At 65.2% G+C, this 55,523-nt stretch carries 54 protein-coding genes, 1 tRNA gene and 1 pseudogene (1 of these 56 running past the window's edge); 33 read left to right on the forward strand and 23 right to left on the reverse strand.

What is annotated here, in order from left to right; genetic code table 11:
* Positions 1-244 precede the first annotated feature (244 nt).
* From sufC to AX729_RS24095, 6 genes are all read left to right on the forward strand, one after another.
* Positions 245-997: a Fe-S cluster assembly ATPase SufC gene (sufC, locus tag AX729_RS24070; RefSeq protein ID WP_061026825.1), complete on the forward strand. Its 753-nt coding sequence runs from the start codon at positions 245-247 to the stop codon at positions 995-997.
* Positions 998-1,009: 12 nt separating this feature from the next.
* The gene (gene sufD, locus AX729_RS24075; RefSeq protein WP_061026771.1) at positions 1,010-2,332 is read left to right on the forward strand and encodes a Fe-S cluster assembly protein SufD; all 1,323 of its coding nucleotides are present in this window, start codon (positions 1,010-1,012) and stop codon (positions 2,330-2,332) included.
* Complete coding sequence (locus AX729_RS24080) at positions 2,329-3,576, forward strand: cysteine desulfurase (protein ID WP_061026772.1); 1,248 nt, start codon at positions 2,329-2,331, stop codon at positions 3,574-3,576. Before sufD ends, AX729_RS24080 begins: the two co-directional genes overlap by 4 nt.
* Positions 3,573-3,944 (forward strand): SUF system Fe-S cluster assembly protein, encoded by a 372-nt coding sequence (locus tag AX729_RS24085; protein WP_061026773.1) that lies wholly within the window; start codon positions 3,573-3,575, stop codon positions 3,942-3,944. Before AX729_RS24080 ends, AX729_RS24085 begins: the two co-directional genes overlap by 4 nt.
* A 118-nt stretch (positions 3,945-4,062) precedes the next feature.
* A complete protein-coding gene (locus tag AX729_RS24090; protein WP_061026774.1) occupies positions 4,063-4,404 on the forward strand; it encodes a HesB/IscA family protein in 342 nt (113 codons plus the stop codon).
* A gap of 167 nt (positions 4,405-4,571) precedes the next feature.
* A complete protein-coding gene (locus AX729_RS24095) occupies positions 4,572-5,021 on the forward strand; it encodes a TfoX/Sxy family protein (protein ID WP_061026775.1) in 450 nt (149 codons plus the stop codon).
* Positions 5,022-5,090: 69 nt separating this feature from the next.
* Here the strand turns inward: AX729_RS24095 and AX729_RS24100 are convergent, their stop codons facing one another.
* The 3 genes from AX729_RS24100 to AX729_RS24110 all read right to left on the reverse strand — a co-directional run bounded on the left by AX729_RS24100 (position 5,091) and on the right by AX729_RS24110 (position 9,095).
* A complete protein-coding gene (locus AX729_RS24100) occupies positions 5,091-6,158 on the reverse strand; it encodes a GGDEF domain-containing protein (protein WP_061026776.1) in 1,068 nt (355 codons plus the stop codon).
* 155 nt (positions 6,159-6,313) lie between these two features.
* A complete protein-coding gene (locus AX729_RS24105; protein ID WP_061026777.1) occupies positions 6,314-7,837 on the reverse strand; it encodes a DEAD/DEAH box helicase in 1,524 nt (507 codons plus the stop codon).
* A 298-nt stretch (positions 7,838-8,135) separates the two neighbouring features.
* The gene (locus AX729_RS24110) at positions 8,136-9,095 is read right to left on the reverse strand and encodes a helix-turn-helix domain-containing protein (protein WP_061026826.1); all 960 of its coding nucleotides are present in this window, start codon (positions 9,093-9,095) and stop codon (positions 8,136-8,138) included.
* Positions 9,096-9,292: 197 nt separating this feature from the next.
* Here AX729_RS24110 and AX729_RS24115 point away from each other — a divergent pair, with 197 nt between their 5' ends.
* The 4 genes from AX729_RS24115 to AX729_RS24135 all read left to right on the forward strand — a co-directional run bounded on the left by AX729_RS24115 (position 9,293) and on the right by AX729_RS24135 (position 13,945).
* On the forward strand, positions 9,293-10,804 hold the full coding sequence (locus AX729_RS24115) for a caspase family protein (protein ID WP_061026778.1): 1,512 nt from the start codon (positions 9,293-9,295) through the stop codon (positions 10,802-10,804).
* 384 nt (positions 10,805-11,188) lie between these two features.
* Positions 11,189-11,584: a hypothetical protein gene (locus tag AX729_RS38285; RefSeq protein WP_063817286.1), complete on the forward strand. Its 396-nt coding sequence runs from the start codon at positions 11,189-11,191 to the stop codon at positions 11,582-11,584.
* A 166-nt stretch (positions 11,585-11,750) separates the two neighbouring features.
* A complete protein-coding gene (locus AX729_RS24130) occupies positions 11,751-12,998 on the forward strand; it encodes an FAD-dependent oxidoreductase (protein ID WP_197433656.1) in 1,248 nt (415 codons plus the stop codon).
* 179 nt (positions 12,999-13,177) lie between these two features.
* Positions 13,178-13,945: an outer membrane protein gene (locus tag AX729_RS24135; protein WP_061026781.1), complete on the forward strand. Its 768-nt coding sequence runs from the start codon at positions 13,178-13,180 to the stop codon at positions 13,943-13,945.
* A gap of 111 nt (positions 13,946-14,056) precedes the next feature.
* On the opposite strand, the gene AX729_RS24140 is transcribed toward AX729_RS24135, so the two are convergent.
* The 4 genes from AX729_RS24140 to parE form a co-directional block, all read right to left on the reverse strand.
* Positions 14,057-14,827: an SDR family NAD(P)-dependent oxidoreductase gene (locus AX729_RS24140; RefSeq protein WP_061026782.1), complete on the reverse strand. Its 771-nt coding sequence runs from the start codon at positions 14,825-14,827 to the stop codon at positions 14,057-14,059.
* Positions 14,828-14,848: 21 nt separating this feature from the next.
* Positions 14,849-15,034, reverse strand: a complete 186-nt coding sequence (locus AX729_RS24145; RefSeq protein ID WP_061026783.1) for a hypothetical protein — start codon at positions 15,032-15,034, stop codon at positions 14,849-14,851.
* Positions 15,035-15,331: 297 nt separating this feature from the next.
* Positions 15,332-16,114: an outer membrane protein gene (locus AX729_RS24150; protein WP_061026784.1), complete on the reverse strand. Its 783-nt coding sequence runs from the start codon at positions 16,112-16,114 to the stop codon at positions 15,332-15,334.
* A 447-nt stretch (positions 16,115-16,561) separates the two neighbouring features.
* A complete protein-coding gene (gene parE / locus AX729_RS24155; RefSeq protein ID WP_061026785.1) occupies positions 16,562-18,604 on the reverse strand; it encodes a DNA topoisomerase IV subunit B in 2,043 nt (680 codons plus the stop codon).
* Between the two features lie 271 nt (positions 18,605-18,875).
* On the opposite strand from parE, the gene AX729_RS24160 reads away from it, so the two are divergent.
* From AX729_RS24160 to argC, 3 genes are all read left to right on the forward strand, one after another.
* Positions 18,876-19,406: a DedA family protein gene (locus AX729_RS24160; protein WP_061026786.1), complete on the forward strand. Its 531-nt coding sequence runs from the start codon at positions 18,876-18,878 to the stop codon at positions 19,404-19,406.
* Between the two features lie 225 nt (positions 19,407-19,631).
* Entirely contained in the window at positions 19,632-20,300 is a 669-nt protein-coding gene (locus AX729_RS24165) for an FMN-binding negative transcriptional regulator (RefSeq protein WP_061026787.1), read from the forward strand.
* Positions 20,297-21,280 carry an N-acetyl-gamma-glutamyl-phosphate reductase gene (gene argC / locus AX729_RS24170; protein WP_061026788.1) on the forward strand — a complete coding sequence of 328 codons (984 nt, stop codon included), beginning with the start codon at positions 20,297-20,299 and terminating at the stop codon, positions 21,278-21,280. The genes AX729_RS24165 and argC overlap by 4 nt, the downstream gene beginning before the upstream one ends.
* Before the next feature lie 138 nt (positions 21,281-21,418).
* Here the strand turns inward: argC and AX729_RS24175 are convergent, their stop codons facing one another.
* Both AX729_RS24175 and AX729_RS24180 read right to left on the reverse strand, forming a co-directional pair.
* On the reverse strand, positions 21,419-21,817 hold the full coding sequence (locus AX729_RS24175; RefSeq protein WP_061026789.1) for an MAPEG family protein: 399 nt from the start codon (positions 21,815-21,817) through the stop codon (positions 21,419-21,421).
* A 62-nt stretch (positions 21,818-21,879) separates the two neighbouring features.
* Positions 21,880-23,688, reverse strand: coding sequence for a PHA/PHB synthase family protein (locus AX729_RS24180; protein WP_061026790.1), 1,809 nt, complete (start codon positions 23,686-23,688; stop codon positions 21,880-21,882).
* 254 nt (positions 23,689-23,942) lie between these two features.
* Between AX729_RS24180 and AX729_RS24185 the strand changes: the two genes are divergently transcribed.
* From AX729_RS24185 to AX729_RS24205, 5 genes are all read left to right on the forward strand, one after another.
* Entirely contained in the window at positions 23,943-24,218 is a 276-nt protein-coding gene (locus AX729_RS24185; protein ID WP_061026791.1) for a hypothetical protein, read from the forward strand.
* A gap of 227 nt (positions 24,219-24,445) precedes the next feature.
* Positions 24,446-25,666: an LL-diaminopimelate aminotransferase gene (locus AX729_RS24190; RefSeq protein ID WP_061026792.1), complete on the forward strand. Its 1,221-nt coding sequence runs from the start codon at positions 24,446-24,448 to the stop codon at positions 25,664-25,666.
* Positions 25,667-25,695: 29 nt separating this feature from the next.
* Positions 25,696-27,012, forward strand: a complete 1,317-nt coding sequence (locus AX729_RS24195) for a homoserine dehydrogenase (protein WP_061026793.1) — start codon at positions 25,696-25,698, stop codon at positions 27,010-27,012.
* Positions 27,013-27,155: 143 nt separating this feature from the next.
* Positions 27,156-28,157 (forward strand): class II fructose-bisphosphatase, encoded by a 1,002-nt coding sequence (gene glpX, locus AX729_RS24200; RefSeq protein ID WP_061026794.1) that lies wholly within the window; start codon positions 27,156-27,158, stop codon positions 28,155-28,157.
* 100 nt (positions 28,158-28,257) lie between these two features.
* On the forward strand, positions 28,258-28,977 hold the full coding sequence (locus AX729_RS24205; RefSeq protein WP_061026795.1) for a haloacid dehalogenase type II: 720 nt from the start codon (positions 28,258-28,260) through the stop codon (positions 28,975-28,977).
* Between the two features lie 7 nt (positions 28,978-28,984).
* On the opposite strand, the gene AX729_RS24210 is transcribed toward AX729_RS24205, so the two are convergent.
* Positions 28,985-29,578, reverse strand: a complete 594-nt coding sequence (locus AX729_RS24210; protein WP_061026796.1) for a TetR/AcrR family transcriptional regulator — start codon at positions 29,576-29,578, stop codon at positions 28,985-28,987.
* Between the two features lie 378 nt (positions 29,579-29,956).
* Between AX729_RS24210 and AX729_RS24215 the strand changes: the two genes are divergently transcribed.
* Positions 29,957-31,048 carry an efflux RND transporter periplasmic adaptor subunit gene (locus AX729_RS24215; RefSeq protein ID WP_245325362.1) on the forward strand — a complete coding sequence of 364 codons (1,092 nt, stop codon included), beginning with the start codon at positions 29,957-29,959 and terminating at the stop codon, positions 31,046-31,048.
* Between the two features lie 5 nt (positions 31,049-31,053).
* Positions 31,054-34,200 (forward strand): efflux RND transporter permease subunit, encoded by a 3,147-nt coding sequence (locus tag AX729_RS24220; protein ID WP_061026798.1) that lies wholly within the window; start codon positions 31,054-31,056, stop codon positions 34,198-34,200.
* Between the two features lie 51 nt (positions 34,201-34,251).
* On the opposite strand, the gene AX729_RS24225 is transcribed toward AX729_RS24220, so the two are convergent.
* Positions 34,252-35,223 (reverse strand): MBL fold metallo-hydrolase, encoded by a 972-nt coding sequence (locus tag AX729_RS24225; RefSeq protein WP_061026799.1) that lies wholly within the window; start codon positions 35,221-35,223, stop codon positions 34,252-34,254.
* A gap of 232 nt (positions 35,224-35,455) precedes the next feature.
* The gene (locus AX729_RS24230) at positions 35,456-36,532 is read right to left on the reverse strand and encodes a methyl-accepting chemotaxis protein (RefSeq protein ID WP_061026800.1); all 1,077 of its coding nucleotides are present in this window, start codon (positions 36,530-36,532) and stop codon (positions 35,456-35,458) included.
* Positions 36,533-36,808: 276 nt separating this feature from the next.
* Here AX729_RS24230 and recJ point away from each other — a divergent pair, with 276 nt between their 5' ends.
* The 3 genes from recJ to AX729_RS24245 all read left to right on the forward strand — a co-directional run bounded on the left by recJ (position 36,809) and on the right by AX729_RS24245 (position 40,383).
* Positions 36,809-38,650 (forward strand): single-stranded-DNA-specific exonuclease RecJ, encoded by a 1,842-nt coding sequence (recJ, locus tag AX729_RS24235; RefSeq protein WP_061026801.1) that lies wholly within the window; start codon positions 36,809-36,811, stop codon positions 38,648-38,650.
* Between the two features lie 34 nt (positions 38,651-38,684).
* Positions 38,685-39,494: an SDR family NAD(P)-dependent oxidoreductase gene (locus AX729_RS24240; protein ID WP_061026802.1), complete on the forward strand. Its 810-nt coding sequence runs from the start codon at positions 38,685-38,687 to the stop codon at positions 39,492-39,494.
* A 97-nt stretch (positions 39,495-39,591) separates the two neighbouring features.
* Complete coding sequence (locus AX729_RS24245; protein ID WP_061026803.1) at positions 39,592-40,383, forward strand: aldolase; 792 nt, start codon at positions 39,592-39,594, stop codon at positions 40,381-40,383.
* Positions 40,384-40,499: 116 nt separating this feature from the next.
* On the opposite strand, the pseudogene AX729_RS24250 reads toward AX729_RS24245, so the two are convergent.
* Positions 40,500-41,623, reverse strand: a pseudogene (locus AX729_RS24250) (lytic murein transglycosylase).
* Between the two features lie 135 nt (positions 41,624-41,758).
* On the opposite strand from AX729_RS24250, the gene AX729_RS24255 reads away from it, so the two are divergent.
* Both AX729_RS24255 and AX729_RS24260 read left to right on the forward strand, forming a co-directional pair.
* Positions 41,759-42,016 carry a hypothetical protein gene (locus AX729_RS24255; protein WP_061026804.1) on the forward strand — a complete coding sequence of 86 codons (258 nt, stop codon included), beginning with the start codon at positions 41,759-41,761 and terminating at the stop codon, positions 42,014-42,016.
* A 72-nt stretch (positions 42,017-42,088) separates the two neighbouring features.
* On the forward strand, positions 42,089-42,340 hold the full coding sequence (locus tag AX729_RS24260) for a hypothetical protein (RefSeq protein WP_061026805.1): 252 nt from the start codon (positions 42,089-42,091) through the stop codon (positions 42,338-42,340).
* 22 nt (positions 42,341-42,362) lie between these two features.
* On the opposite strand, the gene AX729_RS24265 is transcribed toward AX729_RS24260, so the two are convergent.
* Positions 42,363-42,884, reverse strand: coding sequence for a MarR family winged helix-turn-helix transcriptional regulator (locus AX729_RS24265; RefSeq protein WP_061026806.1), 522 nt, complete (start codon positions 42,882-42,884; stop codon positions 42,363-42,365).
* 53 nt (positions 42,885-42,937) lie between these two features.
* On the opposite strand from AX729_RS24265, the gene AX729_RS24270 reads away from it, so the two are divergent.
* Together AX729_RS24270 and AX729_RS24275 are read left to right on the forward strand one after the other, a co-directional pair.
* A complete protein-coding gene (locus AX729_RS24270) occupies positions 42,938-43,417 on the forward strand; it encodes a carboxymuconolactone decarboxylase family protein (RefSeq protein WP_061026807.1) in 480 nt (159 codons plus the stop codon).
* Positions 43,418-43,438: 21 nt separating this feature from the next.
* Entirely contained in the window at positions 43,439-43,942 is a 504-nt protein-coding gene (locus AX729_RS24275; protein WP_061026808.1) for a cupin domain-containing protein, read from the forward strand.
* A gap of 45 nt (positions 43,943-43,987) precedes the next feature.
* Here AX729_RS24275 and AX729_RS24280 read toward each other — a convergent pair whose 3' ends face one another.
* The 3 genes from AX729_RS24280 to efp form a co-directional block, all read right to left on the reverse strand.
* Positions 43,988-44,968 carry a DUF808 domain-containing protein gene (locus AX729_RS24280; protein WP_061026809.1) on the reverse strand — a complete coding sequence of 327 codons (981 nt, stop codon included), beginning with the start codon at positions 44,966-44,968 and terminating at the stop codon, positions 43,988-43,990.
* A 79-nt stretch (positions 44,969-45,047) separates the two neighbouring features.
* Positions 45,048-46,649, reverse strand: a complete 1,602-nt coding sequence (locus AX729_RS24285) for a DUF4397 domain-containing protein (protein ID WP_197433657.1) — start codon at positions 46,647-46,649, stop codon at positions 45,048-45,050.
* A gap of 43 nt (positions 46,650-46,692) precedes the next feature.
* On the reverse strand, positions 46,693-47,259 hold the full coding sequence (efp, locus tag AX729_RS24290) for an elongation factor P (protein WP_028177546.1): 567 nt from the start codon (positions 47,257-47,259) through the stop codon (positions 46,693-46,695).
* Positions 47,260-47,421: 162 nt separating this feature from the next.
* Between efp and epmA the strand changes: the two genes are divergently transcribed.
* From epmA to AX729_RS24305, 3 genes are read left to right on the forward strand one after another with little or no spacing between them, the layout of a single operon-like run.
* Complete coding sequence (gene epmA, locus AX729_RS24295) at positions 47,422-48,474, forward strand: EF-P lysine aminoacylase EpmA (protein WP_061026811.1); 1,053 nt, start codon at positions 47,422-47,424, stop codon at positions 48,472-48,474.
* Entirely contained in the window at positions 48,471-49,565 is a 1,095-nt protein-coding gene (locus tag AX729_RS24300; protein WP_061026812.1) for a lysine-2,3-aminomutase-like protein, read from the forward strand. The genes epmA and AX729_RS24300 overlap by 4 nt, the downstream gene beginning before the upstream one ends.
* 43 nt (positions 49,566-49,608) lie before the next feature.
* Positions 49,609-49,863 carry a hypothetical protein gene (locus AX729_RS24305; RefSeq protein ID WP_061026813.1) on the forward strand — a complete coding sequence of 85 codons (255 nt, stop codon included), beginning with the start codon at positions 49,609-49,611 and terminating at the stop codon, positions 49,861-49,863.
* Positions 49,864-49,908: 45 nt separating this feature from the next.
* Here AX729_RS24305 and AX729_RS24310 read toward each other — a convergent pair whose 3' ends face one another.
* The 6 genes from AX729_RS24310 to AX729_RS24335 all read right to left on the reverse strand — a co-directional run bounded on the left by AX729_RS24310 (position 49,909) and on the right by AX729_RS24335 (position 54,694).
* A complete protein-coding gene (locus AX729_RS24310; protein WP_061026814.1) occupies positions 49,909-50,919 on the reverse strand; it encodes a 3-deoxy-7-phosphoheptulonate synthase in 1,011 nt (336 codons plus the stop codon).
* Between the two features lie 236 nt (positions 50,920-51,155).
* Positions 51,156-51,734 (reverse strand): HdeD family acid-resistance protein, encoded by a 579-nt coding sequence (locus AX729_RS24315; RefSeq protein WP_061026815.1) that lies wholly within the window; start codon positions 51,732-51,734, stop codon positions 51,156-51,158.
* 85 nt (positions 51,735-51,819) lie between these two features.
* Positions 51,820-52,860: a PrsW family glutamic-type intramembrane protease gene (locus AX729_RS24320; protein WP_061026816.1), complete on the reverse strand. Its 1,041-nt coding sequence runs from the start codon at positions 52,858-52,860 to the stop codon at positions 51,820-51,822.
* A gap of 537 nt (positions 52,861-53,397) precedes the next feature.
* Positions 53,398-53,655, reverse strand: a complete 258-nt coding sequence (locus tag AX729_RS40615; RefSeq protein WP_061026817.1) for a hypothetical protein — start codon at positions 53,653-53,655, stop codon at positions 53,398-53,400.
* 199 nt (positions 53,656-53,854) lie between these two features.
* Positions 53,855-54,520 (reverse strand): hypothetical protein, encoded by a 666-nt coding sequence (locus tag AX729_RS24330; protein ID WP_061026818.1) that lies wholly within the window; start codon positions 54,518-54,520, stop codon positions 53,855-53,857.
* Positions 54,521-54,619: 99 nt separating this feature from the next.
* Positions 54,620-54,694, reverse strand: a tRNA-Glu gene (locus AX729_RS24335).
* Between the two features lie 225 nt (positions 54,695-54,919).
* Here AX729_RS24335 and AX729_RS24340 point away from each other — a divergent pair.
* The 3 genes in view from AX729_RS24340 to AX729_RS39935 are tightly spaced (at most 56 nt apart) and all read left to right on the forward strand, a layout consistent with a single transcriptional unit that may run on beyond the window.
* Complete coding sequence (locus AX729_RS24340; protein WP_061026819.1) at positions 54,920-55,174, forward strand: PilZ domain-containing protein; 255 nt, start codon at positions 54,920-54,922, stop codon at positions 55,172-55,174.
* 56 nt (positions 55,175-55,230) lie between these two features.
* Positions 55,231-55,476, forward strand: a complete 246-nt coding sequence (locus AX729_RS24345) for a hypothetical protein (protein WP_061026828.1) — start codon at positions 55,231-55,233, stop codon at positions 55,474-55,476.
* Positions 55,477-55,481: 5 nt separating this feature from the next.
* Positions 55,482-55,523: the 5' portion of a hypothetical protein gene (locus tag AX729_RS39935; RefSeq protein WP_061026829.1), read on the forward strand. 126 nt of this gene lie beyond the right edge of the window; 42 of the gene's 168 nt are visible here — the first part of the coding sequence; it begins with the start codon at positions 55,482-55,484; the stop codon falls past the right edge of the window.

A 55,523-nucleotide genomic window follows, 5' to 3' on the forward strand; every position in this document is an offset into this window, starting at 1 on the left:
TCGGCCTCGTCGTCAACGGCTTCGTCAAGGACGTGCTGCAGCAGCTGCCGATGGAATTCGCGGTGGAAGCGCAGAAGCTGATCTCGATCTCGCTCGAAGGGAGCGTCGGCTAGCTCGGACCTCATCCTGAGGAGGCCGCGCAGCGGCCGTCTCGAAGGATGGATGCCGGAAAGATTGGTAGCCTCGATCCTTCGAGACGCGCCTTCGGCGCTCCCTGGGATGAGGGGATAGATGGAAAAACATGATGGCTTTGCTTGAAGTGAAAGACCTGAAGGTTCGTGTCGAGGAGCGTGAGATCCTCCATGGGCTGACGCTGACCGTGAACGAGGGCGAGGTGCATGCGATCATGGGCCCGAACGGCTCCGGGAAGTCGACGCTCTCGCACGTCATCGCCGGCAAGCCCGGCTATGAGGTCACGGACGGACAGATCCTGTTCAAGGGCGAAGACCTCCTGGAGATGGCGCCGGAGGAGCGCGCCGCGAAGGGCGTGTTCCTGGCGTTCCAGTATCCGGTCGAGATTCCCGGAGTCGCCACCATGAACTTCCTGCGCACCGCGCTCAACGCGCAACGCAAGGCTCGCGGCGAGAGCGAATATTCGACGCCTGATTTCCTGAAGAAGGTCCGTGAAGTCTCGAAGTCGCTGAACATCCCGCAGGACATGCTCAAGCGCGGCGTCAATGTCGGCTTCTCCGGCGGCGAGAAGAAGCGCAACGAGGTGCTGCAGATGGCGCTGTTCGAGCCGAGCCTGTGCATCCTCGACGAGATGGATTCGGGACTCGACATCGACGCGCTGCGCATTGCGGCCGACGGCGTCAACGCGCTGCGCTCGCCCAAGCGTTCGATGGTCGTCATCACCCACTATCAGCGGCTGCTGAACTACATCGTGCCCGACGTCGTGCACGTGATGTCGAAGGGCCGCGTCGTGAAGAGCGGCGGCAAGGAGCTGGCGCTGGAGCTGGAAGCGTCCGGCTACGCCCAGTTCGAGGATGCCGCGTAAGGATTGTTTGTGATGAACGTTGCTGTGGCAAAGACCGGAAAGGGCCGCGCGGTGAGCGATCTCTTCGCCAGCGCCGAGGGCCGGCTGCCGGGTTCGCCCGCGGTCACCGCAGTGCGCCGCGAGGCATTCGAGACCTATGAGCGTCTCGGCCTGCCGCACCGCCGGATCGAGGAATGGAAATACACCGACCTGCGTGCCTTGGTCGGCGAGGTGCTGCCGCTGGCAGCTGCGCCCGATGCGGCCGCGCTGAAGCGCGCCGCGGACGCGGTGAAGGCGCATGCGATCGCGGGCGCACGCAAGCTGGTGCTGGTCGATGGCGTGTTTGCGCCGGGTCTTTCCGACGTCACCGCGCTGGGCTCCGAAGTCAGCCTCAAGACCTTGTCCGATGTGCTGAACAGCGAGCAAAATCCGGTGGCCGGTGATCTGCTGCGGACCATCACGACTGACGCGATGATCTCGCTGAATGCCGCGATGGCCACCGACGGCGTGCTGCTGTCGATCGGCGAAGGCGTCGAGGTCTCGGCACCGATCCAGATCATTCACGTGGCCACCGCCGGGGGCGCGTCGACGTATACCCGCTCGCATGTGAAAGTCGGTAACCGCGCCCGTGCCACCATCATCGAAAGCTTTGTCGGAGCCGGGCAGGCTGGCGCTTACCAGGTCAACGATGCCGTCGTCATCTGGATAGGCGATGACGCCGACGTCGCCCATATCCGCCTGATGGACGATGCGCCCGACGCGGTGAACGTCACCTCGCAGTTCGTCACCATCGGAGCGAACACGAAGCTCAATTTCTTCAACATGACCAGCGGTGCCGCGGTCAGCCGCTTGCAGGGCTTCATCACGCTGGCGGGCGAGGGCAGCGAGCTCTCGGTCAACGGCGTGAACCTCCTGAAGAAGACCGAGCACGGCGACACCACGCTGGTGGTCGACCATGCCGTGCCGAACTGCACCAGCCGCGAAATCTTCCGCGCCGTCATCGACGATCGCGCCCATTCGGTGTTCCAGGGCCGCATCATCGTCCGTCCCGACGCGCAGAAGACCGACGGCAAGATGATGACGCGCGCGCTGCTGCTCTCGGACGAAGCCGAGGCGGACAACAAGCCCGAGCTCGAGATCTTCGCCGACGACGTCTCCTGCGGCCACGGCGCCACCGCCGGCGCGCTCGACGACAGTCTGCTGTTCTACCTGAAGGCGCGTGGCCTTCCGGAGAAGCAGGCCCAGGCGCTGCTGATCCAGGCCTTCGTCGGTGAGGCGATCGAGCAGATCGCCGACGACGGCTTGCGCGAGCACGTGATCGCCTTGGCCGAGCGCTGGCTGGAGCGGCGGTCATGAGCACGCATCCGGCAGTCAAGAACGGTGCTTATGACGTCGCGCGCGTGCGCCAGGATTTCCCGGCGCTGGCGATGCAGGTCTACGGCAAGAAGCTGGTCTATCTGGACAACGCCGCCTCGGCCCAGAAGCCGAGCGCCGTCCTCGACCGCATGACGCAGGCCTATACCAGCGAATACGCCAACGTGCATCGCGGCCTGCACTACCTCGCCAATGCCGCGACCGAAGCCTATGAGGGCGGCCGCACCAAGGTCGCGCAGTTCATCAACGCGCCCCGCACCGAGGAAGTGATCTTCACCCGCAACGCGACCGAGGCGATTAATCTGGTCGCCTCGTCCTGGGGCGGCCCGAACGTCAAAGAAGGCGACGAGATCGTCCTCTCGATCATGGAGCACCACTCCAATATCGTGCCGTGGCACTTCCTCAGGGAACGCCAGGGCGCGGTGATCAAATGGGCGCCCGTCGACGACGAGGGCAATTTCCTCATCGACGAGTTCGAGAAGCTGCTGACACCGAAGACCAAGCTGGTCGCGATAACGCAGATGTCGAATGCGCTGGGCACCATCGTGCCGGTCAAGGACGTCGTCAGGATCGCCTATGCCCGCGGCATTCCCGTGCTGGTCGACGGCAGCCAGGGTGCGGTGCATCTGCCGGTCGACGTCCAGGACATCGGCTGCGACTTCTACGTCTTCACCGGCCACAAGGTTTACGGCCCGACCGGCATCGGCGTGCTCTGGGCCAAGTACGACCATCTCGTCGCGATGCGCCCCTACAACGGCGGCGGCGAGATGATCCGCGAGGTTTCGCGCGACATCGTCACCTATGGCGACCCGCCGCACAAGTTCGAAGCCGGCACCCCGCCCATCGTCGAGGCCGTCGGCCTTGGCGCCGCCATCGACTACGTCAATTCGGTCGGCAAGGAGCGCATCGCCGCCCACGAGCACGATCTCACCGCCTATGCCCAGGAGCGCCTGCGCGAGATCAACTCGCTGCGGCTGATCGGCACGGCGCGGGGCAAGGGCCCGGTGATCTCCTTCGAGCTCAAGGGCGCGCATGCCCATGACGTCGCGACCGTGATCGACCGCCAGGGCATCGCGGTGCGCGCCGGCACACATTGCGTGATGCCGCTTTTAGAGCGGTTCAACGTGACTGCCACCTGCCGGGCGTCGTTCGGCATGTATAATACACGGGAAGAAGTCGATCATCTGGCACAGGCGCTGCTGAAAGCGCGGGATTTGTTCGCATGAGTGACACGGCTGAAGTCAAAGCCAATCCGATGGAAACCCACTCGGCGTTGCCGCCTGAGGAGACCGAGCGTCTGACCACGGAGATCATCGCCGGGCTCAAGACGGTGTTCGACCCGGAAATCCCCGCCGATATCTACGAGCTCGGCCTGATCTACAAAGTCGAGATCAAGGACGACCGTTCCGTCGACGTGCTGATGACGTTGACGACGCCGAACTGCCCGGCCGCCGGCGAGCTGCCGACCATGGTCGAGAACGCGGTGGCCAGCGTGCCCGGCGTCGGCGTGGTCGACGTCAAGGTCGTCTGGGAGCCGCCGTGGTCGCCGGAACGCATGAGCGACGAGGCGCGCCTCGTGCTCAATATGTGGTGACGGTTCCAGGCCGCATTGAATTCGCTCCGCAACGGACCACATAGATAACATGACCCAGATATCGTCAGGCTCGACACCAGCTTCGACACCAAAGCCCCGGCGCCCGCGTCCGCAGGTGATGCGTCTGACCGATGCCGCTGCCCAGCGCATCAGCGAGCTGACCCAGCGCGCGGACTCCGAGATCGTCGGCCTGCGTGTCGGTGTGAAGAATGGCGGCTGCGCCGGCCAGTCCTATACGGTCGAATACGCCCATGATGTCCGTCCGACCGACGAGGTCGTCGAGGACAAGGGCGTCAAGATCCTGATTGATCCCAAGGCCGTGCTGTTCCTGCTCGGCACCGAGATGGACTACAAGGCCGACAAGATGCAGGCCCAGTTCGTCTTCAACAACCCCAACCAGGTCTCCGCCTGCGGCTGTGGCGAATCGGTCGAGCTGCGGCCGGCCAAGATCGACGGGTAATTAGCCCAACGCTTCGCTCTCGTGTCCCGGACGTGCCGCAGCGCGCTTGCGCTGCTGCGCAGAGCCGGGACCCGCGCTATAGTTCCCCTCGCTGAGGGAATGGGCCTCGGCTCAGCAGCACACCGTTCTACGGCGCGTTGCGTCCGGGGCACGAGAGAGTTGCGCGCATGGACCGCGAATTCCTGATCGATCTGTTCGCCGATTTCGGCCCGGTCACCATCCGAAGGATGTTCTCCGGCTACGGGATCTCGGCCGATGGGACCAACTTCGCTCTGTCGTTGCGCGCCGGCCTTTTCTTCCGCGCCGACGAGATGACCATTCCGGACTTCGAGGCCGAAGGCTCAAAGCCGTTTCAATATTCGACCCGCGCCAAGACCGTGGTCGTCAACTCCTACTGGGAGCTGCCCGCGCACCTGTTCGACGATTCCGCAGAGCTTGCACAATGGGCGAGGGCAGCACTCGCCGCAGCCCAACGCGCCAAGGTGAAGAAGCGGCCGAAGGTGAAGAAGGCGGTTAAGAAGAAGCCTGTTGCAAAGAAGCGGACGACCAGGAAGGCGGCCGCGACAACAGCGCGTAGGGTGAGCAAAGCAAAGCGTGCCCAGCGTTCAAGAGCGTAATGCTGGAGAGATGGTGGGCACGGCGCCATGCGCCTTTGCCCACTCTATGCGCTTTCATCCGACGAGATGCTACGCCACCCGGCCGCGCGTCTCCGCCGCGTATTCCGGATCGGCTTCGCAAGTCACGCGATTGCGGCCGTTGCGCTTGGCGGCGTAGAGGCAGGCATCCGCACGCTCGATGAGCGCGTCGGTGTCGTCGCCTTCCTTCAGCAAGGAGACGCCGACGGAGATGGTGACGCGGCCGAGGATCTCGCCCGTCGATTTCTTCTTCAGCTCCTTCGCCATCACGGCGCGGCGGATGTGGTCGGCCACCGTGAGCGCCTGCCGCAGCGAGGTGTTGGGCAGCACGACCGCGAACTCCTCGCCGCCATACCGTGCGGTGATGTCCTGGCCCTTGATGGTCTGCTTCAGCGAAAGGCCAACGAGCCGCAGCACCTGATCGCCGGTGAGATGGCCGTAGGAATCGTTGAACGACTTGAAGTGATCGATGTCGAACAGCAGCAGCGACAGCGGCTCGCCCGAGGCGAGCGCGCTCTGCACGGCCATGCCGATCATGCGGTCGAAATATTTGCGGTTGCCGAGACCGGTGAGCGGATCGGTCAGGCTCTCGGCGCGAATCGCTTCCAGGCTCTGCTGGAGGTTGCTGATCTCGTTCTTCGACAGCGTCAGCCGGTCTTCCAGCGCCTTGTTGGTCTCGCGCATCTCGCTGGTCGAGCGTAGCAGCGCCTCGACGACCGCCTTGATCTGGTCCCGGCTCTTGGCCGAAGCCAGAGTCTCTGCAGCGCCCGACAGGCTGGCATCGTAGGCGCCCGTCATGCCGAGCGCGTCACCCAGGACTTTCATCACGTCGTCGATCTCGCCGATGACGCGCGCGCCGACCTTGTCGATGCGGTCGGTGGTCTTGATGTGGGAGAGATAGGTCTCGTAAATCTGCTCGAGATCGGCTTCGGTCAGCTTGCCGCTGCGCGCCAGCGTCTCGTTGATGATCTTGTTGAGCGGCGCGTTGTAGCCCGTGGCGTAGACGTACCAGATCTCGTAATTGCGGGGAATTGCCGTCTGCCGAAGCGATCGGATCTGACCGAGGGCAACCTCGGCGAACGCCATCGTGCGTTCGTGTTCGTCGAGCACCTTGACCACGGAACATACCCCAACAGCGGTCGGCGCGCCATCGACCGCAGCAATGCTTAAATTATGTTCGTAGACTAATGGACGATCGTGAACGCCCCGTAAATATACGTCCACGAAGCGTCTGGAAAAGTGTGCCTTGTCTTATCTCAACCGAAACCCGCGTTTCAGGCACCGGCTGGAGAGCGAACCGGCCGCAGCAGGAACGCCGGCAGATGCGAGTGATCGCCCGGCTCGGTGTCGATCTCGCGCTGGCGGCGCGGCTCGGGACGGCCGATCGAGGGCACATGCGACGTGCCGGGCTGCTGGCGCGCCACGTGACGGGGCTCCGCCCGACGCTTCTCGTCGGACCGATGCCTTGCCTCGGCGGGCTGCCGTTCCTCTGGAGAATGCTTTGCCTCAGGAGAAGGCCTCGCCTCGGAAGCATGTCTTGCCTCGCGAGGCTCGTGGCTGCGCTCACGGTCGCGGCCGCGCTGCGGCTTGCTGCGTCCGCCGCCGCGTGACCGTTCACGGCCGCGTGGTTCGCGCGGACGCTCGCCCGCATCGGAGGCCTCGGCCGAGACTTCGTAATCGCCTTCGGCGCGCGGAATGCTTTGGCCGATCAGCTTCTCGATCGCCGCCATCGACTTCTGGTCGAGTGGTGTCACGATCGAGATCGCGGTGCCGGTCCGGCCGGCGCGGCCGGTGCGGCCGATGCGGTGGACATAGTCGTCGGCGTGATGGGGAACGTCGAAATTGAAGACGTGGCTGACCTCGGGAATGTCGAGGCCGCGGGCGGCGACATCCGAGGCGACGAGCAGCGGCAGCTCACCCTTGCGGAATTGTTCGAGCGCCGCGGTACGGGCCGACTGGTCCATGTCGCCGTGCAGGGCGCCGACGCTGAAGCCGTGCTTCTGGAGCGATTTGTGAACGATCGCGACTTCGCGCTTGCGATTGCAGAAGATGATCGCGTTCTTGAGGTCCTTGGCCTCGCGCAGCAGGCGGCGGAGCAGCTCGCGCTTCTCGTGCGCCTCGCGCCCGGCGGGCACCTGGGCCTGCGTGACCGTTACGGCCGTCGTGGCGGGTTTGGAGACCTCGATCTTCTGCGGATTGTGCAGGAAAGTTTCGGTGATGCGCCGGATTTCCGGCGGCATGGTCGCGGTGAAGAACAGCGTCTGCCGCGTGAACGGGACGAGCTTGCAGACGCGCTCGATGTCGGGAATGAAGCCCATGTCCAGCATGCGGTCGGCTTCGTCGATGACGAGCAGCTCCACGCCGGTGAGCAGGAGGCCGCCGCGCTCGGTATGGTCGAGCAGGCGGCCCGGGGTTGCGATCAGCACGTCGACGCCGCGCATCAGCTTGGCGTCCTGGTCTCCGAAGGAGACGCCGCCAATCAGGAGCGCGACGTTCAGTTTCTGGCCCACGCCGTAGCGGTCGAAGTTTTCCTTCACCTGGGCCGCGAGTTCGCGGGTCGGCTCGAGGATCAGCGTGCGCGGCATGCGCGCGCGGGCCCGACCCTTTTCGAGGATGGTGAGCATCGGCAGCACGAAGGCAGCTGTCTTGCCGGTGCCGGTCTGGGCGATGCCGAGCACGTCCTTGCGTGCGAGGACGTGGGGGATCGCCTGTTCCTGGATGGGGGTGGGGGTGGTGTAACCGGTGGCCGCCACTGCGGCGAGGACTTTTTCGGACAGTCCGAGATTTGAAAAGGACATTGAGCCTCTGGTCGAAACCGCCGTTCGGAATCGAGGGTAATAAGGCTGTCGCGTTCCACCCCTAAACGGCGCGCTCTCTAGGAAGCTGGGGGTGCTGACTCACGCGAACAAAGCGCAAGGCTCAGGAATCGCTCGTCGATCTGAGCCGCGTCGCCCCGGAACATAGGCCGGAATCGGCCAAAGTCAATGGAGCGGGCGCGGGAAGGCCCTAAAAAACCTGAGGTTTTTGCTCAAACTACGGGCGTCGTTGGGATTTTCCGCTCAACCCGTTCGTTCGGCCGCAACGGCAAGACGACGGCTAGAGCCCATCCGAACCCTTTGCCCGGAAGTCGCCGGGGGGCATGCCATAGGCGGCATTGAAGACCCTGTAATAGGTCGCCAGGCTCTCGAAGCCGCAGGAGGCCGCGATGTCGGCGATCAGCCGTTCCGGCGCCTCGCGCAACAGGCGGCGGCTCTGCTTCAGGCGCTCCTCCGTCACGGTCTGCGAGAAGCTCCTTGCCGCCGTCTCGAACAGCATGTGCAGGTGGCGCACGGATACGCCGAGCAGGTCGGCCACCATGGCTGGGGCGAGACGGGGGTCTTGCAGGTGGCGCGCGATCAGGCGCCGGGCCTGCGAGAGGCGGGCGGTCCGCAGCGCGGCCTGTCCGCGCCGGCTGCCGGGCCGCAGGATGCCGCGCTCGATCAGCGCCAGATGAGCCAGCGCCTGGACCAGCGAGGCCGCATCGACGCCGTCGTCTTCACTAACCTCGGCCAGGTCGGCAAAGCAGGCGGCGAGCAGGGGCGCCAGGGTCGGATCGTTGAACGTCCGGGGCGCAAGCTCGCGCATGCGCTTGTCCTGCGCCGGGATGATGCCCATCGGGATCTTCAGGATTCGCAGGTGGAAGCCGCCTGCGCCCAGCGGCGCGGTACGGTAGGGCAGGTCGGTGTGGCTGGTGGCGAAGGCGCCATTGGCGATCGAAAAGTCGCTTGCGCGCATGCCGGAGAACCAGCCGCCGCTGCCGAGCTGCTGGTAGACGCAGATCGCATCACCGGGGGCGTCGGCGATGTCTGACGTGCTGCGCTCGACCGCGTAGGGCGAGGCCTTCAGCTCGACGAGGCCGGCACCGCCAAGCTGGCGCAGCGAGAATTCGCCGAAGAAGTCCGCCCGCCGTTCGCGCGCAAGCTCGGCGGTGACGCCGAACAATCCCTTGGCGCGCACGTCGCGCCAATAGTCGAAGCGGTCGTGCGGCTCGACCTCGTCGGTGCACCAGCGATACACGGCAGCCCCTCTCAGCAGAACGCGCAAGAAAAAGCAGATTCCGCGCGAATCTGCCATAGGCCGGGGATGGAATCGGTCGACGAAGGCCCTTGAACCCTCGTTGTGGCTGGGCCGACTATCACATCGACGGCCGAGGGCTTCCATGAACGACCGTTCGAGGGAGCCGGCACAGGCCATCCTGCAACGGGAAACATGCGATGACGCGTCGGCTTTTCAGAATACTGGCGGCTTTTGGCCTCGTGGCGAGCCTGAGCGGCTTCGCAGCTCCCGCCCATGCCGAGAAGCGCGTCGCGCTCGTCGTCGGCAACAACGATTACAGGAACGTGCCGAAGCTGCTCAAGGCCGTCAACGACGCCCGCACCATGGGCGATACGCTGAAGCAACTCGGCTTCTCGGTGATGGTCGCCGAGAACCAGAACCGGCAGCAATTCTCTGAGACGCTGCTTGCCTTCGACAAGGCGATCGAGCCCGGCGACACCGCGTTCTTCTTCTATGCCGGCCACGGCTTCGAGATCGCAGGTCAAAACTATCTGCTGCCGACCGACGTGCCGGCGGCGACGGAAGGGCAGGAAGAGCTGGTGCGCGACGCCTCGATCCTGGCCGACCGCATCGTCGAGCGCCTCCAGAACAAGAAGGCGCGGACCTCGATCCTGGTGTTCGACGCCTGCCGCAACAACCCGTTCGAGCGCAAGGGGACCCGCGCAGTCGCGGGAGGCGGCGGGCTCGCGCCGATGACGCAACTGCCGGAAGGCGTGTTCTCGGTGTTCTCGGCAGGACCGCGCCAGACCGCGCTCGATCGTCTGTCCAATGACGACGCCAATCCCAATTCGGTGTTCACGCGCACATTCGCCAGGGAGCTGCTCAAGCCCGGCGAGAACCTCGTGCAGGTGGCGCAGCGCACGCGCCGTGCCGTCAGCGAGATGGCCGAGACCGTCAAGCACAGGCAGGTCCCGGTCTATTTCGACCAGATGGTCGACGACGTCTTTCTCAGCGGCGTGTCCAAGGACACAGCGCGTCCGGCCGATCCGCCGCCGCAGCAGCTCGCGGCGCTGCCTCCCGTCTCGGTGCCGCAGATGCCGCGGGAGGAGACCATCAACGCGCCGATCGCGAGCTTCTCGCGGCACAATGGCGGCTGGAGCGTCACGTTCTCCTTCGCCGACCCGACGCTCGGCATTTCCTGGCGCATGGCCGGCAAGGGCGATTTCCGCGAAACCGGCTTCATCGACACGCTCGATCCGCGCACGCGCAAGCGGATGCCGAACCCGTCGATCGAACTGCCGCCGGATGCTGCGGCCGGCACCATCGAGGTCCGCTATGTCGATCAGGGCGGCGAGATGCAGGGGCCGTTCCCGATCAGGTTCGATCCCGAGGCCGCGCTGATCCGCGACCAGCGCAAGATCCTCGACATGACATCGACGAGCTGGCTGTCGTTCCGCGAGTTCAACGGGCTCCTGGTCTACTACACGCATCTCGTGTCCTATCGCTGTGCCATCCGCGAGGTGCGCATCGGCATCGACACCGCCGTGCCGAACCAGGTGCTGAAGATGCCTCCTTGCGACATGCGCGACCCCAGCGCGGTCACCGCCGGCATGCCGCTCTACATGAAGCTCGCGCCGAGCACGAAGTCCGTCTCGGTGGAGCTGACCTATCGCGACGGCAGCGTCTCGGAGATCAAGAGCTTTCGCAGCGCGAACCGCAGCAACAATTGATGCGTCGTTCGGCGGGCGATTGTGACGGATCGCCTTGCGGAGTGGACGAACTTAATCCGGACAGGCTGAGGTGAAAGTGTTAGAGCCGGGGATGACAAAATTCATCATCGTCTTGCTGCTTACGACGTTTCCGGTTCTGGCCCAGACGAATCCGGTCCCCACGGCCCCACCGCTCACTGACCGCGAACGCGTCCAGGCCGACCGAGCGAGGGCCGCCGAGGATGATCGGATAGCTCCAACCGCGCGCCCCTGGGACCGCGACGCCGACGGCAAGCGCCCCTGGGACCGGAAGTCGCCAAAGCCCTGAGGCCGGTGAACGTGATCTCCCGCGGAAGGAACAACAGCTGCTGACCTGGATTGTCTGTCAAACCAGGGAGACGATTCATGATCCGCAAGACCATCCTCGTGACGATCGCTTGTGCTGCACTTTCGACGGCTGCCCTCGCTCAAGGAGGAGGTGGTGGCGGTGGTGCAGGAGGCGGTGCGGGCGGCGCCAGTTCAGGATCTGCGGCGAGCTCGGGAGTCGGAACGGGCACATCATCCAGCAGCGCCAATTCCGGGCCGTCGGCTCCGTCGGGCATGGGGACGCAAGGCACCACCACCGGGGCCAACGTCAACACGAACAACAGCCAGAACAATCCGAACGTTCAGCCTCCGACCGCGAACGGAAAGACGCCTACGGCTGCGCAGGCCGAGCGAAACTTGGGTGTCGGTCGTGCGGCGAACGGGTTGCCGATTGGCAGTCCGGGCACCGGGACCAGCAACGAGGACCAGAAATAATTGCCTCGCTTTTCATGAAAGGCCCGCGCAAAGCGGGCCTTTTCTCCAAGCTGGTTGGTTCGCCGCTGCCAACCTCGGCCCGCGCCGACGAATTGAGACTGCACCCGGGCTGAATCGCGCTAGTATCGTCGCGCTATCGTGACGATACTCGCAGATCGCGGCGGCCATGACATCCGACCCACCATCCAGCGCGACCATGAAAGTCCGCTGCTGCATCGTCGGCGGCGGACCGGCGGGCATGATGCTCGGCTATTTGCTGGGACGTGCTGGCATCGAAGTCGTGGTGCTGGAGAAGCATGCGGATTTCTTTCGCGATTTCCGCGGGGACACAGTGCATCCCTCGACGCTGGAGGTCATGGACGAACTCGGCCTGATCGACGGCTTCCTGAAGCTGCCGCACCAGCGCCTGCAGAAGATGGACGGCTTGTTCGGCGGCACGCCGGTGCGCATCGCCGATCTCAGCCGGCTCCGTACGAAGTACCCTTTCATCGCCTTCATGCCGCAATGGGATTTTCTGAACTTCCTGCGCGAGGCCGGCCAGCGCTTCGCCTCGCTCGAGGTGATGATGAGCACGGAGGCGGTGGATCTGATCCGCCGCGGCGAGACGATCGCCGGCGTGCGGGCGAAGAGGCCTGACGGCTTCGCCGACATCGAGGCTGATCTCACCATTGCCTGCGACGGCCGGCATTCGACGGTGCGCGAGCGTGCCGGCCTCGCCGCCGAGGAGATCGGCGCGCCGATGGACGTGCTCTGGTTTCGCGCCGGCCGCAGGCCAGACGAGACCGAAAACGTGCTCGCGCGGGTCGAGCCCGGCAAGATGATGATCACCTTCGACCGCGGCGACTATTGGCAATGCGCCTACATCATCGCCAAGGGACAGCACGGGGCGGTGAAGGCGAGGGGATTGCAGGCGCTGCTCGACGATGTCGTGCGCATGGCGCCGGTCCTTCGGTCCGGGATCACTGAAGTGAAGAGCTTTGACGATATCAAGCTGCTGACGGTCGCGATCAACCGCCTCGAGCGCTGGACGCAGCCGGGCCTGCTGTGCATCGGCGACGCCGCGCATGCGATGTCGCCGGTCGGCGGCGTCGGCGTCAATCTCGCCGTGCAGGACGCGGTCGCGACCGCCAATCTGCTTGCCGAGAAGCTGCGCGACGGCTGCCCGTCCGAACACGAACTGGATGCCGTGCGCCGCCGCCGCGAATTCCCCGTGAAGATGACGCAGCGCATGCAGATGGTCGTCCAGAACAACGTCATCAGCGGCGCGCTTCAGGGCGGCGACCGGCCGTTGAAGGTGCCGTTGCTCGTGCGCCTCATCACCGCGCTGCCTTGGCTCCAGGGTATCCCGGCGCGCCTGCTTGCGCTCGGTGTGCGGCCCGAGCACGTGCATTCGAAGGCCGCACCGGCGCCGTAGTGCAGCAATTCGGTAGGGATAACGCCGCCTTAAATCGCGTTTCGCGCGTTGCGTGCGTGCAACAGCGAGGACGGATTCCATCCGCGCCAATCGTCAATCCGGCGTCTTAACTATCTTGATTCAAATTTGAGTAAGAGCTGCGTGTGACCGTGCGCCCATCTGAGGACACGGGGTGTACCATGCGTAACAAATTGATTGCCGCCTTCGCCTGCACGACGGCCGTGGTTTCGGCCGGCGCAGCTTCCGCCGCCGATCTCGGCGCGCGCTACACGAAAGCGCCCGCCTATGTCGAGCCGCTGTTCAACTGGACCGGCTTCTATGTCGGCGGCCATATCGGTGGCGCCTGGACCAACGAGCAGTTCATCAACAACGGGACTGGCGCCGCGTTCGGCGATTTGATTCCGGGAGAGGGCTACCGTCAACGCGGCTCCGGCATCATGGGCGGCGCCCAGATCGGCTACAACTGGCAGGCCAACAACTTCGTGTTCGGTATGGAAGGCACCATCTCCGGCCTCGACAACAAGGGTTCGTTCACGAACACCGCGTTTGGTGCTGGGGACGACGTCTTCTCCTGGCGCGCCAACGTGCTCGCGACTGTCGTCGGTCGCGCCGGCTTCGCGGTTCAGAACAACCTGTTCTACTTCAAGGGCGGCTATGCCGGCGTGAACAACCGCCTCTCGGTGAGCGACACGGTCGGTCCGGCGACGGGCTCGGGCGGGCAGACTCACTGGGCCAACGGCTGGACCGTCGGCGCCGGCTGGGAATACGGCGTCACCCGCAACTGGATCGTCGGCCTCGAATACAATTACGCGGCCTTTGGCAGCCAGACCTATCAGCTCGGCGGCACCTCGGGCAACTACACCTTCGATGCCAAGCCGCGCGACATCCAGTGGGCCGTGGTCCGCGCGAGCTACAAGTTCGACGCGCCAACCATCGGCCGCTACTGAGCACGTCGACGCAACGCGACCAACGATCAAGAAAAGCACTGCAAATCTCGAAAGCCCCGGCCTGGTCCGGGGCTTCTTTTTTGCGTGCAAGTTCTCGAGCGCAGGCCTGCCTCAGGCCATCACCGAGAAGCCGCCGTCGACGGGGATCGCTGTGCCGGTGACGAAGTTCGACGCGGGCGAGGCGAGGAACACGGCGATGCCGGCGAAGTCGTCGATATCGCCCCAACGCCCCGCAGGCGTGCGCGCCAGCACGCGCTCGTGCAGCCCCGACACCTGCTGCCGCGCGCCGCGGGTGAGGTCGGTGTCGATCCAGCCCGGCAGGATGGCGTTGACCTGGATGTTGTCGGGCGCCCAGGCGTTGGCGCAGGCGCGGGTGTACTGCACGATACCACCCTTGCTCGCCGCATAGGCCGTCGCGAAGCTCGCGCCGAAGATCGACATCATCGAGCCAATGTTGATCACCTTGCCGTTGCCGGACGCCTTCAGCGCCGGATAGGCCAGCTTCGAGCATACGAAGGCGCTCGTGAGATTGGTGTCGATCACCTTGTTCCACTCGTCGAGCTCGAGCTCGTGCGGCGGCTTGCGGATGCTCATGCCGGCATTGTTGATGAGCACGTCGATGCGTCCGAGCTCCCTAACGACGCGCTCGATCATGGCGGCGACGGCCGCCTTGTCGGTCACGTCCGTGGGAATGGCGATCGCCTTCACGCCGCGCTGCTTGAGATCGGCCACGGCGGCGGCGGACTTGGTCTCGTTGCGTCCGACCACGGCGATGTCGGCGCCGGCATCAGCAAGGCCGCGCGCCATGCCGAGCCCGATGCCGCCATTGCCTCCCGTGACGATCGCGACCTTGCCGCGAAGATCGAACCGGCTGGATGTCATGCTTGTATTCCCTGATCTCTTCTATTGGTTGCTCTGCCAGATCAGCACCAGCCCGAAGCCGGCCATGGCTGCGCCATAGCCGGCCCATTGCAGCTGGTTGACCATGAAGCTCGATCGCGGCCACGGAATGGTGCCCGTGCCCTGTCCGATCCAGAGAAGCCCGACGGCAGTCGCAAACAGGCCTGCTACAAGCAGAAATCTGCGCATACATTCCTCCCCATCGGTCCGCTTCTGTCGGGCGCGGTGATGAACGCCGCCGCCGCGAAAGCTTGCGCGCACAGTAACCGTAGCTTCGGTTCGGACACAATGGCGGCGGGCGCGAGCTCTCGGCGGGGAGGGAGCGTGTCCCTGCAAGAGCAACTCGCGGCAGCGCGATCGGCGGCGCAGGTTCGTCGGCGAGCAAAATCCGGCCCGGCGACGCGTGCACGCCATTGCCGGCAAGCCGCTCCCAAACGAAAAAGCCCCGGCGCTGCCGGGGCTTTGACGTTTGATCGCGAGATCAGATCAGTACTTCGCGACGACCGGACCGGTCCAGTTGAAGCGGTAGACCAGCGAAGTCGAGATCGTCTGGTTCCAGCTGTTGGCGCGGACGCTGTTGACGAGCGGCGCGTTGGTGCCATCCAAGAGCTCGGTTTGGGTCTTGGCGTTGTAGAAGGCCGAACGATACTCGGTCTTCATGAACCAGCCGGGCGAGGTGAGGCCGAAGATGTTCAGGCTATTCTCCACGCCGCCGCCGATGAACCAGCCGTGACGGTCGTAGCTGGCGAGGTGGACGCCCGCGGGAGTTCCGCCCAGCGTCGTGAAGTTGGTCTGACCGAAGTGAGCGCCGGAGTAACCGCCGTTGACGTAGGAGAGAACGTTCGGTGCGACCAGCCAGCCGAGGCGCACACCCGCGGCCCAGGAGGTTTCCAGCTTCTGGCTGCCAGTGAGGCCAAAGATCGGATCCTGGATGGTGGCTCGGATGCTGCCGAACTGGGCGTCGCCAAAGATACCGGCGACCCAAGTGCCGTTGAACTGCCAGTCGTAACCAGCGCCGACGGTGCCGAACCAGCCGGAGCCACCCTGGCGCTGCGTGATCGTCAACGGCGTGCCGGTGGCCGTATCCACGATGCTCTGGTCGGCGTTCGAAAGGCCGCCACCGCCGCCGCCGAAGACATAGAAGCCGGTCCAGTTGGCGACAGGCGCCGGCATCGGGGCCTTCGCGTAGGGGCGGGCGCCAAGGTCGGCAGCCGAGGCCGAACCAGTCATCGCCGCAACCGCGGTCAGAGCGAGCAAAGTCTTCTTCATGTCAAAATCCCCAACCTTGGTCTGTCGTAGCAGGCGCGAGCGCACTGAAGTTCGTTTCATCTGATGCCCGAACTATAGACGGTTCTCGCCAAAATGCTGTTGCCGGGCAGGCACAGTCGCCGGAAAACACCGGTGCGGGGGTAATTGGGGTGCCGCCGCTCAAAAGAAGTAAAATTCATATATTTCAATATCTTGCGAGATTTTTGAGGATTCGATTTTAGGTAACGTCTCGTTAGCAAGTTCGGCTCTGGCCGAAATGAAGGCAATCCTGCCTCGGCCTTGGCGCCTGTGAGTCGCTGGCCGAGTCGCTCTGCGACGATCTGGGAATCAGCGAAAACACTGGCGGCCCACCCGGCAAGCCCGCTGGAACAGCTGTCGGCCCTTCAAAACAAAACGGCCCCGGCTTTAGGCCGGGGCTGTCCTGGAATCGGGCGCCTGGTTGCGGCCTCAGACGTCCAGCAGCTCCTCGTTGGCGAATTCGGCCTTGTCGGAGATGAACGCGAATCGCGCCTCGGCCTTGGTGCCCATCAGGCGCTCAACCGAATCGGCGGTGGTATCGCGGTCGTCCGCCAGCAGCACCACCTTGAGCAGCGTCCGCTTGGCCGGATCCATGGTGGTTTCCTTGAGCTGCGCCGGCATCATCTCGCCGAGACCTTTGAAGCGGTTCACCTCGACCTTGGCGTTGGCGTTGAACGCGCTCTTGATCAGCTCGTCCTTGTGCTTGTCGTCGCGCGCGTAGACCGATTTGGTGCCGTGCGTGAGCTTGTAGAGCGGCGGCACCGCGAGGAAGAGGTGGCCCTCGTCGATCAGCCGCGGCATCTGCCGGTAGAAGAAGGTGATCAGCAGCGAAGCGATATGGGCGCCGTCGACGTCGGCGTCGGTCATGATGATGATGCGCTGATAGCGCAGATCCTCTTCGCGATACTGCGCGAGCGTGCCGCAACCGATCGCCTGCACGAGATCGGAGAGCTGGGCGTTCGCCGTCAGCTTGTCCTTGCCGGCGGAGGCGACGTTGAGGATCTTGCCGCGCAGCGGCAGCACGGCCTGGGTCTTGCGGTCGCGCGCCTGCTTGGCGCTGCCGCCGGCCGAGTCACCCTCGACGATGAACAGCTCCGAGCCATCGGTGCCGGCGTCCGTGCAGTCGGCGAGCTTGCCGGGCAGGCGCAGCTTCTTGCCGGCGGTTTTTCGCGCGGTCTCCTTCTCTTGCCGCCGCCTCAGCCGTTCTTCGGCGCGGTCGATGACGAAGTCGAGCAGCCGGTTGGCCATGTTCGGATTGCCCGAAAGCCAATGGTCGAACGGATCCTTCATGGCCTGCTCGACGATGCGCTGCGCTTCCGCGGTGGCGAGACGATCCTTGGTCTGGCCCTGGAATTCCGGCTCGCGCACGAACACCGAGAGCATCACGGCGGCGCCGACCATCACGTCTTCCGAGGTGACGGAGGCCGCGCGCTTGCCCTGGCCGACGCGCTCGGCGTGATCCTTCAGGCCGCGCAACAGCGCGCTGCGCAGGCCGGATTCGTGCGTGCCGCCATCCGGTGTCGGCACGGTGTTGGTGTAGGAGGAGAGGAAGCCGTCGGCATCCGCGGTCCAGGCCACCGCCCATTCGCAGGCGCCGTGCGCGCCGTTGCGGCCCGACTTGCCGGAGAAGATGTCGGGATGCACCAGCGTGTCGGCATGGATCGCGGCGGCGAGGTAATCCTTGAGGCCGCCGGGGAAGTGGAACGTCGCCTCCGCCGGCACGTCCTCGACGCCCTTGAGCAGCTCGGGCGCGCAGTTCCAGCGGATCTCGACGCCGCCGAACAGATAGGCCTTCGAGCGCGTCATCTTGAACAGGCGCTGCGGCTTGAACGCGGCCTTGGCGCCGAAGATGTCGGTGTCGGGCTTGAAGCGCACGCGCGTGCCGCGACGGTTGTTGATCTTGCCGAGATCCTCGAGCTTGCCCTTGGGATGGCCGCGCTCGAAGGTCATGCGATAGAGCTTCTGGCTGCGCGCGACCTCGACCTCGAGATGCGAGGAGAGGGCGTTCACCACGGAGATGCCGACGCCGTGCAGGCCGCCCGACGTCTCGTAGACCTTGCTGTCGAACTTGCCGCCCGAATGCAGCGTGCACATGATGACTTCGAGTGCCGACTTCTTCGGGAATTTCGGATGCGGATCGATAGGGATGCCGCGGCCGTTGTCGGTCACGGTCAGGAATCCATCCGCGCTCAGATCGACTTCGATGAAGGTTGCGTGTCCGGCCAGGGCCTCGTCCATCGAGTTGTCGATGACTTCGGCGAACAGGTGATGCAGCGCCTTCTCGTCGGTGCCGCCGATATACATGCCCGGCCGCCGCCGCACCGGTTCCAGGCCTTCGAGCACCTCGATGTCGGCCGCGGTGTAGTCGGCTTCTCCGCCACTTCCGCGCGGCGCCGCCTTGGCGGCGCGGGGCTTCGGCTCGTCGCCACCGAAAAAGTCGTCTTTTGCTTTGGGCTTCAACTGCTTGGACATATATCTTGATACGTTCTGAGGGCCGCGAGGGGCGGCGAATCGGTTGGGGCGACTATGCCACTTCTGACTGGGAAAGGTTATCGCAGGCAGCCGGGGCGGTGTGGTTGGGGGCCAATCCCGGCGATTTTACGCCGCAGGCCGGCCAGTTCCCGGCAATTTGACGCTCCGGTCCGCTCCATCTCGGCTTTTGTGACTTGATGTCACACAAGTCCTTGGCTTACCAGTCCTTTTCATCAGCAGCACCTTGAGACGGGGCGGAAGGCAATTTTTGATGGAGCAGTATGCGCACGCCCTCGCTGAATTCGTGCGCGTTCACCAGGCTTGGGCGGCACCGGTCGTGTTCCTGCTCGCCTTCGGGGAGTCGCTTGCGTTCATATCGTTGCTGGTCCCGGCCTGGGGCGCGCTGGTGGCCATCGGAGCGCTGATCGGGGCGAGCGGCATCAGCTTCTTTCCGGTCTGGATCGCCGGCGGGCTCGGCGCGGCGCTGGGCGACTGGGTCTCCTACTGGTTCGGCTACCGCTACAAGGAGAGGGTTGCCCAGATATGGCCGCTCTCGCGTTACCCGGACCTGCTGCCCAGAGGCGAGGCGTTCGTGCGCAAGTGGGGCATACCCAGCATCTTCATCGGGCGCTTCTTCGGTCCCTTGCGCGCCTCCGTGCCGCTCGCGGCCGGGATCTTCGAGATGCCCTATTGGAGCTTCCAGGCTGCCAATTTCGTCTCGGCCCTGATCTGGTCGGCCGTGCTTCTGCTGTTCGGTGACGTGCTCGCGAAGCTCATGGAATGGATCTGGCGCGTCATCTGACGCCGGCACCTTGACCGGAACCCGATCTGGCCTTATAGCCGCGCGCCATGATCAACGCCGCGACCATCATGTTCGCCCGTCGCCGCCGCCGCTCTTTAGCGGTTTGGGCGGTCGATCGCGTTTGAGATCATCGTCTTTGCCGCTGGACCCGATCCGCGGCATCCTCTCTCCTGTCAGCGCGATCTGATCCGGCGGCCCCCCAAGGAGGCCCAGCAGGAGACCACGATGTACACGCCACCCTTTTTCAAGCAGGACCGCGCCGCGAGCCTGAAGTTCGCCGAGGAGCGCGGCTTCGGCACGATGTGCGCCTTCGACGGCAAGAAGCCGGTCGCTTCGCCGCTGCCGTTCTATCTGACCTATGCCGCTGATGGCACACCGCAGGCGGCCTTCCATCTCGCCCGTCACAATCCGCTGCTAAAGCTGGCGGATGGCGCCGCGTCCTGGCTGCTCGCGGTCAACGGCCCCGATACCTATGTTTCGCCGGACTGGTACGTCTCGCCGGATCAGGTCCCGACCTGGCTCTACCAGTCGGTGCATCTGAGCGGGCCGGTGCGGCTGCTGTCGGACGACGAGCTGTCGGTGCAGGTCGACACGCTCAGCGACAAGTTCGAGACCTGGTTGCTGCCGAAGAAGCCGTGGACGTCGGGCAAGATGACGGCGGGCCGGCTCGAGGCGATGAAGAAGGCGATCGTGGGCCTGGTCATGACGGTTGAGGAGATCGAAGGCAGCTTCAAGCTCAACCAGCACAAGTCAGACGCCGACTATACGGCGATCGCCAACGCACTCGGTGCGCAACCCGCTGCCGATGCCAGAGAGATCGCGCAACTGATGCGGGACGTGAGGCCCGAAGCCTTCGCGGCCGAAACCAACGAGCTTGAAAGGAGCGTATCATGAGCCTCACGGAAACCACCAAAGCCCCGACCGTCGGCGCGGCGAAGAAGCCCGCCACCGTGTTCGTCGACGGCGGCTCCGGCACCACCGGCCTCGGCATCAACGAGCGGCTGAAACTCCAGAGCGATGTTGCGGTGAAGACCATCGCCGACGACAAGCGCAAGGACCCCGCGGCCAAGAAGGCGCTGATGGAGGAGGTGAACCTCGTCATCCTCTGCCTTCCGGACGATGCCGCCAAGGAAACCGTTGCGCTGGTCGACAGCATGGGCAGTTCTGCGCCGAAGGTGCTGGACGCTTCGACGGCATACCGGGTCGCGCCCGACTGGGCCTATGGCTTTCCCGAACTGACCCCGGACCAGGCCGGCAAGATCAAGGCGGCGAAGAAGGTTTCAAATCCCGGTTGTTATCCGACCGGCGCGATCGCGCTGCTGCGGCCGATCGTCGATGCCGGCCTGCTGCCGCAGGATTATCCCGTCACCGTCAATGCCGTGAGCGGCTATTCCGGCGGCGGCAAGTCCATGATCGCGAGCTTCGAAGATGGCAGCGCGCCGTCCTTCGAACTCTACGGTCTCGGCTTCGAGCACAAGCATCTGCCGGAGATGCAGCTCTATTCCAACCTGACGCGGCGGCCGATCTTCATTCCCTCGGTCGGCAACTACCGGCAGGGCATGCTGGTCTCGGTGCCGCTCCAGCTCGATACGCTGCCGGGCAAGCCTGCCGGTGCCGATCTGCAAGCGGCGATGGCAAAGCGCTACGCAGGTTCGAAATACGTCAAGGTGATGCCGCTTCAGAACGAGGCGACCAAGGGCGGCCGGCTCGAGCCGGAGGCGCTCAACGAGACCAACATGCTCGAGCTCTACGTCTTCGCCAGCGACAAATATCATCAGGCGTTGCTGGTCGCCCGGCTCGACAATCTCGGCAAGGGCGCATCCGGCGCTGCCGTGCAGAACATGCGGCTGATGCTGGGTCTGCCGGAGGAGTAGGGCAGCCACCACTGGTGACCCGGACGCAGCGCAGCACGTCTTCGGTGATGCGCTGCAGAGCCGGGGCCCATTCCTGCTTTGCTTGTCGCCTGCTGGCTCTGCGGCGCGTCACGGACGTGCTGCGCCCAGGAGAAGAGATTACAGCACCCTGAAGATCGCCAGCGCCAGCACGGCCTGTGCGAGGAAGCCGACGGTGAAGGCCAGCGTGCGGAACACCGGAACTCCGAGCGCGTACACGATCGCATGCGCGACGCGCGACCAGAAGTAAACGGCGCAGGCGAGCACGGTCCATTTCGTGGAATAGTCGATCGCGTTCAGGATCAGGACCAGCGGCGCGAAGATGACGAGGTTCTCGACCGCGTTGTCATGCGCGAACATCAGCCGGTTGGCCCATTCCGCCTGCGGCTTGTCGCCGCGCGCCGGGTTGGCCATGGCACCGCTCAGCCCCCGAACCTGGCAACGGTTGACGATGTAGGGAATCCAGAGGATCCCGGTCAGGATCACCGTACACGTCAGCCAGAACAATTCGCGCGTCATAGTCCGGTCCCCTCTCGTCGCTGTGCCGAAGGCCTGTCTATACAAAAGCGCGGGAGATTCCGCTATGCGCGAACTCTGACATAGCTGCCGGGCGCGTCCTCGATCGGCGGGAATGCTTCGCTGCCCACCATGCGCGCCGGAACTTCCTCGGGATCGAGCTCGCCGAGCCATTGGCGCCAGTCCGGCCACCACGAGCCCTTGTGCTCCACGGCGCCCTTCATCCATTGCGCGATGCTGACGTCCTTGATGTTGTCGTTGGTCCAGTACTGGTACTTGTTCGAGGCGGGCGGATTGACCACGCCGGCGATGTGGCCCGAGCCGGACAGGACGTACTTCACCGGACCGCCGAAGAACTGCGAGCCGTACAGCACCGATTCCGCGGGCGCGATGTGGTCCTCGCGGGTGGCGAGATTATAGACGGGCACCTTCACCCTGGAGAGATCGAGCAGGGTGTTGTCGAGCACCATCGTGCCGGTGGAGAGCCGGTTCTCCAGATAGCAATTGCGCAAGTAGTAGGAATGGTTGGCCGCGGTCATCCGTGTCGCGTCGGAGTTCCAGTGCAACAGGTCGAACGCGCTCGGCTGCTGGCCCTTCAGGTAGTTGCTGACGACGTAAGACCAGATCAGGTCGTTGGAGCGCAGCATGTTGAAGGCCATCGCCATCTTCGAGCCTTCGAGCACGCCGGCCGCCTTCATGTCCTGCTCGAGCGCTGCGATCTGCTCCTCGTTGACGAACACGAGGAGATCGCCGGCATGGGTGAAGTCGACCTGGGCGGCGAAGAACGTCGCGGACGACACGCGCTGACGGCGCTTCTCGGCGAGCCAGGCCAGCGTGGTCGCGAGCATGGTGCCGCCGACGCAATAGCCGGCGGTGTGCACCTTCATCTCGCCGGTGACCTTCTCGATCACGTCCATCGCCGTGAGCGGGCCTTCCTTCATGTAGTCTTCCCAGCTCTTGTTGCCGAGCCGCTTGTCGGGATTGACCCATGAGATCACGAACACGGTGATGCCCTGGTCGACGCACCACTTGATGTAGGATTTCTCCGGCTTGAGATCGAGGATGTAGAACTTGTTGATCCAGGGCGGCACGATCAGGAGCGGAGTGCGCAGCACCGTCTCCGTGGTCGGTGCGTACTGGATCAGCTGCATCATCTCGTTCTGGTAGATCACCTTGCCAGGCGTCGTCGCCATGTTGACGCCGACGACGAGATTGTCCGGATCGGATTGGCGGATCTTCAGGATGCCCTTGCCGGCCGCGATGTCCTCGGCCAGCATCTTCAGGCCGCGCGCGAGGTTCTCGCCGCTGCTGGCCACCGTTTCGCGCAACACCTCCGGATTGGTCAGCACGAAGTTGGACGGCGACGCTGCGTTGATGACCTGCTGGACGTAGAACTCTGCCTTGCGGCGGGTCTGCGGATCGAGCCCATCGGCATCGCGCACGAGCTCCTGCGCCCATTTGGCCGTGAGCAGATAGAGCTGCATGACGAAGTCGAAGAACTGGTTCGACTTCCATTCCGGATCCGCAAAGCGCTTGTCGCGCGGCGAGGGCGCGATCGCCGGTGGAGCGTCCTGACCGGCCATGCGGCGCACCGCCGCGCCCCAGAGGTCGAGATAGTCCTTCGCGAGCTTGGTCTGGATATCGGAGGACCGCGACGTATCCGACAGCCAATATTCGGCGACCGAGGTGAAGGTCTTGACGACCTCGGCAAGCTCGGCCGGCGGGCGATCCTGCACCTCGCCGCTCTCGCGCGGCTTGAGGTAAGCGGCGAGCGCCTTGCCGCCGCTTTCCATCGCCCGCGCGACATTCATCGCGAAGGCTTCCGCATCGAACTTCGTCCCGGGTTTCGGCGTGTCGGTCGTGGCCATGCTCATGAGCAGAACAGTAACGATTCATTCCGTATTCGTCATCGCGAAGCTTGCATGTTTGACGTTAAACACTCTCGAAGATGTGTTGCACTGCGACAAATCTTCTTGGTTCCGTCACAATCGGGCCGCACCGCTCGGCTTGTTGGGCAAGGGCTGTTTTTCTCGCTCGCACCATTTGGGCAGCAATGGTTTGAGCTTGGGTGTGGTCTTGGGTAAGGTTGCCCGGGGCCGTGCTTTGGGACGAGTAGGGGATTTCCCAAGTGTTGGCGTTATGGGACCTGCAAAAGACGCTGCCGACCTGCGGGGCGTTATTGATCGCGGCGCTTGCCGTGGGCGGATGTTCGAGCCAGTTCGCGGATTTGACGCCCGCGGATGCGCAGCCGCATGTCAGGGAGCCCGGCACCTATCTGCCGGTTCACGATCTGCCGCCGGATCGCGATCAGGCGATCATCCCACCGGAGCAGCGCGCCAGGATCGAGGCCGAGCTCGCCGCCGCGCGCGATCGCCAGGCGGTTGCCGCCAAGGACGCCAAATAGGTCCGTGCAGTGAGACGGGCAAGGTAATCGCTGGCGCCTGCGCCTTGCCGTGCTAAAAGACGTCGGTTCAGCCAAGAGTCAGGGCGAACGACTTCAGTCTCCGTCGTCGATGATTGCTCTAAATGTTTGATTTTGAGCGAATTTCGCGACGAGAATGAGTGACTCTCCGAATGGCCCTCGTGGCCCGTCGATTCTGTCCTGACCGGTTGCCCGGAGCCCAGAGAGCCATGGAAGAATTTTACCGCATTCGCCGCCTTCCGCCTTACGTGTTCGAGCAGGTCAACCGGGCCAAGGCGGCTGCGCGGAATGCCGGCGCCGACATCATCGACCTCGGCATGGGTAATCCGGACCTCCCCGCGCCGCCGCATGTGCTGGAGAAGCTGAAGGAGACGCTCGGCAAGCCGCGCACCGACCGCTACTCGGCTTCGCGCGGTATCCCCGGGCTGCGCAGGGCCCAGGCCGCCTACTACGCCCGCCGCTTCGGCGTGAAGCTGAACCCCGACACCCAGGTGGTGGCGACGCTGGGTTCGAAGGAAGGTTTTGCCAACGTGGCGCAGGCGATCACCGCGCCCGGCGACGTCATCCTCTGCCCGAACCCGAGCTACCCGATTCATGCCTTCGGCTTTTTGATGGCGGGCGGTGTGATCCGCTCGGTGCCCTCGGAGCCGACGCCGCAATTCTTCGAGGCGGCCGAGCGGGCGATCGTGCATTCGATCCCCAAGCCTCTGGCGCTGGTCGTCTGCTATCCCTCGAACCCGACCGCCTATGTCGCGAGCCTCGACTTCTACAAGGACCTCGTCGCGTTCGCGAAGAAGCACGAGATCCTGATCCTGTCCGATCTCGCCTATGCCGAAGTCTATTTCGACGAAAGCAACCCGCCGCCCTCGGTGCTCCAGGTGCCGGGCGCGATGGACGTCACGGTCGAGTTCACCTCGATGTCGAAGACCTATTCGATGGCGGGCTGGCGCATGGGCTTTGCGGTCGGCAATGAGCGTGTGATCGCCGCGCTCGCCCGCGTCAAATCCTACCTCGATTACGGCGCGTTCACGCCGGTGCAGGTCGCCGCGACCGCCGCGCTGAACGGTCCGGACGATTGCATCAAGGAGATGCGCGACACCTACCGCAAGCGCCGCGACGCGCTGGTGGAATCGTTCGGTCGCGCCGGCTGGGAGATACCGCCGCCGGAAGCCTCGATGTTCGCCTGGGTGCCGCTGCCGGAGGCCTTCCGCAGCGTCGGCAGCATGCAGTTCGCAACCCTGATGGTGGAGAAATCCGGTGTCGCGGTCTCGCCCGGCGTCGGCTTCGGCGAGCATGGTGAAGGATATGTCCGCATCGCCATGGTGGAAAACGAGCAACGGATCAGGCAGGCCGCGCGCGGCGTGCGCCGCTTCCTTGAAAGCGGCATCGAAACGTTGCACAACGTCGTTCCGCTCGCCAATCGGCGTTGAGTTCTCTTCGGCAGGTTTTCTAAGACATCATGGTTGCACCCCTGAAAGTGGGCATAGCGGGGCTCGGCACCGTGGGCGCCGAAGTCGTCCGTTTGATCGAAACGCAGGCGCGCGTGCTCGCGGGCCGCAGCGGCCGCGGCATCCGTGTCGTCGCCGTCACGGCGCGCTCGAAGGCGAAGAAGCGCGGCATCGACCTGCGCGGCGTCGAATGGGCCAGGGATCCGATGGCGTTGGCCACCCATCCCGAGGTCGACTGCTTCGTCGAGTTGATGGGCGGCGCGGGCGACCCGGCGCTGTCGGCAGTGGAAGCCGCGCTGAACGCCGGCAAGTCCGTCGTCACGGCCAACAAGGCGCTGCTGGCCAAGCACGGCCTCAAGCTCGCGAAGGCGGCTGAAAAGCACGGCGGTGCGCTGAATTTCGAGGCAGCCGTCGGCGCCGCCATTCCCGTCATCAAGACGTTGCGCGAAGGTCTTGCCGGAACCGGCGTCAACCGCGTCTACGGCATCCTCAACGGCACCTGCAATTATATCCTGACGCGGATGGAGCAGGAGGGCCTGTCCTTCGCCGAGTGCCTGAAGGATGCGCAGCGGCTCGGCTATGCCGAGGCCAATCCGTCCTTCGACGTCGACGGCCACGATACCGCGCAGAAGCTCGCCATTCTCGCCAGCCTCGCCTTCGGCACGAAAGTTGCTCAAAGCGCAGTGTATGTCGAAGGCATCTCCTCCATCGCGCCGGAAGATCTTCGTGCGGCCGCCGATCTCGGTTACCGCGTCAAGCTGCTCGGCGTCGCCGTTCGCACCGCCAAGGGAATCGAGCAGCGCGTGCATCCGACCATGGTTCCGAAATCCTCCTCGATCGCGCAGGTGATGGGCGTCACCAATGCGGTCACGATCGACGGCGAGGGCATTCCGCCGATCACGCTGGTCGGCCCCGGCGCAGGCGGCGCGGCGACCGCATCCGCCGTGGTCGCCGACATCGCCGATGTTGCGCGCGGCATTCGAGCCAATCCGTTCGGCCGGCCGATTTCGCAACTGCGCGACACCAAGAAGGCGCCGATGGAGCGGCATGAGGGCGGCTACTACATCCGCCTGCTCGCGCGCGACTTCCCCGGCACTGCGGCCGCGATCGCGACGCGGCTCGCCGAGCAGAAGATTTCGATCGAGTCGATCGTGCAGCGTCACCCCAATGGCGGCGCCGCGCCCGGCAACGGCAAGGCGGTGCCCGTGCCCGTCATCCTGATCACCTATGCGACGCACGAGGACGCGGTGCGCCGTGCGCTCGCCGCCGTGCAGCGCGACAAGGTGATCAGCGGACGGCCGCAGGTGATCCGGATCGAGAAGAACTGAGCATGCTCCGGAAAAGTGTGCAGCGGTTTTCCGGAAAGAGCATGCTGGAACCAAAGGGCTGTCGTTCGTTCGAACGAACCGTGGGTGCTGTGAGTTGATGCGGACGGAATGTCCGTCCCAAACCGTTTCGAAGGAGTGAGCCTATGTCGACCCATATTTCAGTCCCGCCGCAAGCATTGCTCGAGCGCATCCTCACGCTGGAGATCGTGCGTGTGACGGAGCGGGCGGCGGTGTCGTCGGCGCGACTGCGCGGGCACGGCAACGAGAAGGCCGCCGACCAGGCCGCCGTCGACGCCATGCGGCGCGAGCTCAACAAGCTGCCGATCCAGGGCACCATCGTGATCGGCGAGGGCGAGCGCGACGAGGCGCCGATGCTGTATATCGGCGAGCAGGTCGGCACGAAGACGGGCCCCGAGGTCGACATCGCGGTCGATCCGCTCGAAGGCACCACGCTGTGTGCCAAGAACATGCCGGGCTCGATCGCCACGATGGCGATGGCCGATGGCGGTACGCTGCTGCACGCCCCTGACGTCTACATGCAGAAGCTCGCGATTGGCCCCGGCTACGACAAGGGCGTCGTCGAACTCGATGCCTCGCCCGCCGACAACGTCCGCCGCCTCGCCAAGGCCAAGGGCGTCAAGCCGGATGGCATCACCGTTCTCGTGCTCGACCGTCCCCGCCATGCCGACATCATCGCGAGCGTGCGCTCGACCGGTGCCGCCGTGCGCCTGATCACCGACGGCGACGTCGCCGGCGTGATCCACTGCGCCGACCCCGACAACACCGGCGTCGACATGTATCTCGGCACCGGCGGTGCGCCGGAGGGTGTGCTGGCCGCCGTGGCGCTGCGCTGCATCGGCGGCCAGATGCAGTGCCGCCTGATCCTCGATTCCGACGAGAAGCGCGAGCGGGCCGCCAAGATGGGCGTCAACGATCCCAAGATGATCTACGGCATCGAGGACATGGCGCGCGGCGACTGCCTGTTCGCCGCCACCGGCGTCACCACGGGCTCGCTGCTCTCGGGCGTCAAATTCCGCAAGGACGGCGTGATCGAGACCGAAACGGTGGTGATGCGCTCCGTCACCGGCACCGTGCGCTACATCAAGGCCGAGCACCGCGAGCTGGCCAAGTTCCATCTGGACTAGACGAGACAATAACGGCTGCCGTCATTCGGGGGCGATGCGCAGCAGCCCCCCGGAATGACAACAAGAAAATTGGCGACAAGAACAAGCAGGGAAACCGCCCATGTCCGATCTCTCCGCCGTCAAAGCCCTCGTCTTCGACGTGTTCGGCACTGTCGTGGACTGGCGTACCAGCTTGATCACCGACTTCATGTGGTGGGCGAAAGGCCGTGGCATCAGCGCCGACTGGACCGCGCTCGTCGACGGCTGGCGCGGCATGTACATGGCCTCGATGGACGACGTCCGCCAGCATCCCGAGCGCGGCTATGTCATGCTGGATGATCTGCATCGCCGCTCGCTGGACAAGCTCGTCGAGAAGTTCGCGATCAAGGGGCTGACTGAAGCCGATCTCGATTATCTCACCAAGGGCTGGCACCGCCTGCACCCGTGGCCGGACAGCGTCGCCGGCCTGACCCGGCTCAAGACCAAGTTCGTCATCGCGCCGCTATCCAACGGCAACGTCGCGCTGCTCACCAACATGGCGAAGTTCGCCGGCCTGCCCTGGGACCTCATCCTGTCGGCCGAGCTGTTCGAGCACTACAAGCCCGATCCGGAAACCTATCTCGGCGCCGCGCGCCTGCTTTGCCTCGAGCCGGAAGAGGTGATGATGGTCGCCGCCCACAATGGTGATCTCGCTGCCGCTCAGAAGAACGGGCTCAAGACCGCGTTCGTGGCGCGGCCGACCGAATACGGGCCGCATCAGAAGGTCGACTTCGAAGCGACGGGCAATTGGGACATCGTCGCCAGGGATTTCGGCGGGATCGCCGATAGGCTCGGCTGCTGATCGCCGCTCAACCCGGGCGAGGCAGTTCGCCGGCCTGGTCCTCGGGCGCGCAGAAGGTTGAGATCGCAAGGTCGATCCGTCGGTCCACGACGCGGCGGTTGAGCCTGAATTCTGTGTCGGTCAGCAGCCTGAAATGATCGTGGCTGAACGCCATGCCGAACAGCATCTCGGCGATGAGGCGGAGGGGCACGCCTTGAAAACGCGGCGCGAGGCGAATCGTCTTGAGCTGCTCGATGATGTGATCCATGCCGCTCTCGATGATGACCTCGGCGAACATGCGCCCCAGCGCCGGTGAGGCCTGGCGTTCACCGATGATCAGGCGCTGCAGCGCGATCTCGCCGGGCGACAGCGCCACGTCTGCAGCTTCCCGGAGCATGTTTCGAAGCCGGCTGACGGGTGACCCTTCCAAAGGCGCCTCTGCATAATCGGCGGCGGGCAGGCTGCGCAGCAGCATGGCGCGGAACAGGTCGGTCTTGCTCTCGAACAATTTGTAGAGCGTCTTCTTCGACATTCCGGCAGCCCTGGCGATGTCGTCCATCGTCGTCGCGGCGAACCCCTTGCTGGTGAAGGTGTCCTTCGCCGCCGCCAGCAATTGCGTCATGCGCGCGTCCGGGGCGGGCAGTCGGATGGCAGGCTTGGCTCGCTCCGGAGATGGCGCCGGGCGCCTCAGGCTTTTGGAGTCTCTCGCCATGGGAACATCCGACTTGAGCTGCTTCACGACTGCTTGAACGCAGTTTCATGCGCAGCCTAGCACTTGACTTCGGAAAAGGAAACTACCAAGTTTCCAAACGGAAACCGAATAGTTTCCGAATGTTTCCGCGCGCCGCCCCCGATCGAGGGGCCGCAACTCACCCAATGGATCGTCATCATGCGTCCTTTGTTCGCCCGAGCTGTTCCGCTAATTGCCCTGCTGCTTGCAGCTTGCGGGGATCAGGGTCAGCAAGCCGGACCGCCACAGATGGTGCCGGAGGTGGGTATCGTGACCTTGAAGCCGCGGGAGGCGGAGATATCGACCGTCCTGCCGGGGCGCGTCGTCGCCTATCAGGTCTCGGAGGTCCGGCCGCAGGTCACGGGCATTCTGCTCAAGCGCGACTTCGTGGAAGGCGCCGAGGTCAAGGAGGGCGACCTGCTCTATGAGATCGATCCGGTGCAGTACAAGGCCGCGCTGGCCAGCGCCGAGGCGTCGGTGCAACGGGCGGAGGCGACGCTCGTCAGCGTGCGCCTGAAGGCCGCGCGCAAGACCCAGCTGCTTCAGACCAATGCCGCCAGCCAGCAGGACGTCGACGACGCCGTTGCCGCCTACAAGCAGGGCGAGGCCGATCTGCATGCGGCGCAGGCCAACCGCGACACAGCGGCGATCTCGCTCGACCGCACCAGGGTGACCGCGTCGATCTCGGGCCGTATCGGCAAGTCGACCATCACGCCAGGCGCGCTCGTCACCGCGAGCCAGGCCACCCCGATGACGACGATCCAGCAGCTGGATCCGGTCTATGTCGATCTCGACCAGTCGACCTCCGAGATGGAGCGCCTGCGGAGCGAGATCGCCAGCGGCCAGCTCAAGCGCCCGGCCGGGGGCGTGCAGGTCGAACTCCTGATGGAGAACGGCAAGGTCTATGGCCACAGGGGCAAGTACGGATTCACCGATACGAGCGTCAACGAGAGCACCGGCTCGGTCTCATCGCGCGCGATCTTCGCCAATCCCGAGCGCCTGCTGCTTCCCGGCATGTATGTGCGCGCACGCGTCGTCGCCGGCGTCGACACGGCCGCGATCCTGGTGCCGCAGCGGGCGGTCTCGCGCAATCCGCTGGGGCAGGCGGTGGCGATGTTCGTCGACAGGGACGGCAAGATCGAGCAGCGGACGCTGGATCTCGGAGAGGCGGTCGACGACAACTGGCTGGTCCGCGGCGGCGCCAAGTCGGGCGACCGTCTGGTCGTCGAGGGAACGCAGAAGGCGCGTCCGGGCGCGCCGGTCAAGACCGTTGAAGTCACGGTGGACCCGGCGACCGGCCTCACGGTGAAACCGACCCGGCAGGCCGAGGCGCAGCCGGCAGTCGCGGTAACGGAGCGGTAATCGTCATGTCGCATTTCTTCATCAAGCGGCCGATCTTCGCCTGGGTCATCGCCATCCTGATCATGCTGGGCGGCGTGCTCGCGATCATGCGCCTGCCGATCGCGCAATACCCGCAGATCGCGCCCACCGTCGTCACGATCAGCGCGACCTATCCCGGCGCCAACGCCCAGACCGCCGAGAACTCGGTGACCAAGGTCATCGAGCAGAACATGACCGGCCTCGACCATCTGCAATACATGTCGTCCTCGAGCACCTCGACCGGCGCCGTGTCGATTTCGCTGACCTTCACCAACGAAGCCGATGCCGACATCGCCCAGGTTCAGGTGCAGAACAAGCTCCAGCTCGCCACCCCGCTGCTGCCGCAGGTCGTGCAGCAGCAGGGCATCAAGGTCGTGAAATCGTCGTCGAGCTTCCTGATGGTGCTCGGCTTCGTCTCCGATGACGGCCGGCTCAGTGCCAGCGACATCGCCGATTACGTCGCGTCCTCGATCAACGACCCGATCAGCCGCGTCGCCGGTGTCGGCCAGGTGCAGCTGTTCGGCGCCGAATACGCCATGCGGATCTGGCTCGATCCCGACAAGCTCGCCAAATACAATCTGATGCCGGGCGACGTCACCGCTGCGATCCAGACCCAGAACACGCAGGTGACGGCCGGGCAGCTCGGCGGTCTTCCGGCCGTCGGCGGCCAGCAGCTCAATGCGACCATCACCTCGCAGAGCCGCCTGCAGACGGCAGAGCAATTCAAGGACATCATCCTGCGCACCGCCACGACGGGCCAGACCGTCCGCATCGGCGACGTCGCTCGCGTCGAGCTCGGCTCGAAATCCTACGACTCTACCGCGCGCTACAACGGCAAGCCGGCTGCCGGCATGGGCATCAGCCTCGCGACCGGCGCCAATGCCGTTGCGACCTCGGAAGCGGTGAAGGCGCGCATCGCCCAGCTCACGGCCACGATGCCGGAGGGACTGCGCGTCATCTATCCCTACGACACCACGCCGTTCGTGAAACTGTCGATCGAGAAGGTGATTCATACGCTCTTCGAGGCGATCGCGCTCGTCTTCGTCGTGATGTTCGTGTTCCTTCAGAGCTGGCGCGCCACCATCATCCCAACCATCGCCGTGCCGGTGGTGCTGCTCGGGACGTTCGGCGTGCTCGCGCTGGCTGGCTATTCCATCAACACGCTGACGATGTTCGCGATGGTGCTCGCGATCGGCCTGCTGGTCGACGACGCCATCGTCGTGGTCGAGAACGTCGAGCGCGTGATGGCGGAGGAGCATCTCTCGCCGCGCGAGGCGACCGAGAAGTCCATGCGCGAGATCACCGGCGCGCTGGTCGGGATCGGCGTCGTGCTGTCGGCCGTGTTCATTCCGATGGCGTTCTTCAACGGCTCGGTCGGCATCATCTATCGGCAATTCGCGCTGACCATCGTCACGGCGATGCTGCTCTCCGTTCTGGTGGCGCTGGTGCTGACGCCGGCGCTGTGCGCCACCATCCTGAAGCCGCCGAAAGATCACGGCGCCCGGCGCGGCTTCTTCGCCGCGTTCAACCGCGGTTTCGACCGCATGGCCGATGGCTATCAGCGCGGAGCGGCCGGCGCGATCAGGCGTGTCGCCGGCGTCCTGATCGCATTCGTGGCGATCGTCGCTGCCATGGTGGTCCTGTTCCAGCGGCTGCCGAGCTCGTTCCTGCCCGAGGAGGACCAGGGTTCGATCATGACCCTGATCCAGCTTCCGGTCGGCGCCACCTCGGCGAGGACGCTCGACGTCATCAAGCAGGTCGAGCACCAGTACCTCGACAACGAAAAGGATGCCGTGCAAGGCGTGTTCGCCATCAATGGATACAGCTTCGCCGGCCAGGGGCAGAACGTTGGCCTTGCCTTCGTCAGCCTCAAACCGTTCGACGAGCGCAAGCATGCGGGGGCCTCGGCGCAGGCCGTGGTCGGCCGCGCCATGGGTGCGTTTGCCCGGATCCGCGATGCGATGGTATTTGCCGTGCTGCCGCCGCCGATCCCGGGCTTCGGCAATGCCGGCGGCTTCGACGTCTATCTTCAGGACACCGGCGGGAACGGCCACGAGGCGCTGATCCAGGCGCGCAACCAGCTCCTCGGGCAGCTCGCGGCGGACAGGCGCGTGGCGCAGGCGCGGCCGAACGGACAGGACGACACGCCGCAATTCAATCTCGACGTCGACCAAGCCAAGGCCACGGCGCTCGGCGTGAGCCTGAGCGATCTCAATACCACGCTGTCGGCGGCGTGGGGCGGCGCCTATGTCAACGACTTCATCGATCGCGGCCGCGTCAAGCAGGTCTATGTTCAGAGCGATGCACCGTTCCGCATGGACACCAGCGACATCGGCCGCTGGTACGTGCGCAACACAGCGGGCTCGATGGTGCCGTTCTCGGCGCTCGCTACCAATCGCTGGAGCTTTGGCTCGCCGCGCCTGGAGCGCTACAACGGCGTTGCCGCCGTCGAGCTTCAGGGACAGGCGGGGCAGGGCATCAGCTCGGGCGTCGCCATGCAGGCGGTGGAGGAGCAGATGGCGAAGCTCCCCAAGGGCTACGGCCATGAATGGACCGGTTTGTCGTTCCAGGAGCGGCTAACCGGGAGCCAGACGCTGTATCTGTATTCGATCTCGCTGCTGATCGTGTTCCTCAGCCTCGCCGCGCTGTACGAGAGCTGGTCGGTTCCGTTCGCGGTGATGCTGACGGTGCCGATCGGCGTGCTCGGCGCGCTGCTCGGGGCGACGCTCTTCGGCCAGGCCAACGACGTCTATTTCCAGGTCGGCCTGCTCACCACGATCGGTCTCGCCTCGAAGAATGCGATCCTGATCGTCGAGTTCGCGCTGGAGCAGATCGCGGCCGGCCGCAGCCTCGTCGAGGCCACGCTGCACGCCGCGCGCCAGCGGCTGCGCCCGATCCTCATGACCTCGCTCGCCTTCATCCTCGGCGTGCTGCCGCTGGCGGTCGCGACCGGCGCCGGCTCCGCCAGCCAGAATGCGGTCGGCATCGGGGTAGCCGGCGGCATGATCGCGGCAACCGCGCTCGGCATCTTCTTCGTCCCCGCGCTGTTCGTGCTCGTCCGACGGATGTTTCCGGGGGCGCAGCCCGACGCAGTCGGCTCGAAGTCACTTGCCCACGCTGAGCCCGCGGAATGAGCTCAATCGCAACTCCGGGCGGCTCGCGCCGCCCGGAGCCGATTTGCCGGCCTACAGCGTCATCTTCATCGGTTCCGGATAGTAGTGGAAGCCGTCGCCCGCTTTGGCGACATGGCCGTAACCCGGCCAGGCGAAGTGATAGGACATCACCGGGGTCTTGTTGGCCGCAAGCATCGTCAGCAGCTTGACGCGCGTGTCCGCCGCCTGCTTCGGATCGGTGTCGTAAGAGAACTCCATCCGTGGCCGCTCCAGCAGCAGCACCGAATGGTGCGAGAGGTCGCCGAGGAAGGCGAACGATTTTCCCGCCGACGAGACCAGGAAGATGGTGTGACCGACGGTGTGGCCGGGCGCCGCGATCGCCTGCACGCCGGGCAGGAATTCCTGGCCGTCCTTGAAGAACACGATGCGGTCGCGCACCGGCAGCAGGTTCTTGCGGGCGTGGACGACGAAGTCCTTGGCCGGGCTGCCGAGCTTGGCCTCGTCGGTCCAGAAGTCGAAATCGGTCTGTGAGATGTAGACCTGCGCGTTCGGAAACAGCGGCTTGCCGCCTTCGTCGACGATGCCGCCGATATGGTCGATATGGGCATGCGAACAGACCACGGCATCGATGTCGCCCGGCTTGATGCCGGCCTCGGTCATGCTCTTCTGTTGTCGCCCGGTGCTGGCGCCGAACATCTTCGAGCTGCCCATGCCGGTATCGAACAGGATGAGCTTGTCGCCGGTGTTCACGATCGGCGAGTTCTGTTCGAGCACGACGTTGTCCGGCGACAGGAAATTGTCGGCGAGCATCTTCTTGACCTCTTCCTTGGGAACGCCGGTGAACGTCCCCGAGGGATCACCGAGCGGCAGTGGCCCATCGGACACGACGGTCACCTCGGCATCGCCGAGAATGAAGCGGTGCCAGTAGGGCGTCTGCGTGCCGAGCTTGGGAGCCCGGGCCATCGCGCTGCTGCCGAGCATGGCGCTGGCGCCGAGGCCCGCGCCAAGCGCTAGCAGGGACCGACGAGAGACATCGATTGTCATGCATTTCCTCCGCTTTAGTCTTTTATCTTGCGCAATTGTTCGCGCGTTGCGACCGGCCTGATCAGCCATGCGGCCGAAGGTCGGCGGAAGGCATGCTGCGCCGGTTACGACAAGCTAGCAAGTAGAATTGGTCCGCGGTCCATGCGACCGCGGAATTGCGCGTTGCGCAACTATCAATGTGACGTCGGGGTTGTTGTCTCGAGTTTTGGCCGGGCCGGCGGACCCGCCGGCCTCACGCCGTGCAGACGATCACGCCGTACCAGCCGAGCCCGCGATAGGTCTCGTAACCCGGGGTCGCATGAAAGGCGACCAGCGTGCCGTTGCGCTCGTGATAGAAGCCGGAGCGCTGGCCGTTGAGCGACAGCGAGACGCGCTCGCTCAAAATGCCCTGGCCGTCGGACGCCGCGATGACGCGAAAATTCGAATCGACCAGCAGCACGCGCGCCTTGTCGTTGTCGCCGACCCGCACGCCCTGGACGATGGCGCGGGCCTGCGGCTCCCAGTCGAAATGGATGGCGAGCACGCCGATCGGCGCGCCATTGGCCTGACCGCCGGCGCGGACGCTGGCGCAATAGGTCGCGACCTGCGCGTTGCCGAGCAGCGGCTGGTTCTCGACGTCGCCGGCGACGTAGTCGTCACCGGAGCGCAGGGACCGCGCCTCGCGGAACCATTTGGTATGGGCGACGTTCTGGCCGACGACGCGAAAGCGGTCGGCGCGGCCGTTGGCGATGACGTTGCCGTCGAGATCGCAGAGCCAGAGATCGAGATAGACCGTATAGGCCCCCAGGATCACGCCGAGGCGTTGCGAGGCGTGGTTTACGGCCGCAGGGCTCGGTTCAGCCGCGCAATCGACTACGGCGGAGTCGGTGGCCCACCAGCGCACGTCGCACGTGCGCTCATAGAGGTTGCGGTCGATCAGCTCGATGGCGTTGAGCGACAGGTCGACCATGCGCTCGCCGCGCGAACGCTGGCTCATCCGCTCGATCGAGGAGACGAGATCGCCGGTGCGTTTCGTCAATTGGGTTTCGAGTTCGCGGGCGATGGTCTCGACCTGCTGGCCGACGCCGCGCACCTCCTGCGCCACCACCGCAAAGCCCGCGCCTTGTGCGCCGGCACGCGAACTCTCGATCAGCGCGTTCAGCGCCAGCATCTTCATCTGGTTGGTAATCTGCTGGATCGACTTGGTCTTGTCGACCGCGATCTGGTTGACCTCCGCAGTGAGGCGGTTGATCAGCACGGAGATGTCGGAATCATCTTCGGTGGGTTCGGTGGCGATCGGCTTGGCTTTGAGACCCAGCGCAGCAGACATCGGGGACTTCCCTTGGCAATGAGGCCTGATCTGCAATGAACGGGGAACAACGACTTACAGATCGAATACGATTCTTTTTCGAAGATTCCGCCTAACGCCTGCTTAATTTGCTGTTCCGCGGAATGCCTAAATGGTAGTCACCCCGCCGGCCGGCGCCATCCACCGCTTTGTGCGGCCGGGCCGTTGCAAATCCCGTCCGATTGCCGGCCAATCCTCGGGAAGCCGGTGACCGCGTGATTTCCTGGCCCCCGAGTTCCCAACAAGTTGCCCCCCGCCATGACGCCGCCTGCCACCACCTTGCCCGTCGAAGCGCCCCAGGCTTTCCTGGGCGTGGCGCGCTCGCTGACCGACAAGCTCTGGCGCGACCGTCTGGACGGCCGCGGGGCGGCACAGGCGCTCGCCATCGCGCAGCGGCACCAATTGCCCGAACTGCTGGCGCGGGTGCTGGCCGGCCGCGGGGTCGACATCGACGCCGTGCCCGACTTCCTCGATCCGACCATTCGAAAGCTGATGCCGGATCCCTTCACCGTGACGGAGATGGAAGCCGCCGCCAAGCGGATCGCCGATGCGGCGGCGAGGGGCGAGAAGGTCGCGATCTTCGGCGATTACGACGTCGATGGCGCCACCTCGGCGGCGCTGCTCGCCTGGCACCTGCGCCATTGCGGGCTCGATCCGCTGATCCACATTCCCGACCGCATCTTCGAGGGCTACGGCCCGAACATCGAAGCCGTTCGTGCGCTGGCCGAAAAGGGTGCGACGCTGCTGGTCACCGTCGATTGCGGCACCACCAGCATGGAGCCGCTGGCGGAAGCCAAGCGCCTCGGCATGTCCGTCGTCGTGATCGACCACCACCAATGCGGTCTCGATCTTCCCGAGGTCGACGCGCTCGTCAATCCGAACCGCCCCGACGACCTCTCGGGTCTCGGCCATCTCGCCGCTGTCGGCCTCGTGCTGGTGACGCTGGTCGCCGTCAACCGCGAACTGCGCCAGCGCGGCTTCTGGAGCAGCGAGATGCCCGAGCCCGATCTGCTCGGTATGCTGCATCATGTTGCGCTCGGCACGGTCGCCGACGTGGCGCCGCTGATCGGCCTCAACCGCGCCTTCGTCGCCAAGGGGTTGATCGCGATGCGGCGACGTGACCATGTCGGCCACACCGCGCTGATGGACGTCGCACGGCTCAACGGGCCGCCGGAGGCCTGGCATCTCGGCTTCATGCTGGGCCCGCGCGTCAATGCCGGCGGGCGCATCGGCCGCGCCGATCTCGGCGTGCGGTTGCTGCTTGAAGGCGACAGCGTCGAGGCGGCGCGGATCGCCGCTGAGCTCGATCGCCTCAACAGCGAACGCCGTGTCATCGAGCAGGCCGCGGAAGCCCAGGCCGAAGCCGAGGCGCTGGCCTCGATCGGGCTGGAGGACAAGCTCGCCGTCATCGTCACGGCCTCGGAAGGCTGGCATCCCGGCGTGGTCGGCCTCGTCGCCTCCCGCCTGAAGGAGAAGTTCTCGCGGCCGGCTTTCGCCATTGCGCTCGAGCCCGGCGGTATCGGCACGGGCTCGGGCCGCTCGATCGCCGGCGTCGATCTCGGCAAGGCGGTGCGGCAGGCGGTCGCCGACGGCATCCTGCTCAAGGGCGGCGGCCACGCAATGGCGGCGGGCGTCACGCTGCGCAAAGAGAAGCTCGCGGAATTCCGCGCCTATCTGGAGAACGCGCTGGCGCGTGACGTCGCGGAGGCGCGCCACGTCAACGAGCTCTATATCGACGGCGCGGTCTCCGCACGTGCGGTGACGCCGGAGCTTGCGACGACCCTCAACCGCGCCGGTCCCTTCGGCAGCGGCAATCCGGAGCCGGTGCTGGCGTTGCCGGCGCACCAACTCGTGTTTGCCGACGAGGTCGGCCAGGCGCATCTGCGCCTGCGCTTCAAGTCCGGCGACGGCGCCATCGTCAACGGCATCGCGTTCCGTTCGGTCGGCCAGAAGCTCGGCAACGCGCTGCTGGCCAACCGTGGTCAGCAGCTGCATGTCGCGGGATCATTGTCGGTCGACCGCTACCAGGGCGCCGAGCGCGTGCAATTCCGCGTCGTCGACGTTGCGCTACCGGACCAGGGGCCATCCGTGATTAGATAACGGCTCCAAACAATGAAAAAGAAAGGGAGTGAACATGGCAGGGCAGGTTGAGGGCAAGGTCGCGCTGGTGACCGGCGGCGCCTCCGGCATTGGCGAGGCCATCGTCGAGCTGTTCGCGCGCGAGGGGGCATCGGTCGTCATCACCGATATCGACGAACTGCGCGGCCCGGAGCTCGCCAAGCGTGTTGCAAAAGCCGGTGGCAAGGCGATCTTCCTGGAGCAGGACGTTACCAGCGAGGAACGCTGGATCGAGGTCGTCGCCGAGATCGCGAAGCGCTACGGCCGGCTCGACATCATGGTCTCCAATGCCGGCATCGGCATCTCCGTGCCCTCGATCGTCGACATGACGCTCGCTGACTGGCGCAAGCAGAATGCGATCAATCTCGACGGCGTGTTTCTCTCGGTCAAGCATTGCCTGCCCTTGATGCGCAAGACCGGCGGCGGATCGATCATCATGATGTCATCGCTGGCGGGCCTGCGCGGCGCGCCCGGCCTGTCGGCCTATTCGCTGACCAAGGGCGGCGTTCGGCTGTTCGCCAAATCGATCGCGATGGAGTGCGCGGCGGCGGGCGACGGCATTCGCGTCAACTCGGTTCACCCCGGCATCATCGATACCCCGATCTGGGGCAAGATCCCGACGGGGGCGACCGGCGCCGGTCAGAACGCCCCGATCGATCCGGAGGAGCGCGCCAAGGTCGTCACGCCCCTTGGCCGTGCCGGCCATGCCGCGGAGATCGCCTCCGGCGTGCTGTATCTGGCCTCCGACACCTCGCGCTACGTCACCGGCAGCGAGCTCGTCATCGACGGCGGCATGAATGCGGGCGGCGTGCCGCGGCGGGCCTGAGCGGCGCAGGGCAGGGTGGCGGTTGCAGGGGCTGACGCGCAGGCGCAGTCCCTGTAAAAGCTGGGGCAGCTCCCGACCCACAGAGGTGTCCTTCGCCATGGCGCACAGTCTTCACGCGTCCTCACCCGCGCCCCATCGTTCGAACCGACCGGACCTCGCCACCGATGCGATCCGCACTGCGCGCGAGGACCTTGCCGCGTGTTTCCGCATGGCCGCCCGCAATGGCTTTGAGGAAGGCATCTGCAACCACTTCTCGGCTGTTGTGCCTGGACATGACGATCTCTTCCTCGTCAATCCCTACGGCTATGCCTTCCGCGAGCTGACTGCGTCAAAGCTCCTGATCTGCGACTTCCACGGCAACGTGCTCGACGGCGAGGGTGTGCCGGAGGCGACCGCCTTCTACATCCATGCCGAGATGCACAAGCGCCTGCCGCGCGCCAAGGTCGCCTTCCACACCCACATGCCCTATGCGACGGCGCTGTCGATGACCGAGGGCGATCCCCTGATCTGGGCCGGCCAGACCGCGCTGAAATTCTATGGCCGCACCGCGGTGGATCGGGACTACAACGGCCTCGCGCTCGACAACCGCGAAGGTGCTCGCATCGCTTCGAGCGTCGGCGATGCCGACATCGTCTTCATGAAGCATCATGGCGTGATGGTGCTCGCCCCGACGATTGCCGAGGCCTGGGACGATCTCTACTACCTCGAACGCGCCGCCGAAGTGCAGGTGCTGGCGATGTCGACGGGACGAAAGGTGTTGCCGGTCGATCCCGCGATTGCGGCCGCGACCTACAAGCAGATGCGCGAAGGCGATGCCGAATCCGCGCGGCTGCATCTCGCCGCCATCCGCCGTCAGCTCGATGCGGAGGAGCCGCAGTACAGGCACTGAAGCAGGCTGTCATTCCGGGGCGCGCGAAGCGCGAGCCCGGAATCCATCGTGCATCAAGCCAGGCAGAAAAATGGATTCCGGGCTCGCGCTTCGCGCGCCCCGGAATGACGGATGCCTCAAGATCCCTGCCGCAGCTTCGCCAGCACCTTCAGCCCGCCATAGCCATCCGCGGGCGTGATCCCGGCACGCTGCTGAAAATCCTTCACTGCCTTCATCGTGGGAAGGGCTGGATGAAGGGCGGTGCGCCCAGGCAGCGATCGCCGAGATGGCAGATCGCGAGCGCATAGTTCATGGAAGGGTTGTAGCTCTTCACTGAGTAGAAGTTCGGTCCGAGCAGGAATGTCGGCCCGCCCGCAACCGGCGTCCACATCTGCGCGGATGCGTTCGGCTGCGGAAACGGCTGGCCGTCGGCGCGGGTCACGCCCGCCGCCTGCCACGCCGCGTAGGTCCGGCTTCCGCTCATGCTGCCGGGCGCGCGCACCTCGTAGCCCCAATGCTCGCCGCGGTGCCACTTGCCGCGATTGACGAGATATTTCGCGGTCGAGCCCAGCGCGTCGTCCGGCTTGCCGAACGGCGAAACCTTGCCGTCGCCGTCATAGTCGATGCCGACATTGAGCCAGACCTCCGGCATCCATTGCGAATGCCCCATCGCGCCCGCCCATGAGCCGCGCATCTCTTCGGGCGTGCTCCAGCCCTTGTCGACGATGCGCAGCGCGTTGATCAGCTCGGTCTCCCAATAGGCCTTGCGCCGCGGCTCGTTCCAGGCGAGCGCGGCGAGCGAGGGAAACACCGGCCTCATATGGTTCTGCTGCACCAGGGGATCGCCATAGGCGGACTCGACGCCCCACAGCGCCAGCAGCGTGCCGCGCTCGACGCCGAAATCGCGCTCGACGCGCGCAAGCAGCGCCTCGTTGTTCTTCAGCGCGATCTTGCCGTTGATGATGCGCCAGTCGGAGACGCGGCGGTTGATGTATTGCCAGAGCTGCTCGTTGAATTCCGGCTGGTTGCGCATCTGCTTGAACACGCTCATGTCCGGCTCGACCCGTCCCATCACGCGCTGCCAGGTCGAGGCCGAAATGCCTTTCGCCATCGCGCGTGCGCGAAAGCTCTCGCGCCATTCGTCGAAACCCGGGGGCGCGGCGAGAGCGCCGGGCGGGAGCGCGAGCAATGCGGCTGCACCGAGCGTCGATTGGAGCAGGGTGCGGCGCGTGGGATGAGGCGAGGAATCAGCGTGCGTCATGGGCGCATCCTAGCCGGAAACATGGCGCATGTGAGCGGGTTCCTGGAACATCAACGCGCCTGATGCAATGCCTTGTTCCGTCGGAACAAACTGTCGCAGTCCCGCATTCCCCCACACGACGGTGAGGAGGACGAAATGAAGAAGGATCTGTTTGCAGCCGCCATGGTGACAGCCCTCGCGACGCCGGCGTTCGCTGGTGAAGTGGGCGTTCATGTCGGCCCGGGCGGCGCGGGCGTGACGGTTGGCCAGTCCCACGAATATCGTGAGCGGGACCGTGATCGCGACCGCACCACGGTGATCAGGGAACGCGAGCCCACCGATCGCACCACGGTGATCAAGAAGGAAGACGAGTTCGGCAACCGCAGCAAGACCATCATTCACCACGACAACTGACGGACCAGGGCCCCGGCCATATGCCGGGGCCCGCGTTCCGCATGCAGTCTGTTCATCGAAGAGCGGGGTGGAATGAAGATACGTACGCATGCGGAAAGCCACGTCGTCGAACTCGACGACGGATCGCAATGGCAGATCTTTCCCGGTGACCTCGCGATCACGCTCGGCTGGAAGCCCGAAACCGATTTGCGGCTCGAGCACAGCGGTGAGGGGATGAGCTCGCACGTGCTGGTGAATACCACCGACCAGAGCCGCGTGCGGGTGATCGCGGCCGGCGAGACATGGTCCGACGGCGAGGTCAAGAATGCGTTGAAGGGTGGATAACATCCTTCGGGCGCGAAGGCGCCTAGCCTTCGTGCAACTCGGCCGCGATGCCGGCAAGCCACCGGCGGATCGCGGTCTCCGCCTTGCTGTCCAACCCCCGAGCGAGCCTCTTCTCCAGCTCGAGCACACGCTGTCGGCATCCATTCAAGAGAGCCGCGCCGCGCGGTGTCAGCGTCCATTGCTGGATGCGGCCATGGACCGGATGGGGCGTCATCGCGATCGCACCGTCGCGTTCGAGGTTGCGAATGATGACGCCGACGGTCTGGGGGGTCAGGAAGGTAAGGCGGGCGACGTCGGCCCCCGAGAGACCCGGATAAGCGTTGAGCATGGTCAGCACCGCGAATTGCGGTGAGGTCACGCCGAGATCGGCGAGGGTGCGTTCCATCTTCAGGCGGACCGCGGCGTGGGCCTGTCGCAGCAGATAGCCGAGATAGCCTTGCTCGCCGCGCTTGCCTTCGCCGGGGGCTGGAACACGGGCGGCGCCGGTTTCCACCGTCTTTCGCCGCGTTCGCGATTTTGCGGCGTCATTCGTCTTGCGCGACATATAAGAGCTCTTATAAGATATAAGTGCTCTTATAATAGACGAGGTGAACGGCAATGTCACACGCCCGCAGCGAGTACGAGGATTTCAAGCGGATCGCGCCCGATGCTTATGACCTGGTGCTGGCGCTGGGCCAGGTCGCGGCCAAGGCCGGGCTCGACAAGCAGCTTCTCGAGCTCGTCAAGCTGCGCGTCTCGCAGATCAATGGCTGTGCCTTCTGCGTGCAGCACCACATTCTCTTGTCCGAACGAATCGGGGTGTCCGTGGACAAGCTGAACCTCGTGGCGGTCTGGCGCGAGGCGCCGATCTTCTCGCCGCGCGAACGGGCCGCGCTGGCCTGGGCGGAGGCGCTGACCTTCTTGCCGGACGGCGTCAGCGAGGAGGTCTATGCGGAAGCTGCGCGTGAATTTTCCCAATCCGAGCTGATGTACCTGACCTCGGCAGTCGCATCGATCAACGTCTGGAATCGCTTCGGCGCCGCCTATCGCTGGACACCGGCCAAGCGGCCGGCTGCCGCAGCCGATGCCGTGTCCTGATCGGCACGAGGGGAGGTCACGATGACAGCGATGGGCTTTTCTGCCGTGCCGCGTCCGACGCCGTCGCGTTCGACGGCGCTCGCCGTCGTCGCAGGGCTTGCCTGCGCGCTTGCGATCGGCAAGGCGCTGCCGATGATGATGGACACGGTTTCGGGCGCGCTGGCCCCACTTTGCGCCACCGCGGCGGAGGGTTCGCCGCTCGACAAGGTCGAACCGATCGGCTCCTATGCGCTGCCCAACGTCCCGGGCAAGCGCGTCACCATCGTGCGCGTATCCTACGGTCCCGGCGGATTCTCGCGTCCGCATCGTCACGCAGGGTCGGTGACCGCTTACATCACCAAGGGCGAGATCCGCTCCCAGCTCGGCGGTGGTCCTGTCGAGACCTTCGGCGTCGGCCAGTCCTTCTTCGAGCCGCCGGGCTCGACGCATCTGGTCTCTGCCAATGCCAGCGCCACGGAGCCGGCGGAGTTGATTGCGGTGTTCGTGGCCGACGAGGGTGCGCAGCTCACGACGTTCCTGGAGTAGCCGCGCGTCGGGTCGGCGAGGAAGCTCGATCGGCGACCAGCCTGTTCAGGCCGATCGCCTCAACCGCTTCCATGCCGGCGAGAGCCCATATTCGACGACCGGAATCGCAAGCGCGCCGACGAGCAGTCCAACCACGCCTGAGATGGCTGCCTCGACCGACCATTCGGCGATGCCAGCAACGGATGGAAGCGCGTGCGCGGCAGCCTCGGTTGCGGCGTGGACCATGTGGCCGACTGCGGGCGGGCCGTATTTTTCGATGCCGTGCAGGATAATGCCGCCGCCGACCCAGATCATGGCGGCCGTGCCGATAGTGCTCAGCACCGCCAGGAATATGGGCATGCCGCGGACGAGCGCGCGTCCAAGCAAACGGATCGCGCCGCCAATGACCGAGGCGCCCTCGTAGCGCGCAAGAGCCAAGCCGACATCGTCCGCCTTCACGATCAGGGCGACGACGCCGTAGACGCCGACCGTGATGAAGATGGCGACGAGCGCCAGCGCCAGCGTCTGGGTCCAGATGCTGCCCACGGGGAGGGCGGCCAGCGTGATCGCCATGATCTCCGCCGACAGGATGAAATCCGTCTTGATGGCGCTCGCGACCTTCTCGTCCTCGACCGAGCGGGCGTTCAGCGCAATCGGCTGGAGCTGAGCTTCGTGGTGATGGGCATGATGCGGCAGCACCGCTTCCAGCACCTTCTCGGCACCTTCGTAGCAGAGAAAGGCTCCGCCAAGCATGAGCAGCGGCGTGACCGCGGCAGGCAGGAAATAGCCAAGCAGCAGGGCAATCGGAAGCAGAATTAGCAGTTTATTGCGCAGCGATCCGAGCGCGATCTTGCCGACGATCGGCAGCTCCCGCTTCGAGGCAAAGCCGATGACGTAGTTCGGCGTCACGGCTGCATCGTCGATGACCACGCCAGCCGCCTTTGTGCCGGCCTTGGCCGCCTGGCTCGCCACATCGTCGAGCGAGGCTGCCGCCATCTTTGCGATCCCCGCGATATCGTCGAGAAGACCGATCAGTCCGACACTCATCAAACCCTGTCCCTTCTTCGTTCGAGCCGGCGGAGCGCCCGACAAGCACGCTCCGCCCGGCATCGAAACGAGCAAGCCGTCAATTGTCCTCGCCGCCCGATCCCTCGCGCAGGTCCGGCTTGATCACGTCCCCGGGCAGCGCATGCGCCACAGGCTGCGGGCCCCCTGCGATCTCCGGGGCGATTTCGCGGCCGCGGGCGCGGATCAGGCGCTCATAGGCCGAAACCAGCGTGACGTAGGGGCTGACCCAGATCCAGCCGTCGCGGGTGAACACCTGCACGTCGAAATGCAGGTGCAGCGATGTTCCGGCGGGACGGTCGAGATAGTTCGAGACCACGCCGATCTTCTCGCCTTCGGTGACGAGGCGGCCGTTGACGAGGCCGTCGGCGTTCATCGCATGCGGATTCATGTGCATGTAGCGGAAACGGATGTGCTCGGTGCGGCTGTTGACTTGAAGTGTCGCGGCCTGGTCCCTGGCGCCGCGGATCACGATGGCGTCTCGCACTGCGACGATGGCGCGCTGCTTGGGATCGCAGGGTTCGCGGCGTTCCCCGGGCGGCGGGCAGTCGGCGGCGCGGATGTCCTCGCCCTGGTGGCCGTAGCCTCCGCCACATTGCCACACCTCGAAGCTGCGCGACTCGCAGAAATTGTCGCGCCAGGGGTAGGCGGTCGGACCTTCGCTCTTGTCGCGTTTGCCGTAGGATTGAGAGCGCACGAAAGCCGGTGCCTTCTCGAGCGGAAAGCGGATCTGCGCATAGGCCATTGGGTCGGGATGGCCGCCCTGCTTGCGGTAGCCGGTGTTCGGGATGATGTCGCCGCTCGGCCTGTAGCTGAAATCTGCCGAGCGGTCCGCCGGGCGATCGATGATGTTGGAGGCAATGTCCATCAATGGCCGCATGCGCTGGCCGCCTGCGACGCGCAGCGCCTTCAGGAAGCGCTCGGCAACCGGATAGGCCTCTTTGCAGGCGAGCCGCCGCGGCCTCGCGACGCTGTCGAGGCACTGGATCGACACCACATAGGCGACGCCGAAGCGCGTGAAGGCGTAGCGCACATAGCCTTCGCGGATGAATCTGCGCAAGTCCGGGTAGGTGGTCGCGAGCGGCTTGACCGGCTCGCTCTTGCCGCCGGCGGGATCGGCGATGTCGTAGACGAGCGCCGAGCCCGTGATCTGCACCTCGACCGGCCTTGCGAACACCCGGCTCGGCATGCCCTCGCCGGCACCGGGCTCGAACGAGAAGGTCGCGCTATAGCCGGCAGGTCCGGCATCGAACATGTCGACGGGATTGAAGTCGGCCTGGTAGCGCGACAGCGCGAGCGTTGCCGGGGCGCCGCTGCGCTCTGCCTCGAGGTACGCGGCGGCGTCAAACGGCAGCAGCACGGGTACGGGACTTCGGGCAATGCCGGTGAAGAAGCGCGAGGAAATCGCGTTGAGCTGCACCAGTGCGGGCATCGCGCGCGGATCGTAGCGCGGCACCGAACGGCGGGGTGCAAAGATGAAGTCGCCCGCGATCTGGGGGTGGCTCTTGATCTCGCCACGGAGCTGGTCGAGCGCTGCGCGCCAGTCGACGCGCAGGGCCGTGAGCGACGGGCTGCGGAATTCATCCGCAGCGAGCGGTGCGGCAATGAGCAGCGACAGCGACGCCAGAAGAAGCGAGACGAAGCGGAAACTCTTCCTGCTCACTGTCTCGCCCCCGGCGGCACCTGTTCCGATCCTCGATTGCTCGTTAGTCCTTGGCGCGCTCGGCGTAGGAGCCGTCTTCGGTCATCACCACGACGCGGGTGCCGACCGTGATGTGCGGCGGCACGGTGGTGCGAACGCCGTTGGAGAGCACCGCGGGCTTGTAGGAGGAGGAGGCGGTCTGCCCCTTGGTCACCGGCTCGGTGTCGACGACCTCCAGCGTCACTCGCTGCGGCAGCGCGATCGACACCGGGTTGGTGTCGTGCATGGACAGCTTGACGGTCATGCTCTCCTGAAGATACGCGGCCGCGTCGCCGACGACGTCTTTCGACACCTGGACCTGGTCGTAGGTTTCAGGATTCATGAAGTGGTAGCCGTCGCCGTCCTCATACAGGTAGGTGTAGTTGCGCTCTTCGATCGTGGCCTTCTCGACCTGATCGGTGGTCTTGTAGCGCTCGGAAATCTTTACCCCGTCCGAGATTCGGCGCATTTCGATCTGGCTGACCGGGGTGCCCTTGCCGGGATGGATGTTCTCGGCGCTCACGACGACATAAAGCTTGCCGTCTTGCTCGATCACGTTGCCCTTGCGAATGGAACTGGCGATGACTCTCAAAGGTGTATTTCCTGCTTGCTTGGCCCGGCTGCAGCCAGGACGTGGTCAAATTGCTGGGGGACTTGGGGCCTCAAATCGGACCTCGGCGCCCGTTTCGGGCCGCAACATACTGATTTTGCCGTTGGATGCCAGCACTTTGCTGCCGGCTGGGGCCTTCCGTTGATGGCTGGGGACAAGCCCATGTCGCCGTTCTGGTCGCCCGGCAGGCATCTTGACCGGCGGCCGTTCCTCCAGTCCAGGGCTGTGGTCACTGGAGCTTTGCGGGGCTTTTTCGCCGAACAGGGCTTCACGGAGGTCGAAACCTCGGTTCTTCAGGTCTCTCCGGGCAATGAGACCCATCTGCACGCCCCCCGGACCGAGATCATGCGGCCCGACGGCAGCAGGGTCAGCCGATACCTGCGGACCTCTCCCGAATTCGCCTGCAAGAAGCTGCTGGCGGCAGGCGAGACGCGGATTTTCGAGTTCGCCCGGGTCTTTCGGGACCGCGAGCGCGGCGACCTGCATCTGCCCGAATTCACCATGCTGGAATGGTACCGGGCAGGCGCCCCCTATGATGCCATCATGGCCGATTGTGTCGTCGTGATCGCTCGCGCGGCGGAGGCAACCGGCATCGGGGCCTTCTCCTTCCGCGGCCGGACCGCCGATCCCTTCGCCGAGCCGGAGCTCCTGACGGTCGCTGGCGCCTTCGAGCGTCTCGCCGGCATCGATCTGCTGTCGACAATCTCGGGCGGCGAGGGTAACCGTGCCGCGCTCGCCGCGGCCGCCCGCGGCAAGGTCCGTGTCGCCGAGGACGACACCTGGTCGGACATCTTCAGCAAGGTTCTGGTCGAGCATGTCGAGCCGCATCTGGGGCAGGGGCGTTTGACCATCCTGTTCGAATACCCATCCCCGGAGGCGGCGCTGGCGCGGGTGAAGCCGGACGATCCGAGGGTCGCCGAGCGATTCGAGGTCTATGCGTGCGGCGTCGAGCTCGCCAACGGCTTTGGAGAGTTGACCGATGCCGAGGAGCAGCGACGACGCTTCACGGAATCGATGACGGAGAAGCAGCGCCGCTACGGCGAAGCCTATCCGCTCGACGAGGATTTTCTGGCTGCCGTTGCCGCAATGCCGGAGGCGAGCGGCGTCGCGCTCGGCTTCGATCGGCTGGTAATGCTGGCGAGCGGCGCAACACGAGTTGATCAGGTGGTGTGGACACCGCCTGCGGATGAGAGATGACGAAGACTAATCTTGCACGCACCCTGCGCGAGCCTGCCGAGCTCGTCGCCGAGGGTCTGGCACCCGCAGCAGCGCTGCCGGCGCTCGAACGCGTTGCCGCGCGCTATGCCGTGGCGATCACGCCGGCGCTGGTCGAGCTGATCGACACGACCGATCCCGACGATCCCATCGCCCGACAATTCGTTCCGACCGCAGCCGAGCTGGATCTGAAGCCCGGCGAGAACGCCGATCCGATCGGCGACCATCCGCATTCGCCGGTTCCCGGAATCGTGCACCGCTATCCCGATCGCGTTCTGTTCAAGCTCGTCCACGTCTGCGCGGTCTATTGCCGCTTCTGCTTCCGCCGCGAGATGGTGGGGCCCGGCAAGGAGAATGCGCTCTCCGACAGCGCCTACCGCGCGGCAATCGACTACATCCGCTCGCATGGCGAGATATGGGAAGTGATCCTGACCGGCGGCGACCCCCTGATGCTGTCGCCGCGTCGCATGAGCGAGATCATGGCCGAGCTCGCTGCGATCGATCACGTCAAGATCATCCGCCTTCACACCCGCGTGCCCGTGGCCGATCCCGCGCGCGTCAGCGAGGAGATGATTGCGGCGCTGAAGGTCACGGGCGCGACCACCTGGCTTGCGGTGCACGCCAACCACGCGCGCGAACTGGCAGGGCCAGCGCGTGCTGCCTGTGCGCGGCTCGTCGATGCCGGAATTCCCCTGGTGAGCCAGTCCGTGCTGTTGCGCGGCGTCAATGACGACGTCGCCGCTCTGTCGGATTTGATGAGAGCTTTCGTCGAATGCCGGATCAAGCCCTACTATCTGCATCACGGCGATCTCGCGCCGGGCACCGCGCATTTGCGAACGACGCTGGCGCAGGGGCAGGACCTGATGCGGCAGTTGCGTGGCCGGGTGTCAGGACTGTGCCAGCCGGACTATGTCATCGACATTCCCGGTGGCGCCGGCAAAGCGCCCGCAGGGCCAAGCTACGTGCTGGCGCCGCATAATACCGCAGCCGACGCGGATGATGCCGGAGCCGAAACGCGCTATCGTATCGTGGACTATTGCGGCGACGTTCATCTATATCCGCCCGAGACCTGAGCGGAGGTTGAGAGCGCGCCGGTTTGAGCATGGAGAAGTGAAAATGAAGAAGATCATGCTGGCAGTATCGCTCGCGGTCTTGCTTGGCGACGCGGCGGTTGCGCAGACCGGTGGCTCGAAGGGTTCGACATCCGGCGGCGCCATCCCCGGATCGGTATTGCCGGCACCCGTCGGTCATCGCCAGCCGCGTGCGGCCGACGTGCCGAGCGAGAAGAACCTGAGCAATCCGAACACGCCCGCGAACAAGGAAGACGCGGAACTCGATCGCAAGATCAAGAGCATCTGCCGCGGCTGCTAGGCGGTTTGATGCGGGCAGGGCATCGCCCCGCCCGCCTTGCTTGGGCTAGGCCGATCGCTCGTGCAGCCCGGCGCGCTGGGCGTTGCGCCGGATTTCGACGGCGTCGGCGAGTTGCTCGAGCACGGTTGCCGTGGTGGGCCAGTCGATGCAGCCGTCGGTGATGCTCTGGCCGTAGGTGAGCGGCTTGCCCGGTACCACGTCCTGGCGGCCGGCGACGAGATTGCTCTCGATCATCACGCCCATGATCCGACTCTCGCCGCCCGAGATCTGGCCGGCGATGTCGGCCATCACCAGCGGCTGGTTCTCCGGCTTCTTGCTCGAATTGGCATGGCTTGCATCCACCATCACGAGCGGCGCGACGCCGGATCTGGTCAAATCATTGCAGGCGGCCGCAACGCTTGCCGCGTCGTAGTTGGGCTTGCTGCCGCCGCGCAGGATGATGTGGCAATCCTCGTTGCCCGCGGTCGAGGCGATCGCCGAACGGCCGAGCTTGGTCACCGCCATGAAATGATGCGGATGCGACGCTGATTTCACCGCGTCCGCCGCGATCCGCACATTGCCGTCGGTGCCGTTCTTGAAGCCGACCGGACAGGACAACCCCGAAGCCAACTCGCGATGGATCTGGCTCTCGGTGGTCCGCGCGCCGATTGCAGCCCAGGAGACGAGGTCGGCGATGTATTGCGGCGTCGTCATGTCGAGGAATTCGGTGCCGGCGGGCAGGCCGAGATCGTTGATCAGGCCCTTCCAGCCGACGGTGGTGCGCGGCTTCTCGAAATAGACGCGCATGACGATCTCGAGCTGGTCGGCAAGGTCTTCGCGCAGGCGTGCAAGGCGCTCGGCGTAGTCGAGCGCGGCCTTGGGATCATGCACCGAGCAGGGGCCGACCACGACCAGCAGGCGGTCGTCCTGGCCGCCCAGGATGGCGTGGATGGCGTTGCGGGCGGCCATCACCACGCGCGTCGCGGTAAGCGTGCGCGGGACCTCCCGCATCACCTCTTCCGGTGTGCTCAGCTCTTTCAGTTCACGGATACGAAGATCGTCGGTCGTGCTCAGCACGGCGGGCTCCTGTCTGTTTTAGAACCTGCCGGCAATAAAAAAAGCCGCCAGGTCTGGCGGCTTGTTCGGACGTTTGCTGCAATGTGTCAGATTGAGCGCGATCCTCCCGCCGCCAGCGAGCTGTCGTAGCTAAAGTACCAAAAATAGCTGGTGGCGACGGTAATCATGACCGGCCATATAGCGCGCCGCTGGCAGGTTGTCACCCCCCAAAGTGCGCGTCGGGGCGACGGGACACCTCAGGTGTTGTTCTTGCGTGCCGCCAGCGCCATGCCGATCAGGGTGGCGCCGCCGAACAGCAGGTTGATACCGACCAGGACGCCGATCGCCCAGTCCGCAGAGCTCGGCAATCCCGTGATCACCATGAACGAGATCGCGATGTCGACGAGGCCGGAGACAAGGAGCCACGACCAGCGGCCGCTGAGCTCGCGGCGGTGCTCCAGCGCGTACATGATGGTGGCGACGCCCTCGGCGAGGAAATAGGCGCCGAGCACGATGGTCAGCGTCAGCACGGCCTGCATCGGCCGGGCGAGCAGCAGCAGACCGGTGAGTACGGCCAGCGCGGCCGAGACCAGCGACCACCAGAAACCCGGCGTGCTGCGCGCCCAATAGGTCGCGATCAGTCCGCCGATGCCGCCGATCAGGAACATCCAGCCGAGGAAGATCGCGGTCGCAAGACTCGCGAGCGGGGGGAGCACCAACGCGGCAACGCCGAGAACCATGAGCAGGATGCCCTCGAACAGGAAGGCCTTCCAATGCGTCTTGACCGCCCGATCCATTGCGGATTGCAGCCGTGTAAATTCTTCAGGCGATGTCATGATGGTCTCGATCTCGCAAAGCCGCCCATGCGGCTCAATCCGAGCTCAATCTACTCGGTGTGGACGGTGCTTACCATCCCGCGCCTCAGCCGCCGCCGGGCGCCGAGGAAAACCCATCCGCGCTGGTGCGGATGCGGTTGCGGCCGAGAATGTAGATCGCCGATGTGACAATCAGAAGCGCGAGGCCGAGCAGGATCGAGACGAAGCCGATCGGGATCAGCGCCAGGGTCAGGTTGCGCTCGGGGTTGATCAGCCAGTGATGGATCGAGGTCAGCACGAAGGCGAGCCCGAGAAAGCCGATGCCGCCGCCGGCCAGCAGCAGCGCCCACATCCGGCGGAGCTGGCTGAGCCGCTCGCGTGCGATGTCGGTCCGCGGTGCATGGTGGCGCGCAACACGCCGAACCAGGCGGATGGCGAAAGCGATCGAGCCGAAGCCGATCAAGAGGCTCGCGGCCCCCAGCCACATCCGGAGCGTCGGGTCGAGATCGGGCATGCGTTGCAGCGTCAGCAGCGGAAAGTCGAAGGCCGAATGCAGCGCGAGCGGGGCGGCGAAGATCAACAGCCGGCTGGAAAGACGGGCCCAGTCGCGATGGTGGCGGTTCGCGCCCAATGCCGTGCCGGCGCGCGCAATCGTCAGGTAAGCGCCCGCAATGATGCCGAGCGCGCCGTGGAAGGGCACGGTCAGCACGCTTCGCAGGGCGGCCAGTGAACGCCACATCTCCGCGTGCTGGACCAGATAGGCGAGGTTCTCGTAGGCGGCGAAGCCGAGGCCGACCGCGGCGCCGTAGACCACGGTGTCCATCGGATTGGCAAAGGTCCGCCGCTTGGTCGAAGAGATCAGCACGATGGCGATCACCTTGACGGCTTCCTCGGGCAGCGCGACGCCGAAGATCGAGTGCATGGCCAAGGCGGCCCAGGGGTCGTCGGGGGCAGCGACCATCTTGGCGAAGGGGGCGCGGGCGAGGCCGAGCAGGGAAATGCTGGCCGCGCCGAGCAGGAACGCAGTCCAGACCTGGGCCGGCGGGCCGGGACGCTCTTCGGCCGCGATGACGAGCCACAGCATCAGCAGCGCCGGGGCGATGGCGGCAGTTCCAATGACGGTGGGGAGCGCTTCGATCAAATACATTGGCGCCGAAAATAGGTTCCCTTGATCCGCTTATCTACGTTCACCGATGCGACCATGTGTCATGTGCCTGCTGTCGGCTCGCTTAACGCGCGCGACGGCTTCCGTTCATCGACGCCGCGGACGAAGAAGTAGAATACAAGCGCAATCAATTGCATGACAAAAAATGCTCGTCATCCATGGCAATAGCCGCCCGCCGCGGGGCCCGGTTCAGATTGGCAAGTCCGATCAAGGAAATGCGCAGGTTTCTTCGATTCACGGCGCATGTGTCTCGGCAAGGGTCCGCGCAGGGGGCTCTCTCCAGAGTAGCGCGCTGCCGGCCGCCTTAGCTCCGCTTCGTTGTCCGCCCCCGAGGCGGTTGAGCGATCCGGCGCGCCCGGATTTGCTCCAGCTCCCAGAACGCGCGGACGAGGCACGTGCCGAGGCAGAAGACGATGAGCAGCAGCAGGAAGGCCTGATCGACGGCAGGGATGTGTATCATGGCGATGATGAAGCAACGCCCGTGCCAGGCGTTCCCGCGAGGACCGCGCTTGTCGGCCCTCAGTGCGTGGTGAACGGCGGCGGGGCGTCGGGGGCGACGTCGAAGGCGCCGAGATGGAATTCCTCGCCGACGGTCTCGTGCGGCTCGGAATGCTGCGCGAGCAGCGTGAACGCAGCCTGAGGGTATCGCTTCCAGATCTCGAGATCGCCGTCGGTGATGGTGAGCCAGCCGAACGTGTACATGTAGCGTCCGGGCTGGGTGACCCGGCCGACCCTGTCCCACGTGATCTTCTCAACTGCGATCTTGTCGACTGCCATTCGGTTCCCCGATCGCAAGTCCGCAAATGACGTCCGTCGCAAGGCCGGACCCGCAAAACTGATCCCGCAAATTTGGCCATGATAGGGCAATGATTCGTCGGGCCCATCCTCTGGCCGACTGCGGCGGCGCATATCCGCAGGGTGAATTTCCGGGGGCCTGGCGTCGCAATCTCTTCACTGCGCAAGCAGGTGGTGGCGTTCAGACCAGCCTGGACAGCACCAGCAGCGCCAGCGCGCCAACGAGCATGACGAGCTTGATCGTCGTCCAGGCCGGGCCGTCCGGGCTGATCGCCAATCCGAACCACGGACCAGCGCGCCGGATCGTCAGCGCCGCGAGCGCATCGAAGATGGCGAGCGCGAGAGCGATGCCGGCGACCGATGACCATGAGACGGCCGGTGGCATCCACGCGGCGAGCCAGTCGGGGACGGAGCTTCTCAAGGAGACGAGCAGCGCAATCCAGGTGAACCAGAATGCCGAGCCCTTCACGATGTCGGGGCCGATCGTATCGGGCTCGAACCTGATCCCGATCGCTCCGAGCGCGCTTTCGATGCGCGTGCCGTCGCTCAGGAAAAGAAACGCGCCGAGGTAGAGAGGAACGCTGGACTGGACCAGGAGCGCAATGATGCCGAACAGGACTGCGTAGCCGTAGGCATCACCGAAAACCGTCATGCCGGCCGCGAGCAGCGACGATACCTGGGGGCGCGCAGCCGCGGACTGGGGCTGCGGAAGCGATCTGGCACGCGCCATGTGCTCGAGCATCCTGGCACGCCGGTCCGGTGCATGGGGGGCCGCACGATGCATCCAGGGCGGCGGCTGCGGGGCAGCGCCGGAATGGCTTTCGGGAATGGTCTCGCGCTGCTCCATGGGCCTGTACCGGTTCCGAGCGGATATTGGTCGTAACTCGGAGGCGGGGCGTTCATGCCGCGGTTGAGGATTGTCGGCGTTGGCGGGCCATCGCGCAGCTGGCGCTCCCTAGCGGAATCGAACCGCTCTCTCCACCGTGAAAGGGTGGCGTCCTAACCGATAGACGAAGGGAGCAAACGCAGGGCCCCGCCGCTTATCGCGGCACGGCCGCTGGCCGGCCGAACAGGGCCCGGCGGCTTGCAGCGGGCGAACGTATAGTGGCCTTTGCGCTCCCGGGCAAGCCGTTCGGGAACGGACTTCCGGCTCCGGTGGACAGCGCCGGCTTCCGGATCATTCGGCGGCGATTTCAACGGTTTCTTAGGGTTCCCTGCGTAGCGCTGGACGGGGAGATTTTCGCCAATGCCTCCGCCGAAGAAGCGCGCAGCCCGAAAGCTGCTGTCGCAGCACGCCTGGATCACCCTCGACGGCGGATTCGCTGCGCGGCATTGCCTGGTCCAGGACATCTCGGACTCGGGCGCCAAGATCACGATGGACGAGGACGCGAGCCAGCTTCCGGGCGTGATCCGGATGGCGTTCGCACGGGACGCGCGCACCGGGCGGAGCTGCCAGGTGATCTGGCGCCGCGGCAAGTCGGCGGGCGTCAAGTTCATCTGATCGCGGACCCGGCCGTCCCGATGGCGCGCGGCACCGGTCCGGGCTACAAGGCGGCGATGCGCACGCCGCTCCTCATCCTGATCTCCTTGCTGGCCACGTCCGCGACCGCAGCCGAGAGCCTGCGTCTGCCGCCTGCCGAACGGCCGCAGGCGGGCAATGCCCTGCCGCTGAAGGGCACCGCCGGAAAGGCGAGGGCAGGCTCCTGTGCCTCCTACGGCCCGCGCTTCGTCATGGTCGAGGGCACCGGGACCTGCGTGAAGATCGGCGGCTCGATCAGCGTCGACACCGCCATCCGGCGCTGATGGCCATGCCGGCGGATCTGTTGCGGCTCGATATCATCGTCCCCGTG

The sequence above is a fragment of the Bradyrhizobium sp. CCH5-F6 genome (assembly GCF_001556045.1).
Taxonomy (GTDB): Bacteria; Pseudomonadota; Alphaproteobacteria; order Rhizobiales; family Xanthobacteraceae; genus Bradyrhizobium.

Coding starts and splice junctions, on each gene's coding strand:
- sufC (WP_061026825.1), top strand. CDS start 245: ATGGCTTTGCTTGAAGTGAAAGACCTGAAGGTTCGTGTCGAGGAGCGT.
- sufD (WP_061026771.1), top strand. CDS start 1,010: ATGAACGTTGCTGTGGCAAAGACCGGAAAGGGCCGCGCGGTGAGCGAT.
- AX729_RS24080 (WP_061026772.1), top strand. CDS start 2,329: ATGAGCACGCATCCGGCAGTCAAGAACGGTGCTTATGACGTCGCGCGC.
- AX729_RS24085 (WP_061026773.1), top strand. CDS start 3,573: ATGAGTGACACGGCTGAAGTCAAAGCCAATCCGATGGAAACCCACTCG.
- AX729_RS24090 (WP_061026774.1), top strand. CDS start 4,063: ATGCGTCTGACCGATGCCGCTGCCCAGCGCATCAGCGAGCTGACCCAG.
- AX729_RS24095 (WP_061026775.1), top strand. CDS start 4,572: ATGGACCGCGAATTCCTGATCGATCTGTTCGCCGATTTCGGCCCGGTC.
- AX729_RS24105 (WP_061026777.1), bottom strand. CDS start 7,837: ATGTCCTTTTCAAATCTCGGACTGTCCGAAAAAGTCCTCGCCGCAGTG.
- AX729_RS24115 (WP_061026778.1), top strand. CDS start 9,293: ATGACGCGTCGGCTTTTCAGAATACTGGCGGCTTTTGGCCTCGTGGCG.
- AX729_RS38285 (WP_063817286.1), top strand. CDS start 11,189: ATGATCCGCAAGACCATCCTCGTGACGATCGCTTGTGCTGCACTTTCG.
- AX729_RS24130 (WP_197433656.1), top strand. CDS start 11,751: ATGACATCCGACCCACCATCCAGCGCGACCATGAAAGTCCGCTGCTGC.
- AX729_RS24135 (WP_061026781.1), top strand. CDS start 13,178: ATGCGTAACAAATTGATTGCCGCCTTCGCCTGCACGACGGCCGTGGTT.
- AX729_RS24140 (WP_061026782.1), bottom strand. CDS start 14,827: ATGACATCCAGCCGGTTCGATCTTCGCGGCAAGGTCGCGATCGTCACG.
- AX729_RS24145 (WP_061026783.1), bottom strand. CDS start 15,034: ATGCGCAGATTTCTGCTTGTAGCAGGCCTGTTTGCGACTGCCGTCGGG.
- AX729_RS24150 (WP_061026784.1), bottom strand. CDS start 16,114: ATGAAGAAGACTTTGCTCGCTCTGACCGCGGTTGCGGCGATGACTGGT.
- parE (WP_061026785.1), bottom strand. CDS start 18,604: ATGTCCAAGCAGTTGAAGCCCAAAGCAAAAGACGACTTTTTCGGTGGC.
- AX729_RS24160 (WP_061026786.1), top strand. CDS start 18,876: ATGGAGCAGTATGCGCACGCCCTCGCTGAATTCGTGCGCGTTCACCAG.
- AX729_RS24165 (WP_061026787.1), top strand. CDS start 19,632: ATGTACACGCCACCCTTTTTCAAGCAGGACCGCGCCGCGAGCCTGAAG.
- argC (WP_061026788.1), top strand. CDS start 20,297: ATGAGCCTCACGGAAACCACCAAAGCCCCGACCGTCGGCGCGGCGAAG.
- AX729_RS24175 (WP_061026789.1), bottom strand. CDS start 21,817: ATGACGCGCGAATTGTTCTGGCTGACGTGTACGGTGATCCTGACCGGG.
- AX729_RS24180 (WP_061026790.1), bottom strand. CDS start 23,688: ATGAGCATGGCCACGACCGACACGCCGAAACCCGGGACGAAGTTCGAT.
- AX729_RS24190 (WP_061026792.1), top strand. CDS start 24,446: ATGGAAGAATTTTACCGCATTCGCCGCCTTCCGCCTTACGTGTTCGAG.
- AX729_RS24195 (WP_061026793.1), top strand. CDS start 25,696: ATGGTTGCACCCCTGAAAGTGGGCATAGCGGGGCTCGGCACCGTGGGC.
- glpX (WP_061026794.1), top strand. CDS start 27,156: ATGTCGACCCATATTTCAGTCCCGCCGCAAGCATTGCTCGAGCGCATC.
- AX729_RS24205 (WP_061026795.1), top strand. CDS start 28,258: ATGTCCGATCTCTCCGCCGTCAAAGCCCTCGTCTTCGACGTGTTCGGC.
- AX729_RS24210 (WP_061026796.1), bottom strand. CDS start 29,578: ATGACGCAATTGCTGGCGGCGGCGAAGGACACCTTCACCAGCAAGGGG.
- AX729_RS24220 (WP_061026798.1), top strand. CDS start 31,054: ATGTCGCATTTCTTCATCAAGCGGCCGATCTTCGCCTGGGTCATCGCC.
- AX729_RS24225 (WP_061026799.1), bottom strand. CDS start 35,223: ATGACAATCGATGTCTCTCGTCGGTCCCTGCTAGCGCTTGGCGCGGGC.
- AX729_RS24230 (WP_061026800.1), bottom strand. CDS start 36,532: ATGTCTGCTGCGCTGGGTCTCAAAGCCAAGCCGATCGCCACCGAACCC.
- recJ (WP_061026801.1), top strand. CDS start 36,809: ATGACGCCGCCTGCCACCACCTTGCCCGTCGAAGCGCCCCAGGCTTTC.
- AX729_RS24240 (WP_061026802.1), top strand. CDS start 38,685: ATGGCAGGGCAGGTTGAGGGCAAGGTCGCGCTGGTGACCGGCGGCGCC.
- AX729_RS24245 (WP_061026803.1), top strand. CDS start 39,592: ATGGCGCACAGTCTTCACGCGTCCTCACCCGCGCCCCATCGTTCGAAC.
- AX729_RS24255 (WP_061026804.1), top strand. CDS start 41,759: ATGAAGAAGGATCTGTTTGCAGCCGCCATGGTGACAGCCCTCGCGACG.
- AX729_RS24260 (WP_061026805.1), top strand. CDS start 42,089: ATGAAGATACGTACGCATGCGGAAAGCCACGTCGTCGAACTCGACGAC.
- AX729_RS24265 (WP_061026806.1), bottom strand. CDS start 42,884: ATGTCGCGCAAGACGAATGACGCCGCAAAATCGCGAACGCGGCGAAAG.
- AX729_RS24270 (WP_061026807.1), top strand. CDS start 42,938: ATGTCACACGCCCGCAGCGAGTACGAGGATTTCAAGCGGATCGCGCCC.
- AX729_RS24275 (WP_061026808.1), top strand. CDS start 43,439: ATGACAGCGATGGGCTTTTCTGCCGTGCCGCGTCCGACGCCGTCGCGT.
- AX729_RS24280 (WP_061026809.1), bottom strand. CDS start 44,968: ATGAGTGTCGGACTGATCGGTCTTCTCGACGATATCGCGGGGATCGCA.
- epmA (WP_061026811.1), top strand. CDS start 47,422: ATGGCTGGGGACAAGCCCATGTCGCCGTTCTGGTCGCCCGGCAGGCAT.
- AX729_RS24300 (WP_061026812.1), top strand. CDS start 48,471: ATGACGAAGACTAATCTTGCACGCACCCTGCGCGAGCCTGCCGAGCTC.
- AX729_RS24305 (WP_061026813.1), top strand. CDS start 49,609: ATGAAGAAGATCATGCTGGCAGTATCGCTCGCGGTCTTGCTTGGCGAC.
- AX729_RS24315 (WP_061026815.1), bottom strand. CDS start 51,734: ATGACATCGCCTGAAGAATTTACACGGCTGCAATCCGCAATGGATCGG.
- AX729_RS24320 (WP_061026816.1), bottom strand. CDS start 52,860: ATGTATTTGATCGAAGCGCTCCCCACCGTCATTGGAACTGCCGCCATC.
- AX729_RS40615 (WP_061026817.1), bottom strand. CDS start 53,655: ATGGCAGTCGACAAGATCGCAGTTGAGAAGATCACGTGGGACAGGGTC.
- AX729_RS24330 (WP_061026818.1), bottom strand. CDS start 54,520: ATGGAGCAGCGCGAGACCATTCCCGAAAGCCATTCCGGCGCTGCCCCG.
- AX729_RS24340 (WP_061026819.1), top strand. CDS start 54,920: ATGCCTCCGCCGAAGAAGCGCGCAGCCCGAAAGCTGCTGTCGCAGCAC.
- AX729_RS24345 (WP_061026828.1), top strand. CDS start 55,231: ATGCGCACGCCGCTCCTCATCCTGATCTCCTTGCTGGCCACGTCCGCG.